Consider the following 42,248-nt stretch of genomic DNA (forward strand, 5'->3'; position numbering starts at 1 on the left):
CGTGCGTAACGCGGTGGGCATCCTCGATGCTTCGACCCTGGGCAAGATCGACATCCAGGGCCCGGATGCGCGCGAGTTCCTTAACCGCGTCTACACCAATGCCTGGACCAAACTGGACGTGGGCAAGGCACGCTACGGCCTGATGTGCAAGGAAGACGGCATGGTCTTCGACGACGGTGTGACCGCATGCCTGGCCGACAACCACTTTCTGATGACCACCACCACCGGCGGTGCCGCACGGGTGATGGAGTGGCTTGAGATCTATCACCAGACCGAGTGGCCGGAGCTGAAGGTGTACTTCACCTCGGTTACTGACCATTGGGCGACCATGACCCTGTCCGGCCCCAACAGCCGCAAGCTGCTGGCCGAGGTTACCGATATCGATCTCGATAAAGATGCCTTCCCGTTTATGACCTGGCAGGAAGGCAAGGTCGGTGGCGTACCGGCGCGGGTGTTCCGCATCTCCTTCACCGGTGAGCTGAGCTATGAAGTCAACATCCAGGCCGATTACGCCCTGGCTGTATGGGAACAGATCATTGAGGCGGGCAAGAAACACGGCCTGACCCCGTATGGCACCGAGACTATGCACGTGCTGCGCGCCGAGAAGGGTTTCATCATCGTTGGCCAGGACACCGATGGCTCAGTCACTCCGGACGACCTGGGCATGGGCTGGTGCGTTGGTCGCACCAAGCCATTTTCCTGGATCGGCTGGCGCGGCATGAATCGCGAGGACTGCGTGCGCGAGAACCGCAAGCAACTGGTCGGCCTCAAACCGGTTGACCCGAACAAGGTGCTGCCGGAAGGCGCGCAACTGGTGTTCGACCCGAAACAGTCGATTCCGATGACCATGGTCGGTCACGTTACCTCCAGCTACATGAGCGCGGCGATGAACTATTCGTTCGCCATGGCCCTGGTCAAGGGCGGTCTCACGCGTATCGGCGAGCGAGTGTTCGCGCCGTTGGTGGATGGCAGCGTGATCGAGGCCGAAATCGTCAGCCCTGTGTTCTTTGACCCGAAAGGGGATCGCCAGAATGTCTAACGCCAATGTCTACAAACAACGCCCCGACAGCGGCCGTGCCGAGTCGCCGCTGTTCCACGCCGGCCTCGACGAGATGGCCCGCAAGGCCCCGCTCCACAAGAGCAGCAGCGCCGGGGTGACCCTGCGTGAGAAGAAACTGCTGGGTCACCTGACCCTGCGCGGCGATGCCGAAGACGTCAATTTCGCTGGCGGCGTGCACAAGGCTCTCGGCCTGGAGCTGCCGGTGGCCCTGACCCTGGTGGCCAAGGGCGAGACCTCGCTGCAGTGGATGGGCCCGGACGAGTGGTTGCTGATCGTGCCGGGAGGCACCGAGTTCGAGGTCGAGCGCAAGCTGCGCGAAGCCCTGGATGGTCAGCATATCTCGGTGGTCAACGTCAGCGGCGGGCAGACCATTCTCGAACTGAGTGGCGCCAAGGCCCGCGAAGTGCTGATGAAGTCGACCCCTTACGACGTGCACCCGAGCAACTTCCCGGTCGGCAAGGCCGTCGGCACTGCATTCGCCAAGTCGCAACTGGTGATCCGCCGCACCGGCGACGAGACCTGGGAGCTGCTGGTACGCCGCAGCTTCTCCGACTACATCTGGCTGTGGCTGCAGGATGCCTGCGCCGAATATGGATTGGCGATCAAGGCCTAAGTTGTAGGGTGGACGACGCTTTTTCGTCCACCGAGAGATCGTCATGGTGGATGGGTGAAGCGTCAGCTACGCGCCCCGATCCACCCTACGCCCGGTCCTCTCCCGGTGGAGAGGGAATCAACATCGGAGCACGCTATGAGCCGCACCCCCGATACCTGGATTCTCACTGCCCACTGCCCGAGCGTGCTCGGCACGGTGGATGCGGTGACGCGCTTTCTGTTCGAGCAGCGCTGCTACGTCACCGAGCACCATTCGTTCGATGATCGGCTGTCCTCGCGCTTTTTTATTCGCGTCGAATTTCGCCAACCGGAGGGCTTCGACGAGTCCGTGTTCCGCGCGGGCGTGCAGGAGCGTCTGGCGCCCTTCGGCATGCAGGTCGAACTGACCCCGCCAGGTTACCGGGTCAAGGTGGTGCTGATGGTCAGCAAGGCCGACCATTGCCTGAACGACCTGCTCTATCGCCAACGCATCGGCCATCTGTCCATGGATGTAGTGGCGGTGGTGTCCAATCACCCGGATCTGGAACCGCTGGCCCGCTGGCACGATATCCCCTACTACCACTTCCCCCTCGACCCGGCGGACAAACCGGCGCAGGAGCGCAAGGTGCTGCAGGTGATTGAGGACAGTGGTGCTGAGCTGGTGGTGCTCGCCCGCTATATGCAGGTGCTATCGCCTGAGCTGTGCCGCAAGCTGGATGGCTGGGCGATCAATATCCACCATTCGCTGCTGCCCGGCTTTAAAGGTGCCAAGCCCTACCACCAGGCCTACGAGAAAGGCGTGAAGCTGGTCGGCGCTACGGCCCACTACATCAATAACGACCTCGATGAGGGGCCGATCATTGCCCAGGGTGTGGAGTCGGTGGATCACGCCCATTACCCCGAAGACCTGATCGCCAAGGGGCGTGATATCGAGTGCCAGACCCTGGCCAAGGCCATCGGCTATCACCTCGAACGGCGGGTGTTTCTCAACGCCAGCCGCACGGTGGTGCTGCACGCATAAACCAGGATTCAGAGGCTGTAGGAGCGGCCCATGGCCGCGATTGACCATTGCGGGCGTGAAGTATCGCGGGCATGGCCCGCTCCTACGACATCAGATCACGGGTGGGTCACTACCAAGCTCTTGGTCCATCCGGCAACAGACACAAGCTCCAGTACAAGGCCGCGCGACCGTTGGCTGCGCCTTTGTATTCACAACAAGAAAGGAGAAATACGTATGTCTGGTAATCGTGGCGTCGTCTATCTCGGCGCTGGCAAGGTCGAAGTGCAGAAAATCGACTATCCGAAAATGCAGGACCCGCGCGGCCGCAAGATTGAGCACGGCGTGATCCTGCGTGTGGTATCCACCAATATCTGCGGCTCCGACCAGCACATGGTGCGCGGCCGGACCACGGCGCAAACCGGCCTGGTGCTCGGTCACGAGATCACCGGTGAGGTGATCGAGAAGGGCAGCGACGTCGAGAACCTGAAAATCGGCGACCTGGTGTCAGTGCCGTTCAACGTTGCTTGTGGCCGTTGCCGCAGCTGCAAAGAAATGCACACCGGTGTCTGCCTGTCGGTCAACCCGGCCCGCCCTGGCGGCGCTTACGGCTACGTCGACATGGGCGATTGGACCGGCGGCCAGGCCGAATACGCCATGGTGCCGTACGCCGACTTCAACCTGCTGAAGCTGCCGGACCGCGACCGGGCGATGGAGAAGATTCGCGACCTGACCTGCCTCTCCGACATCCTGCCGACCGGCTACCACGGCGCGGTGACTGCCGGTGTAGGCCCAGGTAGCACCGTGTATATCGCTGGCGCTGGTCCAGTCGGTCTGGCCGCTGCTGCCTCGGCGCGTTTGTTGGGCGCTGCGGTAGTTATCGTCGGTGACGTTAATCCGGTGCGTCTGGTACATGCCAAGGCCCAGGGTTTTGAAATCGCCGACCTGTCCCTGGACACCCCGCTGCACGAGCAGATCGCTGCATTGCTGGGCGAGCCCGAAGTCGATTGCGCGGTGGATGCGGTGGGCTTCGAAGCCCGCGGCCATGGTCACGCCGGCGTGCAGCACGAAGCCCCGGCCACGGTGCTCAACTCGCTGATGGGCGTTGTGCGGGTTGCCGGCAAGATCGGTATCCCCGGTCTGTACGTTACCGATGATCCAGGTGCGGTCGATGCCGCGGCGAAGAAGGGCGCGCTGAGCATCCGCTTCGGCCTCGGCTGGGCCAAGTCGCACAGCTTCCACACCGGCCAGACCCCGGTGATGAAGTACAACCGTGCGCTGATGCAGGCGATCATGTGGGACCGCATCAACATCGCCGAAGTGGTCGGCGTGCAGGTGATCAGCCTGGACGACGCGCCACGCGGTTACGGCGAGTTCGATGCTGGTGTGCCGAAGAAGTTTGTGATCGATCCGCACAAGATGTTTAGCGCGGCTTGATGCAATCGCAGCGCCGCTGATCCGGAGGTTGGGTTAGCGGCGCAATCCAGCAAACCCGCATACGACATCCAAGGTTGGGCGCTGCCTAACCCAACATTGCGCTGTTCTGGCCTGCCACGATTGGTGGGTTACGGCACGCCCGGCCGGCGCGACCATCGATCCGACACAGTTCCGCGAACCTAACCCAGCCTACGTCTCAATCTCGGCGCGAATTTGCGCAATCCGTGCATCTTTCTCTTCCCACAGTTTCGTCACCCAGTGCTGCACAAGCTGGCGGAATACCGGGTCGCTCTCGTAATCGCCCTGCCACAGCGCGGGGTCCAGATCGCAGGTCTGGATATCGACAATCACCTTGTCCACCTGGCCGCTGATCAGTTCCCAGAAGCCCGGGATTTGCGTGCCTGGATAGACCAGGGTCACGTCCAGTACCCTATCCAGCTGTTCGCCGAGTGCCGCCAGGACAAAGGCCACGCCGCCGGCTTTGGGCTTGAGCAGATACTGATAGGGCGAGCCTTGCTGCGCCTGCTTCGCCGGGGTGCAGCGGGTGCCTTCGAGGTAATTGACCACGGTCACCGGTAGGTCCTTGAACTTCTCGCAGGCGCGCTTGGTGATTTCCAGGTCCTGGCCCTTGAGTTGCGGGTTCTTGGCCAGAAACGCCTTGGAATAGCGGCGCATAAAGGGGTAATCCAGCGCCCAGAACGCCAAACCTAGGAAGGGCACCCAGATCAGCTGCTGTTTGAGGAAGAACTTGAAATAGGGCGTCTTGCGGTTGAATGCCTGCACCAGCGCCGGAATATCGACCCACGACTGGTGATTGCTGATCACCAGATAAGAGGTGCTTGGGCGCAGCTCAGCGTTGCCGCGAATCTCCCAGTGCACCGGCAGCAGTGTGGCGAAGATCAACTTGTTGAGTTCCGCCCAGGTTTCCGCCACCCACATCACCCCGCGCGAACTGGCGGTTTTCAGCGTTTTGCCGGGCAGGACGAACTTGCCGATGGCGATCAGCAGCAGCGGGCCGATCAGTATCAGCGTATTGAGCAGCAGCAGAATACTGACGCTAAGGCCGGTCAACAGGCGGCGCATGGCAACTCCTCATGTGCGCGGGAGTGGCAATCATAAGCAGTCGTGCCAGTGCTTCCAAGCCGCCAACCTGCGACTGATGTCTTATTGCTATCACTTCGCCCGCAGCACAACACTGCAGGTAGTTTGATCATCTACGCTTCTGAGAGTGTGGTTCTTATCAGAGTGCAATCCATGTTGAAGTGCATCGCGGTGACCGACGTACGCGTCGGTATGTATATCCACGAGTTCTGTGGTGCATGGATGGACCACCCCTTCTGGAAATCCAAGTTTCTTCTCAAGTCGCAAAAGGATCTGCAGCGGATCCAGGCCAGCAGCATCGGTGAACTGTGGATTGATGTCAGCAAGGGGCTGGATGTCGAAGTCGGCACCGCCAGTGTCAGTGCCGAGGAAGTTGCCGCCGCCGCCGAGGCCGCTCTTTTAGCCGCGGTGCAGAGCCCGCCGGTCAGTCTAGCGGTGTCGATGGAGGATGAGATGCAGCGTGCGGTCAAACTCTGCGAGCGCTCCAAGGATGCAGTGGTCAGCATGTTTGGCGATGCGCGTATGGGCCAGGCGCTGCAGTTCGAGCAGGCCGGCGAGTTGGTCGAAGAGATCTCCGATTCGATCATGCGCCACCCCAACGCACTGATCAGTCTGGCGCGGCTGAAAAATGCCGATGAGTACACCTACATGCATTCGGTGGCGGTCTGCGCACTGATGATTGCCCTGGCGCGCAATTTGGGGCTCAACGAGGGCCAGGTGCGCGAGGCCGGGCTGGCAGGGCTGCTGCATGACATCGGCAAGATGGCGATTCCCAATGCGCTGCTAAGTAAGCCAGGCAAGCTCACCGACAGCGAGTACGCTACCGTGCGCGACCACCCTGAAGCTGGATCGCACATGCTGATTGATAGCAAGCAGGTCAGCGCGTTGGTGCTGGATGTGTGCCTGCATCACCACGAGAAGGTTGATGGCAGCGGCTACCCGCACCGTCTGGCCGGCGAGCAGATCAGCCTGTACGCGCGCATGGGGGCGGTGTGCGACGTGTATGACGCCATCACCTCTGATCGACCGTACAAGCAGGGTTGGGACCCGGCTGAGTCGATCCGCAAGATGGCCGAATGGAAAGGTCATTTTGATCCGGTGGTGTTCCAGGCCTTTGTCAAAACCGTAGGCATTTATCCGGTGGGTTCGCTGGTGCGCCTGGAGAGCGGACGCATTGGCGTGGTGATGGAGCAGCAGGCCAAGTCCTTGCTCGCGCCCAGGGTCAAGGTGTTTTTCTCGGCCAAATCAAACATTCCAATCCCGCAGGAGGTCCTCGACCTGAGCAAGTTGGTCGGGCGTGAGAAGATCGTCGGTCGCGAGTCCGCTGAGGTATGGGGTTTTCGTAATGTAGATGAGCTTTGGAGTGGTCTCTCCAGCTAGGCTTCAGCGCGCGGTCCAGGACCAAGCCGTAGCCTGGTCTCTCATCTATGCTCACTGCAATCGCTATTGCGGGCGGCGCTGCTGGGCGCGCTTCTTGCTTGAAGTTTTGCTTTGGCGCGCCCCTGAAGTTGGTGCGCTCAACAGGTTGAGGTGTGTATGACTGGAGTACTCAAACCGGGTGTGCGGCTGCTGGAGCGTTTTAGCTTCGCGCGCAAGTTTCAGCTGGTGTTTGTTTTGTTCGCTTTGCCGCTGGGCTTTTCTTTGTGGGTGATCGGCAGCAATTATCTCGACCGGCTTAATGCCATCGACAATGAACTGGAGGGCATCAGTGCCTTGCAGGCCATGGCCGACGTGCAGCAGGAGTTGATTGAGCAGCGCACCTTGCTATCGCGCTGGAAGGGCACTGAGAAAGCTGCAGAAGCGCTGTTGCGCGACCACGCCAGCGGTCTTGAACCTGCCCTGCAGGCGCTGGAACCGCCGCTTAAATCCCGGTTGTTCAGTGATCAGGCGCGTCAGCATTTGCAGAATCTCAGTGCCGGGCAGGCTGAACTGAGTGTCGATGTACTGGGTAAGTTGGCGCTGCCCGATGCCCTTGAACGTTACCAAAAGAACCTACTGGGCCTGCTCGCCCTGCGCGAACAGGCGGCCACCGACAGCGGCCTGATCCTCGATCCGCAGCTCGACACCTACTTGATGATGGAGCAGCTGACCTACACCCTGCCGCGCCTGCTCGAACAGCTGGGCAGCTTTGCCAGCCAGGGCTATGGCGCGGTGGTGTCGCAGCATTTCACTTTGCAGAGCCGGGTGTTGATCCGCGATCTGCGCCGCAGTCTGGATGAGTCGCGCAGCCAGCTGCTCAAGGCCCAGGCCACTCTCAAGTTAGAGGCGCCGCGTGCTATGCGTCAGCTGCAAGGGCCTTACGATGAGGCACTGCAGGGTTACGAAGCCTTCCTGTCGGGCATCGATCGCGACATGTTCGACTCCAGCCCGATGGCCTTGACCCCAGAGCAGTTCGTGCAGCGTAGCGATGCTTTACAGGGGCAATTGCTTGGTTTGCAGGCGGCGTTGTACCAGCAGTTTGTCGCCAGCCTCGGCGAGTACCGGCAGAATGCACTGGCCGCGATGATCGAAGTGATTGGCGTGTTCAGCCTGCTGACCCTGCTGGCGCTGTATGTATTGTTCTGCCTTAACGCTTCGATCCGTCGCAGCACCTCCGGGATCATCCTGGCCGCCGAAGGCCTGCGCGATGGTGATCTGCGCGTGCGTATGCAGGTGCATGGTGAGGACGATCTGGCGAGTATCGCCATGGCACTGAATACCGCAGTTGGTCAGCTGCGCGATTCCATGCAGGGGGTCAATCAGCAGAGCCAGCAGTTGGGCGGCACTGTGCAGATGCTCAATGGTGAGGCGCGAAATGCTCTGGCGTCGGTGGAGCAGCAGCAGGCGCAGATGAGCCAGATTGCCGCTGCCGCCACCGAAATGGCGGCCACCGCACAAAGTGTGGCGCAGAGTTGTGAGCAGGCGGCGGTAGAGGCCAATCAGACCCGTGAGATTGCCAGCCAGAGCAATCAGCGCAGCAACCGTACCAGCCAGAGCATGCGTCAGCTCAGTGGTCGTTTAGGCGAGAGTGCGGCCACCCTGCAACAGCTACGCGAGCAAACTGAGCAGATCACCCGGGTGGTGGATGTGATCAAGGGTATTGCCGAGCAGACCAACCTGCTGGCGCTCAACGCGGCCATTGAAGCAGCGCGCGCCGGCGAACAAGGGCGTGGCTTTGCTGTGGTTGCTGACGAGGTTCGCTCGCTGTCACAACGCACGCAAAACTCCACGGCAGAGATTGCTGACACCGTAGCCAATTTGCACCGAGTAGTTGGCCAGTCCGTCACGCAGATGGAAGACGCCGTGCGCCAGGCTGAAGGTGATGTTGGCAGCGTGCTAGCCATGAGTGAAGATCTGGACGCCATTGTCGACTCGGTGCAACTGGTTACCGACCGCCTGGCGCAGATCGCCACAGCCGCCGAGCAACAAGCGGCTACCGCCGATGAAGTCAGCGGCAATATCCAGCAGGTTGATCAGGCTGCCAGCGCCCTGCTTGAAGGTGCGCAGGCAGTGAGCAACGCCGCCGAACAGCTGCGTCAGGGCAGCCAGGTGCTGGCGCAGAACACCTCACGCTTTAAGCTTGATTAAGGTCAGGTCGGCGTAGGGTGGACAACGCGCAGCTTGTCCACCTGCTTCGCCCGATCTTGACGCTATCGGCTGCCTGCCGCAGGCTCCTCGCCGAGTTGCCACGAGCAGGAAGCCCATGCCGCATATTCTGATTGTCGAAGACGAAGCCGCCATCGCCGACACCCTGATCTTCGCCCTGCAGAGCGAAGGCTTTAGCACCACCTGGCTAAGCCTGGCCGAGCAGGCCCTGACTGAGCAGCAGCGCAATCCGGCCGACTTGCTGATTCTCGATGTCGGCCTGCCGGATATCAGCGGCTTTGAGGCCTGCAAGCGGCTGCGGCGTTTCTCCGAGGTGCCGGTGATTTTTCTCACCGCGCGCAGTGAGGAAATCGACCGCGTAGTGGGCCTGGAAATCGGTGCCGACGATTACGTGGTCAAACCCTTTAGCCCGAGGGAAGTTGCCGCGCGGGTCAAGGCCATCCTCAAACGCATGGCGCCGCGTGAAGCGCCGGCCACCAACTCCGACAGTGGCCCGTTCCAGCTGGATATCGAGCGGGTGCAAATCCACTACCACGGTCAACTGCTGAGCTTGACTCGCCACGAATTTCGTCTGCTGCAAAGCCTGCTGGCGCAACCCGAGCGGGTGTTCTCCCGCGAGCAGTTGCTTGACGGATTGGGCGTGGCCGCCGATGTCGGCTACGAGCGCACCATCGACAGCCATATCAAAAGCCTGCGCGCCAAGCTGCGTCAGGTGGCCGCTGCGGCGGAACCGATCCAGACCCACCGCGGCCTGGGTTACAGCTACTCGCCGAGGCACGCCTGATGCCCTTGGGGATTCGCATCTTTCTGGTGTACTTCCTGTTTGTCGGGCTGGCCGGCTGGTTTGTATTGAGCACGGTGATGGACGAAATCCGCCCCGGCGTGCGCCAGAGCACCGAGGAAACCCTGGTCGACACCGCCAACCTGTTAGCCGAGATTCTGCGTGATGAGGTCAAGGCCGGGCGCCTGCAACAGAGTCGCCTGCCAGCCTTGCTGCAAGCCTACGGCCAGCGCCAGCCGCAGGCGCAGATCTGGGGTGTGGAGAAGACTCAGGTCAACCACCGCATCTATGTCACCGACGCCAAGGGCATCGTCCTGCTCGACTCCACGGGTGCGGCGGTGGGCCAGGATTATTCGCGCTGGAATGATGTGCTGCGCACCCTGCGCGGCGAGTACGGCGCGCGCTCGACCAAGGAAGATCCGAACGATCCCGACTCCTCGGTGATGTATGTAGCCGCACCGATCATGGATGGCGCGCAGATTATCGGCGTGGTCTCGGTGGCCAAACCCAATCGCACCCTGCAGCCTTATATCGAGCGCTCCGAACAGCGCCTGGCCTGGCTCGGTGGCGGGCTGATTGTGCTTGGTCTGTTGATCGGCGCGCTGCTGTCCTGGTGGCTCAGTGGCGCCTTGCGCAAGCTGACCCGCTACGCCCAGGCTGTCAGCGCCGGTCAACGTGCCGAACTGCCCAGCGTGCGCGGTGGCGAGCTGGCGCAATTGGCCGAAGCCATCGAGCGCATGCGCACCGAGCTGGAAGGCAAGGCCTATGTCGAGCGTTACGTGCACACCCTGACCCACGAATTGAAAAGCCCACTGGCGGCGATTCGTGGCGCGGCGGAGTTACTCGATGGCGAGATGCCTGCGCCGCAACGCCAGCGCTTTGTCGCCAATATCGAGCAGGAAAGCGCGCGCATGCAGCAGTTGATCGAGCGCCTGCTGCACCTGGCCCAGGTCGAGCAACGCCAGGGCCTGGAAGAACAGGTGGCGGTGCCGCTGCAAGCGCTGGTCGACTCGCTGTTGCAGGCGCAGATGGCACGTATTGAAGCGGCCGACCTGCAGGTTGAAAACCATATTGGCGCTGAGTTAAGTGCGCGCGGCGAGGCCTTTTTACTGCGTCAGGCCCTGGCCAATCTGCTGGATAACGCTCTGGACTTCACTCCTCCAGGCGGGGTGATCCGCTTTAGCGCTGAGACCCGTGCCGGGCAGATCGAGTTGCGCCTGTTCAACCAGGGTGAGGCTATTCCCGATTACGCTCTATCGCGCTTGACTGAACGCTTCTACTCCCTGCCGCGCCCCGGCAGCGGGCGCAAGAGCACCGGTTTGGGGCTGAATTTTGTCGAGGAAGTGATGCAGCTGCATGGCGGCGAATTGCATATCGGCAATGTCGACGGCGGGGTAGCGGTACGGCTTAGCTTGCCGCTGTTTCCTGGCAACTGACGCGCGCCTTGGCACCGAGCTTGCTGGCTTGCAATGGTTGCGCTGAGCCCGCGCAGATGCTCTGATCGGGTCATCGGGTTGGCCCGCAATGGCCGGCCTGCGCACTATCCTCAATGCCAATAAGAAACAGAGCAGGAGCCGCTGCATGAAAACAGTTGCCGAGATCCTTCGTGCCAAGTCCCAGGCCGCCGTGTACAGCGTCACGCCCAGTACCTCGGTGCTGGATGCAATCAAGCTGATGGCCGAGAAAGGTATTGGTGCATTGGTGGTGCTGGATGACAAAGGCCGCCTGGCCGGCATCGTCAGCGAACGTGACTATGCGCGCAAAGTGGCGCTGCTGGAGCGCTCCGCATTCAGTGCGATGATCAGCGAAATTATGACCGCAGATGTCCTGACAGTTGGCCTGCGCGACACCTCGCAACACTGTATGCAACTGATGACCGACCGTCATCTGCGTCATCTGCCCGTATTGGCGGAAGGCGAGTTGATCGGCCTGCTGTCGATTGGTGACCTGGTCAAGCACACCATCGCCGAACAGGCCAGCCTGATCCAGCAGCTGGAACAGTACATCCGCGGCGAGTAGTCGTGGCTGTAGCAGGGATGGCTTGATGGACATTCGTGATGTCGAGGCGGGCGAGCTGGATGCACTGCTCGCCTTGTATGAACACTTACACCCTATCGATCAGCCACTGCCTGCGCGTCATCGGGTCGAGGCGGTGTGGCAGGCAATCATTGGAAACCCTGCGCATCACTGTTTTGGCCTGTACTGCGATGCGCAGTTGGTGGCCAGCTGCAGCATCAATCTGGTGGCCAATCTGACGCGTGGCTGCCGACCCTTTGCTTTTATCGAAAACGTGGTGACCCACAGCGATTATCGCGGGCGTGGCTACGGCCATGCATTGTTAGCGCATGCACAGACGTTTGCCTGGGGTCAGGACTGTTACAAGGTGATGCTGATGACCAGCAGCAAGGATCCTGCAACCCTGCGTTTCTATGAGGCCGCCGGGTTTGATCGGCATGACAAGCAGGCCTTTATCGCCAAACCGCCGGCTTAGCTCGCTTCGCGACGCTGCGGCTGATCCTGATGCAGAAAGCGCGTGTAGATATCCCTGGGCGGTGCCAGCTGCACTTGCGCCATGATCCGGCCGACGGCGCCACGGTGGTAACCGCCGTGGGTGACGATATGCGCGAGCATTTCCTCGCGGCTCATGCAGCCAGCGTCGCCATCGACGAAAGTGAAGTGCAGGCGCTCGGCCAACTGCTCGGCGCTTAGCGTCGCGACATAGTCCAGATACCAACGATCAGTCTTTTGTGCCGCCTGATGCAGCTCATTCAGCGTGGGCGTTTCCGTGGTGTTGGTGGCGGTGTAGTCGTGGTCGGTGCCCTGCAGGTTGGCGACAAAGATCCGCTCGACCACGTGGATGTGGTTGAGGATGCGCAGAGCTGCATGCAGTTCGTTTTGCTGAGTGAGCGGGTCAAGGTGTTGCAACTCGTCAAAGAGCTCCTGATTGGCCCAGGCTTTGTGCTGCAGGAGTGAGGTTAACAAGCTGGCGTTGCTCATAAGTGGCCTCTAATTCGTGGTGTGGCTGAACAAAATGAGGTGGTGTGGCTCTATCTGAATAGGGCTGTGTCGTTGACGCATGGTCCGCATACTGGCGCTTCAATAACCCTCAGGTGACGATTATGACCCTTGCTCTTACTCCACTGATTTCGCTGATCGCCGGCATTCTGATTCTGGTGATACCGCGCCTGCTGAACTATATCGTGGCGATTTATCTGATCGTGATTGGTCTGGTAGGTATTTTCGGCACCGGCAATTTCAATCTGAGTTTTTAAGCGTTGAGTAGCCTCGGCCTTGCGGGCTGCTGCGGTGCATCAAGCTGCAGGTGAAGCACTGTCCTGCAGTTCACGGCTTTCTGTAGCTATGGCCTTGAGCACTAGGTATAGCAGCGGCCCGACCGAGACAAACAGCGCAGTCAAGGCAAGGAACGGCAGCAGGTAGGTCAGCGACTTGCCCCGCGCGCGGCTGTCGCGGTACATCCAGATGCAGGCCAGTGCCGCGAGAATATACAGGTCGATCACCACTTGGGCGGTGTCGGCGCTGGACATCAACTGCATGCCAAATTGCAGCAGCGATTGCTCCGCATGCAGCATCACGTACAGGGTGTAGGCGCTGAACGCCAGTAGGGTGATCAGGGGCAGTGCGAGCTTTTTCATGGTGCCGTCCTTGGGTTGCTGTTAGCCGAGGGGTGGAGGTTCTACGGCGTCAGCGCTTGGCCGCCCGGTTTGCTGAGTGTTTCGTTGCACCGCCGCCATTACCGCTTCCGCGTTCTCCAGCAGGCAAGAGTAGTGCGCGTGTTCGGCGCTACGGCTCACGGCGCTGGCATTGCGCAGATGCTCCTGCAGGTAACTCGACATGGCAATGGGTGACCAGTTATCTGCGTCGCCATGCCACAGGCTTACCGCCGCCGTGACCTTATCCAGCTGCATAGCCCAGGGTTCGACGTAGAGTTTTACGTCGCGCATATAGCTGCTAGTCCCATGTTTGAAGCAGTCGCGTTGAATGTCCGCCAACCATTTCCGGGTGTTGGCATGATGCAGGAGTTCTGGGTCTTTACCGCCTGCACCAGTGAAGAGCAGCTTCAGCAGCAGGTTTGGGCTGAACTTCGCCAGCAGCGCCTGATACCAGGCAAAGGCCCGAAATAGCCTTGGATAGTGCTGCGCCCAGAGGAAGGTATAACGCCCCGCGCCCATGCCGACGCTATTGCTGGGGATTTCCAGTGGTGCGGCAGCAGAGACCAAGTACACCTCAGTTACCCGCTCACCCAACAGCGCGGCGACACGTAACGCCAGGCAGGCGCCGATGGAAAAGCCGAGCAGACGAATCGGCTGGCCTCCCGCGCTATCACTGATCTGTTGCGCCAGTTGTTGCAGATAAGTCGCGCTGCTGAGTTCGCCGGGCAGATTGCGCTCCACCACCAGCAGCTTGATACCGTGCGCCAAGGCGGCCTGATGCAGCATTGCCGCCTCAACCGCTGCACCCGGCACGCCATGGAAGTAAAACAGTGGCTGCCCATCGGGACAGCCGTATGCAGTTGGGTTCACGCTTCTTCTCCCGCCATCAGCCGTTATGGTTAAGACGCATCGTGTTGTCGTCTCGATGTGGCCCTTGCGGGTTATTCAGTAAAGCGCGGTTCGCAGCGCACTTCGGACTTCACCGAGTTGGCGATAAAGCATTCCTCGTGGGCCTGGTGGTGCATCTGCTCGATCTGTTCGCGGCTGGGCATGCGTTCGCCAGAAAAGCTGACTGCGGGGCGCAGGGTGACCCGGGCGATAAACAGCTTGCCGGCAGCATTTTCATGCATCAGCCCGCTGGCATTATCACGGTAGTCATCGACGCAGAAGCGGCGCTTGGCGGCAATGGAGAGAAACCACAGCATATGGCAGCTGGCGAGCGAGGCAACAAAGGCCTCCTCGGGGTCGACGGCGCTTGCATCCGACATCGGCAGTGGCACCACATGGGGTGAGGACGAGCCGGCAATCTCCAGGCCACCATCAAAGCGCAGCAGATGCTTGCGGCTATAACGGTTGCCGAGAAAGTCCTGCTCACCGCGTTGCCAAATTACTTCGGCGACATATTCCGTCACGGTCATTCTCCTGATGCAGTTGGGTTAGGTGCTTACCACCAGCCGTTATCGCTTAGCAGCATCTTCTTGTAGTAATCGATATTGGCGCGCGTGGCGAATACTGCGCTGATGCCATAGCCCAGGGCGTTGGCGATTTTGCTGTAGCCGAGATAGTCCAGGCCGATGCCGAGGATGATCACCACCGCCGCGCAGACGAAGAACAGCGCCAGACCCTTTTTCCACATGCCCTTGATGGCGTAGTAGATCGGCCCGAAAAAGAACGCCAGAAAGTTGAAACTGAAGGCTTTGCGCCGCTCCTCGGCGGGCAGCTCCTTAAACTTGGGCATCTTGATGCCGCCGGCATGGTGGATCGCGCTAAAGCGCTGCTTCCATTTATCCGAGATGGGGAGGGCTGCGATCTGCTCGTCAGACACCTGTGATTCTGCGTCGGCGACGCTGGCTTGAGGGGTGGCGTAGGGGTTGTGCGGGGTCATGGCCGTTCATCCTTAATTGGCGATCAGCGCACGCTACGCATTTCTGTAAAAACTGTCCATTTGTGCCCTGGCGGTCTCTGTCGATAGAAGGCCCCGGGCAGTTACCTGCCTCGGGGCCGGACGAATTACTCGTAGCGCCAGTACAGGGTTACACCTGAGAAGCTGGAATAGCCGCGTACGCCAATATGCCAGGTGCCGGCTGCAGGATTCTCCTGGGTGCAGGTTTCCTGATTGCCGTCGAGGTAGGGTCGGCAGGTCCATTGGCTGGCGGTGGGTTGGCTGCCCAGACGGGTGTAAAGGTCGGCATCACCGCTGCCGCCACTGATTCTTACCGTCAGACGCTGTGCGCCGCTTGGCACGACCACGTTGTAACGCACCCAAGCGTCCCGTGCACCGGAGAGGTTGGGGTAGGTCTGTTCTTCGCCATTGCCACCGCTGCTGGCATCGCAGCCGCGCTGGGCGATCAGATCGCTGGCCCGTTTGGCCTTGACGATACCGTAGCCGTAGTAAGGATCGCGGCCAGCAGCGCCACGGTCTTCTGCGGTGCTGTTGACCACCTTGCGGATCTGCGCCGGGGTGCACTGGCGGTGTTGACTCCATACCAGTGCATAGACTGCGGAAACATGCGGCGTGGCCATGGAGGTGCCGTTGTAGCTCGCATAGTTGTTGCCGGGCAGGGTGGAGCGTACGCCTACCCCGGGAGCGGCGACCTCTACCTGGTTGTTGTACTGCGAGAACGAGGCGCGATTGCCGCTGCTGTCGACCGCCGCGACCGATACCACCGAGTCGTAGGAGGCCGGGTAAGACAGCGTACCGTTGCCACTGTTGCCGGCTGCCGCGACGACCAGCACACCATTCTGGTAGGCCGCATCCATGGCATTGCGCTCAGTCACTGACGAGCCGCCGCCGCCCAGACTCATGCTGATCACCGTCGAGCCAGCCGCGCGGCATTGCTGGATGGCCATCACCAGGTCAGAACCATAGGCCCAGCTGCCGCTGTTGTTGAATACCTTGACGATATGCAGGCCCAGATTGCCAGACGGGCTGACACCGACCACACCCAGGTCATTGCCTCCCAGCGCTGCGATGGTGCCGGCAACGTGGGTGCCGTGGCCATCGCCATCCTCGTACCAATTGCCGCTATCGACGCTGCCGTAGCCGTCATTGCCGGTAATGCCGGCCGAAGGCAAGTCCTGATGGCCGAGGTCATAGCCGGAGTCGACGATGCACACCTTCATATTGGAAATGGCGTTATCCGGCAGCAGATCGGCCTGCACCATGGGAATGCCGTAGGGCACTTGTTCGGCCATCAAGTAGCGGCGCGGGTCGAGTTCGACATACTCGACTGCCGGGTTGGCCTGCAGCTGCTTGAGCTGCGCTGGACTCAGATGCGCCACGCTGGCGGCCTGGCTGTCCAGGTGCATCAGCGGTTGCACCTGTGCCTGGCTAAGCAGGCGCTGAGCCGCGCGGCGTTCGAACTGGCCAGCGCTCAGGGGTTGCGGCTGATTGGTTTGTCCCATCGGCGAGGACGTCAGCTCCTTGTATTTGATGATGTAGCGTGGCGCCTGCTGATCATCGTCAGCAATCTGCATCTGGGCCGCGAAGCTGGGCTTTTCGTCGGCCTGGGCGTAGGCCCAGCCTGCGCCGATTAGCAGCAGTAAGGCAGTGGTGCGTTGGAGTCTTTGCATGGTTATCTCCTGATTGTTTGCCGCGTAGTGCAGCTGCCAGAACCCTAGGAGACTGTGCCGAAAAGCCAAGGCCGCTCGTCGTTTTTTTGCGAGAAAATATTCAATTAAATCAAGTATTTATGTCGATAGAAGGCTGCCCCTTTAGCTAGGTGAAAGGGGTGTGAAGCGCTGCCGCTGGGTGCTTGTCCTTAGGCCGCCACGCAGGCTTTAGGGAGCAAGTGGTGATGTGTGCAGCGCTGGCAGTTAAGGGTTATGCGTCAGGGCCTGGGCATACCTGGGGCTCCGTAAAAGGCATACGCCAAGGCGCAGTGCATTCACTTGGGTTGTACCTGTTTCAGGGGATAAGGTGGCCGCGCCGACCATAAAGCTTCGTGGGCGCGGCGCTTAGCTCAGTCGGCTATCCAGGCGTCTTGCCAATGGCTGCCGATGCCGGGCTCGAACTGGGTCGAGGCGGCGGACCATTGCGTGCAATAGCCGCTCTGAGGAAAGGGACGGCACTGATACAGCTGTCCCGTCTTGGGTTGCAGCACCCGCGTGCCGGCCGCGTAACTGCGCAGGCCATCCGGGAAGCTGAAGTCGTAGCTGGCGCTGCCGTCGTCTGCGACAAACATCATGTCGAAGGTCTTCTGCAACAGCTGTTCACTGCCTGCCACCTTGGCGCTGACCACCAACTGATGATGGCCGGGCGCTGGGCTGTCGACGTCGATGCTCAAGGGCTGGCTGCCGTTGGCCAGCTCGGTTGTGGCAAAGCCTTTGGCATTGCCGCCATGGTCGTAGACGTAGCTGCTGATCTGCAGTGCGCCTACGGCGGTGACGTTGAAATCGAGGCGCAGCTGGCCGTTACGGATGCGGTAGCTGGGCTGCAAACCATCTACCAGCAGCTCGTGGTCCGGTGCGGTGGCCTTGTCGATCTGCACTTCGATGCGCTGGATGCCACTGTCGGCGCGGGCAAACAGGCTGTTCTGGCCGTACACCGGCTGGATTACGCCGTCGTTGCCGCGCTGGCCGGCCTTGAGCTGACTCTGTTGCTGGTTGATGCGGTTGGCCAGCAGGTAGGTCCACTGGTTGCGTTGGCCTTGCTCGCGGGTTTCAACCTGTAGCCGCGTCTGCAAGTCACTGCGCTCGCCGCTGGCATCGAAGACCCGGGTCATCGCCTGATCGCCCACACGCAGATCAACCGAGGGATAGAGCATGCCCTTGGCTTGCCAGGCCGATTGGTCAGGCGGGGTGGTGATATCACCGAACATCACGTCCATGACGTTGTAGAAACTCATCGGTGTATCGCCGACTTCCCAGACCCCGAGGATCACCTGGTAGCCCTCGCGCGGCGGTACATCGCAGGTGTGGGTGACCTCCTGTGGCGGCTGTTGCATGCCGCCATCGACCACGCAGAACGGTACCAGCTCAAACGCGGCACGGTTTAACGGCTGATTGGCCAGCCAATCGGGGCGGGTGATGTAGTAGCGCCAGTTGCGCGTGACATGGTTGGCGGTAAAGCGCCAGGTGAAATTCGTCGGCCCTGCAGTGACTGGGCGTTTGGCCCAGCGGCTGACGGTCTGTTCATTGAGGGGGGCGAATTGCGCGAGGCCGGCGCTGGCGATCTGGCCGTCGGCGGGGCCGCTTTGCGGAAAGCCCGAGTAACCTTCCAGGCTTTGCGGTTCCCATTGCACGGCACCGCATTGGCTGTTTTCACCGAGCTTGCACAGATAGCCACGTGCTTCAGGTTGTTTGATATAGCCGTGGGCGAATACGTTGCCGCTACCGAGCATTAATAGTGCGCTGGCCGCGCAAATCCATTGGCGCTTATGCATGACAGTCCCTTTTCAGATTGGATAAATCTTGGTCAAGCCGCTTACCGGTCGCCTTGTGGGCAACAAGTGAGTTAGCACTCTAGTGCAGAAAACTCTGGCTTCCAGTGGAATTGACGAACGGTCGCGCCGCTCTGAGTGCTCAATCACGGGTACTTACTGTGGATTGGTCTCCACACACTCTCCATCTGCCCTCCATAAAGCCACCACCTACGCCGCCCAGACTCTGCCTACCTAAACCGTATCGGAGAGTTGCACCATGAGCCGCATTCTGGGTTTCAAGCTTGGCGCTATTGCCTTGCTGATTTTGTTATTGCTGGTCCCGCTGTCGATGATCGGCGGACTGGTGAGCGAACGGCAGTATCAGCGCGCCGAGGTGCTGCAGGACATCGCGCGCAGTTCCAGCTACCGCCAGCAGCTCACCGGGCCGATTCTGGTGATGCCGTACACCAAGGTATGGCACCAATGGAAAACCCACGCTAAGACCGGTGAGCGTTATATGGAGGAGCAACGCAGCCGCGGGCGTTTGTACTTCCTGCCGGAGCGCTTTGTGCTCAATGGCCAGGTCAGTACTGAGGAACGTGCACGCGGCATCTACAAGGCGCTGCTGTACCGCAGCGACAACCAGATCAGTGGTGCCTTCAAGCTGCCGGCGCGTCTGGGATTGGGTGATGATCTGGGCCTGTATCAGTTCGACCGGCCGTTTCTCTCGGTCGGTATTAGCGATATCCGCGGCATCAGCAATGACCTGCAGCTGCGCTTCAACGGCAGCAACCTGAGCTTTGCCCCCGGCAGCGCCGAGGAGCGTTTCGGTGCCGGCGTGCATGCGCCGCTGCCGGTGTTGGATAGCCAGGGCGGGCAAACTCTGGAGTTTGCCTTTGACCTAAAACTGCAAGGCACCGAGCAGTTGAGCATCACTCCGGTGGGGCGTGACAGCCGTGTTGAGCTGACGTCCACCTGGCCGCATCCAAGTTTTGTCGGTGAATACCTGCCGAGCAGTCGTGATGTGTCTGACAAGGGCTTTAAGGCGCAGTGGCAGACCAGCTTCTTCGCCACCAATCTGGAGGAGGCGCTGGCTGATTGTGTGCGGGGCGATAGCTGCAATGCGCTGACGGCACGCAACTTCGGTGTGAGCTTTGTCGACCCGGTGGACCAGTACCTAAAGACCGAGCGGGCGATCAAATATGCGTTGCTGTTTATTGGCCTGACCTTCGCCGTGTTCTTCCTCTTTGAAGTGCTCAAACGCATGGCCGTGCATCCGGTGCAATACGCCCTGGTGGGCATGTCGCTGGCGCTGTTCTACCTATTGCTGCTGTCGCTGTCCGAGCACCTGAGTTTTGCCCTGGCCTACGGAGTTGCCGCGACCGCTTGTGTGCTGCTGATTGGTTTCTACGTCAGTTATGTGCTGCACAGCGCGCTACGTGGCGCGGGTTTTGGCGCCCTGCTGGCGCTGCTCTACGGCATGTTGTTCGGCCTGCTCGGGGCCGAGGATTACGCCCTACTGATGGGCTCGGTGCTGGTGTTCGGCGTGCTCGCCGGGGTGATGGTGCTGACCCGCAAACTCGACTGGTACGGCGTCGGCCGCCTGCCACTGGCCAGTCCAGCCAGCGACCTTTGACCAATAGCGGCGCAGGCCTCGTCTGCGCCGCTTTTTTATCTGTGTGGGAGTGAGCGTGATGCGTCTACTTATGCGGTTGTTTGTACGATGGGCAGCCTGTTTCGCCTTAGGGTTGGCAGTGGCTTTTATGGTGCTGCTGGGCCTGATGTTCTGCGGCCAATTTGACCTGATCAAGGGCCTGCAGCTGACCGGTCAACCTTTGGCGCAGATGAGCCTGGTGCTGTTGCCGGATGCATTCTGGGAGGGTTTGACCGGCCTTGCCAATGCGTCACAGAACAGCTCAGTGCAGTCTTTTCTGAGCCTGTGCACGGCGCTCGGCCAGGTTGGCCTGCTACTGGGGTTTGGCTTCTTTCGCCTGTGGTATGCGCGATGAGCGGGCATATCGGGTTACGCGAAGAGGCGCGTGCGGGGCATTTGCTGGCATGGCAGATCGCCCGATTGTTCCGTGACGCCCAGCAAGGGCAGCATGCCTTGTCGGGTTTAGACTGGCCGCGGGATGATCAAAAGGAACTCAGGGATGAACCGCATAACTTTCGCCGCAGTGCTGTGTGGCCAGCTGATGGCGGGTTTGGCGCAAGCCGATGACTGTCGACAACATATGCCGACATGGCTTGAGCGGGCATACCCAGGCCATGTACAGGGCCAACCGCTGCATGACGAACGAGGCAGCTTTCGCCTAGATGACGAGCAGAGCATCTGCAAGGTCTGGCCGGCGCGCCCGCACCTGACCTTGTTAGCGGTATCGCTGTTGCGTACCGAGGAGGATGGGCATGGCGAAAGTGATCTTGAGGTGCTGGTACTGGACAGTGTCAGCCAGGCCATTATCGCGCGCCATGTCGAGCCGAACCTGCTGGATTGGGATGCGATTTTTGTCGATGGGCTGGAGTTCGATACCGCGCCCTATCGTTTGCGCGAGGGCGATTTGGCTTTCGGTATCCGGGTCAAACGTCGAAGTATGTCGCGCGCTAACCCCTTCTATGAAACCTCGCTGAGCCTCTATGAGCTGAAGGAACCGCATCTGCGTCCGGTGCTGAGCGAGCTGGTGATGGACCGCTCGGGGGGCGAGTGGGATACCCGTTGTGCGGGCGAGTTCAGCGATACCAGGGGCGTGCTGGTCATTACCGAACGGCTAGGCAACAAGGGTTATCACGACCTGCTGCTTAAGCAAACACGCACCGATAGCCGCGCCGAAATGGTGGCGCAAGAATGCGAAACCGTTGAGGAGAATCTTCATCGCCAGCAGCATCGTCTGGAATATGACGAGCAACGTTACCTGCTGCCGATCGAACTGGTGCCGATCTGAGAGGGCGCACATGGTGGGCGAGCATTGCCCGCCCACCATGTGCTGACGCTTACAGGCTGATCGAGATACCGGCCTGCAGTGTGCGCGGCTCGCCCGGATAGGCCCAGATGTTGCCCCAGGCGCGCTCCTCGTACTCTTCATCGAATAGGTTGTTGAGGTTGAGGTTAAGCCGCACGTTCTCCGTCAGCGGGTAGTAGGCGAGCAGGTCGACCACGCTGTAGGCATCCATGTCGAACGCCGTGCTGCTGGTCGAACCCTGGCGTGCGCCGACGTACTTCATACCGACGCCCAGGCCCAGGCCGGCTAGCGGGCCGTCATCGAACTCATAAGTGTCGAGCAGGTTGAAGCTGTGCCGTGGCACGTTGGCCAGGCGGGTGCCGACCGGCATGCTCGCGCTGTTGCTCTCGGTCACCTGGGCATCGACATAGGCGTAGCCGCCGATCACGCGCCACTGCGGGGTGATATTACCGGCCAGGCTGATGTCCACGCCGCGGCTGCGCACTTCGCCGGCGGCGATGCTGCGGGTGCTGTCCTGCGGGTCAGTGGTCAGCACGTTTTCCTTGGTGATATGAAACAGCGCCGCGGTCAGGCTCAGGTTGCGCTCGGGCAGGTCGTATTTGATGCCAACTTCATGGGCGACGCCTTCTTCCGGGTCGAAGGCGTTGCCGAGGCGATCAGCGCCGCGGTTGGGTTTGAACGAGCGCGAGGTGTTGGCGAACACCGCCAGTTCATCGCTCAGGTCGTAGATCAGGCCGAAGCGCGGCGAGACCGCGTTATGTGCCTGGTCCCAACCTTCGGCACCAGGGCGCTTGTCCACATAGTCCTGTTCAAAACGCTCCAGGCGCGCACCCAGCTGGAGCTTCAGGCGCTCGGTCAACTCGATCTGATCCTGCAGGTAGAACGCGTAGGATTCGAGCCGCTCGCTATCGTGCGTGGTGGTGCGGCTCAGCGCCGGTAGCGGCTGGCCATATATCGGGTCGTACAGGTCGAGGGAGAAGTCGCCGACGCCGCCGGCGGAACGCTGGATCAGCGAGTTGTAGTTGAACTTGTCGTATTCCACGCCCAGCAACAGGGTGTGGGCGAAACCGCGGGTATTGAAGCGACCTTCGGCATTGGCCTGGGCGTTGACGTCGTTCCAGTTCAGCCAGCGCTCGCTGTAGTTGCGCCCAACCGTGCGGCCGTCAGCGGCCAAGCCATTGTTCTCCACGGCGCCGCCGTAGATTTTACCGTCGAGGTATTGCACGCCGCCGCGCAGGGTCCAGTTGTCATCGAGCAGATGCTCAATGCGCAGCTGGGTGGTGGCGTTTTCGTTGGTCAGCTTGCCGGCGGACTCTTCGCCGAGAAAACGTTCGCGGGGCAGTTTGCCTTGCTGATTGGCGTAGCGGGTGACGCCACGATCGAGGGGGTGACGGTTATGCAGGTAGTCGCCTTCGAGGGTGACCGCGGTGACGTCGCTGAGCTGCCAGCGCAGCACGGGCGCGATGTTGTAGCGTTCGCCCTCGACGTGGTCGCGGAAGCTGTCGTTGCCTTCGGCCAGCAGGTTCAGGCGATAGGTGAATGTCGCGTTTTCATCCAGGGCCCCGGTGGTGTCCAGGGTGCCGCGGTGCAGCCCTTCGCTGTTGATTTGGCTGCCCAGCACGGTACGCCGTTGCGCCTGCGGCTGCTTGCTGACGATGTTGAAGGTGCCACCGGGGTCGCCGCGACCATAGAGCATGGCGGCCGGGCCGCGCAGTACCTCGATGCGCTCGATGCTGTTGGCATCTGGCATGTTCGGGTAGCCACGATTGACTGCAAAACCGTTGCGGTAGAACTCCTGGCTGCTGAAGCCGCGGATAAGAAACTCAGTCAGCCCCTGGCCGCCGAAGTTGTTGCCACGCTCCACGCCGCCTGCATAGTCGAGGGCATCTTCCAGACGTATCGCGCCAATGTCCTGCAGCACTTGCGCCGGGACTACGCTGATCGACTGAGGAATCTCACTCAGCGGCGTGTCGGTGCGGGTTGCGCTGGCCGAGCGAGTAGCGCGGTAACCGTCCACGGGACCATCGGCTTGCTCGGCCGGCGCGGTGATGTGCATACCCTCCAGGGTCAGAGGCGTCTGCGGGGCACTTTGGGCGGCCAGGCTGAACTGACAGGCGAGGGCCGAGATCGTGAATAGAGGTACGGTTAGGCACCGCATGTCGTGGTCCTTGAGTGGTGATGAGGGGCGGGAGAGCACGCATGCTAATGCTATAGATAATCATTATCAAATAAGATTGATAAAAGTCTGCTGGTGACTAGAGTTCAGGGGGGGACCTGGAGACGGGTTCAGGCTGCAGTGCAAGTGCCGATGTAGGCGCATCAGGTGGCTAATACCAATGTCTATCTGTCGACTATGGTGGCCTGCTGCTAGCTTGGAGGTGCATGAGAATAACAATAACCGGAGGAGTTTATGACTTCTGATAAAGCTAACGCTGCTGCGTACTGGAAAGCGAATGTCCGGCTGATCACGTGGTGCCTGGTTGTCTGGGCATTAGTGTCTTACGGCTTCGCCATACTTCTTCGACCCCTGCTGGCAGGTATTCCTGTTGGCGGTGCCGACCTTGGATTCTGGTTCGCCCAGCAAGGTTCGATCATCACCTTTGTCGGGATCATTTTCTTCTACGCGTGGAGAATGAACAAACTCGATAAACAATTCGGTGTCGAGGAATAACCCATGAGCCAGTTTGTAATCAACATGCTGTTTGTGGGCGCCTCCTTCGCGCTCTACTTCGGCATCGCCTTTTGGGCCCGTGCCGGCTCGACCAAAGAGTTCTACGTCGCCGGCGGTGGTGTACACCCCGTTACTAACGGTATGGCCACTGCGGCTGACTGGATGTCTGCGGCTTCCTTCATCTCCATGGCAGGCCTGCTCGCTGCGGGTGGTTATGCCAACTCAACCTTCCTGATGGGTTGGACTGGCGGCTATGTGCTGCTGGCCATGCTGCTGGCACCTTACCTGCGTAAGTTCGGCAAATTTACTGTGCCGGACTTTATCGGTGACCGTTTCTACAGCAACGGTGCGCGTCTGGCGGCGGTTATCTGCCTGATCATCATCTGCGTGACCTATGTAATTGGTCAGATGGCCGGTGCTGGTGTGGCATTCTCGCGCTTCCTCGAAGTGGAAAACTCCACCGGTATCTGGATCGCGGCTGGCGTGGTGTTCATCTATGCCGTATTCGGCGGCATGAAAGGCATCACCTACACCCAGGTGGCTCAGTACGTTGTGCTGATCATTGCTTACACCATCCCTGCGGTCTTCATCTCCCTGCAGCTGACTGGCAACCCGGTTCCGATGTTCGGTATGTTCGGCGACCATGTCGAATCAGGTCTCCCACTGCTGCAGAAGCTCAATGAAGTTGTGCGTGAGCTGGGCTTTACCGACTACACAGCCGATGTAAGCAACAAGCTGAACATGGTGCTGTTTACCCTGTCGCTGATGATCGGTACTGCTGGTCTGCCGCACGTCATCATTCGCTTCTTCACCGTGCCGAAAGTGGCTGACGCACGTTGGTCTGCTGGCTGGACCCTGATCTTCATCGCCCTGCTGTACCTCACCGCTCCGGCAGTGGGCTCCATGGCGCGCTTGAACCTGGTCAACACCATCTACCCAGAAGGGCCGGCCGCTCAAGCAATGACCTATGAAGAGCGTCCAGAGTGGATCAAAACGTGGGAAACCACCGGTTTGATCAAGTGGGAAGACAAGAACAGCGACGGCCGCGTGCAGATGTACAACGATGCAGCGCCTGCCTTTACCCCAGCGGCAGAAGCTCGCGGTTGGAAAGGCAACGAGTTGACCGTTAACAACGACATCCTGGTACTGGCCAACCCTGAAATTGCCAACCTGCCAGGTTGGGTGATCGGTTTGATTGCCGCGGGTGCGATTGCTGCAGCCTTGTCGACGGCAGCGGGTCTGTTGCTGGCAATCTCTTCGGCAGTGAGTCACGACTTGATCAAGAACATGATCAATCCGAAGATCAGTGAGAAGAACGAAATGCTCGCCGCGCGGATCTCTATGGGGGTCGCGATTCTGTTGGCAACCTACCTGGGGCTCAATCCGCCTGGTTTCGCCGCGCAAGTGGTGGCATTGGCCTTCGGTATCGCCGCGGCCACGCTGTTCCCGGCGCTGATGATGGGTATCTTCTCCAAGCGGGTAAACAACAAAGGCGCCATCGCCGGCATGCTGGTAGGCCTGGTGTTCACTGTGGTTTACATCTTCCTGTACCTGGGCTGGTTCTTCATTCCAGGCACTGCGACCTTCGCCAACACGCCGGATAACTGGATGTTCGGCATCTCGCCGCTGTCCATCGGTACTGTGGGTGCACTGATCAACTTCGCCGTAGCCTATGCCGTGTCCCTGTCTACTGAGGCTCCGCCGCAGGAGATTCAGGATCTGGTAGAAAGCGTACGTACTCCCAAAGGTGCTGGCGGTGCTATTAGCCACTAAGCATAATCAAGCCTGACTCGGTCACCTGGGTCAGCGTCTTATTAGCGGGTCTCCTTGGGAGGCCCGTTTTATTTCCGCCATCCATGGCGACCACCCTGCGGGCCGTCGCTGCGCAACGTTAAAAACTGCTCCAGGCAGTTTTTTATTTCGGGAGTAAATGAATGCTGTGGACACTACTTGCCATCGGGGTTTCGGGGCTGGGGGCGGCTGGTATTGCCATGCTGTTGCGCAAGCTGACGGGCAACCGCTTGCCGAAGTGGATCATTCCCGCGTGCGGCGGTTTGGGCATGCTGGCTTATCAGATCTACTACGAGTACTCCTGGTTCGAGTTCCAGCTACAGCGCCAGCCGGCTGAGTCGGTGCTGGTTGCCAGTGAAACCGGCGAAGTGTTCTGGCGCCCCTGGACCTACTACTGGCCGATGACCACCGCCTTCACTGTGCTCGACAGCAAAAGCGTGCAACGCCAGGACGCGGATGGCAACAACGTGGTGGCCTTCAACCTGTATCGCTTTGAAAAGCAGCACGTTGATCGCGTCAGCCATCAGCCTCATCTGCTTAATTGCACCACCGCAGATCTGGTGCCTTTGAGCGCAGAAAAGAAACCACTACTGGATCAGTTGAAGCGGGTTTCCAAGGATGATGAACTCTACCGGCAGGTTTGCCAGTAACCCCGCTACCGGCTCCTGCTCGTCTATCGCGCCCCGGAGCCCGGCGCGCTTGATTCCCTCTGAAATGACAGCCTGCAGACAGGTTGCTTTTCGCTGATCAGCGCTGCCGGCTTTGGCTGCGCTGCAGCAGAGGCCAGCAGCCCAGTACGGCCGGGATGCCGAGGCCAAGCCAGGCGATGGCATCCCAGCCACCATCACCGAGTAACGCGCTGAGCAAACCAATGGCACTGAGCAGACCGATCAGCATCGGCAGGGTAAAGGTGGATTGGCGCCAGCTCATGCTGTTGCCTCTTTGCGTTCATGTTGTTTTGCCGTGCTGCGTTGGCGTATCCACCAGAGGTAAAGGCCGCTGCCGAGCACGATGATGGTCAGCACATCCAGCACGGCCCATAAAATCTTCATCGGCATGCCGCCGTAGTCGCCAAAATGCAGCGGCTGCGACATCGACAGCGCGTCCATGTACCAAGGTCGTCGGCTGACGGCGGTGACCTCCAGGCTGCGTGCATCAATCAACACCGGGGTCCACAGGTGGGAGGTGAGGTGCGTGTTGCCTTGCATAAACACGCTGTAGTGATGCTCGCTGGAGAAGCGTGTGCCAGGGAAGGCGATAAAGTCTGGCTGCATGCCGGGTGCGGCTTTTGCGGCAATCGCCAACACCTCGTTGACCGGTGCGCGATGGGTCAGCGGCGGCGCATCACGATAAGGCCCGAGCATCGTGGCCAGGCTTTCGGCGCGCCAGGCACTGATCAGTAAGTCTGCGCAGGCGCTGATCACCCCGGTGATGCCGACGGTCAGTGCCCAGGTCAAGGTGACGATACCGATCAGGTTGTGCAGGTCCAGCCAGCGCGTGCGAGCAGATTTTTCCCGGCGTACTTCGGCGAATTTAAGCCGGCGCATAAAAGGCGCATAGAGCACCCCCCCGGAAATGATTGCGGCTACAAACAGCAGGCCCATAAAGGCCAGCAGCAACTTGCCGGGCAGACCGGCGAACATATCCACATGCAAGCGCAGAATGACCATCAGGATGCCGCCATTGGCCGCCGGCATCTCGACCGCCTCGCCAGTACGCGCATCGAGCATAAAGGTGTGCGAGGAATTCGGCTCGGTGCCGGCGGTGGCGGCGGTAATCGCTACCACGCCATTGGGTTCGTCGTCCTCGAAGCCAAAGTACTGCACCACTTCGCCCGACCGATAGCGTTCGGCCGCTTCGACCAACTGTTGCATGCTCAGGTGCGGCGCGTCTGCCGGCATTTCGCGCAACTCGGGCGCTTCACCAAGCAGGTGCTCCAGTTCGTGGTGGAAGATCAATGGCAGGCCAGTCAGGGCCAGCATCAGCAGAAACAGGGTGCAGATCAGGCTGGTCCAGGTGTGTACCTGCGACCAGCGGCGGATGGTGGTGCTTTTCATCGGCATATCCAGAAATGCCTGCGCCGCCCGGTATGGCGGCGCAGGGTTGCTGCGAGTCGATCAGAATTCCAGCTGCGCTGAGAAGGTCAGGGTGCGTGGGTCGCCCAGGTAAGAGCTGTTCAGCCAGTACGACTTGTTCGCCAGGTTGCTGACGTTGGCGCGCAGGGTCACGTCGTTATCGGCCACCGGAATGCGGTAGCGGGCACCCGCGTCGAAGGTGGTGAACGATGGCAGGCTGTGCTGGTTAGCCTCGTCGCTGTATTGCTTGCCGGTGTAGTAGGCGCCGCCGGTCAGGGCGAAACCTGGGATCGCATTGATGTCGTACTCGGCGTACAGCTTGGCGAGTTGTGAGGCGACGTTGGTCGGCTTGTTGCCTTCGTTGGCGGCGACGCTGTTTTCCTTCACCTGCGGATCGAGCAGGGTAAGGCCGCCGACCAGGGTCAGCTCAGGGAGCACTTTGCCGGTAATGCCGAACTCCAAGCCATTGTTCTCCTGGCGGCCATCCTGGACGTAGTAGCCGGCACCGTTGATGTAAGCATTGGGCTTGTCGATGTTGAACAGGGCCAGGGTCAGCAGCGTTTCGCCAACGGTGGCCTTGACGCCGATTTCGTACTGTTCGCTCACCAATGGAGCCATGGGTGCTTTTGCGTTGAGCGCATTCCAAGGTGCCAAACCGCCCGACTGGAAACCTTCGATGTAGCTGGCATAAGTGGTCAGCCAAGGCTGTGGCTTATAGATCAGCGAGACATTGGGCGAGGTTTCTGCTTGGTCGTTAACGACATCGGAGCCGAGTGTTTTGATGCGGGTATGGGTCAGGCCGAGGATGGTCGACCACTGCTCGTTCAGGGTGATTACGTCGCCGATCAGCCAGTTATCGGATTGGCTGCGAGAACTCAGGCGTTGGTCGCCTTGGCCGATGTCAGCAGAAAAATCAGGCTTGGGAACCTGTGGTTGCTCGCCGAATGGCACGTCAATACCCAAGTCACGACCGTAGATGCCGGCGTCGGAGTAGGTGCGTACGCGTGTAACGTTGCCTTGGTAGCCGACGGTCGTCTTGTGCTGAATGGTGCCGGTGGCAAACGTGGCGTCGAGGAACAGGTTGCCCGATGTCTCTTCACTTTCTTCCGGTGCGAATGCGTAAATCGGCTGGCTGTAGTGGCCAGCGGTGGTGGCCGTCGGGCCGGTGTAGACATATTCCTGGGTGTATTGGCTGTAGCCGAGGGCACCACGCAGAGTGAAGACGTCGCTTATCGTCCAGTTGAAACGGCTACCTACGCGATCGTGCTTGCTGTCGGAGAACGCCCAGCGTTGGCTGTACAGTTTGTCGTTGTCTAGGTCGTCGGCATCCGGACGCATGCCTTGGTCGGCAAAGTACCAGTAGCTGCTCAGGCCACGGACTTCGTTCTCCTTGTGCGAGGCGTCGAACTGGATCAGCAGGTCGTCGCTGACGTTCCAATCCAGCGCCAGGCTGATCATTTCTCGGCGGCGCTTTTGCAGGTCGATGGCAGTCTCGCCGTCCTGGGTCAGCACGTTGACGCGGTAGGCAAACACGCCGGCCTCATCGATCGGGCCACCGAAGTCACCGTGCAGATAGTAATTTTCGCCCCCGGCATTACCCAGGGTCACGCTGTTGTAACGCTCGTAAGTGGGGCGCTTGGTCACGTAGTTAACCAGGCCGCCAGGGCTGGCCGGGCCGTAGAGGAAACCGGACAGGCCGGTGAGGATCTCAATCTGCTCCATTTCCTCGACGAAGTTACCGCCGTCAAAGCCGGTGGAGTAGCGCAGACCGTCGTTGGCGATGCTCAGGTTGCCGGCACCGGCGTAGCCGCGGATGGATACGGCGCTGGCGTAGCCGGCATTCTTTGGCGAATACAGCTGGGTGAATGGGCTGCGCTTGAACACGTCGTCAGTGGAGGTGGTCTGGGTGTTTTGCAGCAGCTCCTTGGACACTACGCTCATCGAGTAAGGCGTGTCCTGTAGGCGCATGCCGCCGAGCGCGCCGACGTTCTTAACCGTTTTGCTGCGGTAACCGGCGGCTTCACTGCCCTCAATGGCCGCACTGGCGGTCACTGTGACATCCGGCAAAGCCACGGCTGCTTGGGGAGCGGGCGCCAGGTTATAGGTACCGGCGCTGTTCTGCTGCAACTGCAGGCCACTTCCACGCAGCGCCTGGTCCAGGGCTTCGAGGGCGTCGTAGTCGCCTGCAACCGGGGCCGATTGCTTGCCCGCGGTCAGCGCGGGATCGATGCTCAGGACAATACCGGCCTGGCTGGCGATCTGCGTCAGGGTGCTCGCCAGGGGCGCGGCCGGCAGCTGGTAGCTATCCGCCAGAGCAGGAGCGCAGACGCTAGCGAGGCTGATGGCAACAGCCAGCAAACCGGGGCGGAACAGGGGCAGGGCGCGGGTCATTACGAAACTCTCCTAAGCGGGAATGCATCTCAATGACCTGTTGCCGAAGCAGAGTGCAAAAGTGACAGGGCTGGTTGAAATTATTTCTTGGCGATATCAAAGGCGCTGTTGTGGACCCCTAACCGGGCGAGGGTCCGTTGTGGGAGGGGCTTTAGCCGCGACACTGCAATGTCGCGGCTAAAGCCCCTCCCACGTCAGTCCCAGCCTTGCCGTCCTTGTCTGTCCGCCTGGTTTTTAGGCGGCCGCTTATGGCGCGGCGGGGACGACCCTGGCCCACCAGTTACCAAAGCGCTCGATACGCACCGGCAAGCTTGGCGGCAGGGCGGCCAGGGCCTTGTCGCTGTCATGCAGGGGAAAGCTGCCGCTGATGCGCAGGTTGGCCAGGCTCGGGTCGAGGCCCAGGTAACCGCTGCGGTATTCGCCCAGGGCGTCGAGCAGATCGGCCAGGCGCAGGTTGTCGGCCACCAGCATGCCGTGGCTCCAGGCTGCTGCGCTAAGTGGCGCAGGCAGCACGCTGCCGAGACGCTGGCGTTGCATTAGTACCTGTTCGCCGCTCTGGATAATCCGTTCACTGCTGCCTTCAGCCGGGTGCGCGGCGACGGCCGACTGCAGCACAGTCAGGCGTGTGCTGTCGCCTTCACGGCGTACCAGAAAGCGCGTGCCGAGGGCGCGCAAGCTGCCGTGCTCGGTAAGCACCACAAAGGGCCGGGTATCGCCATGAGCGGTACGCACCAGAATTTCACCGCTGCGCAGGCGAACGGCGCGCTGGGTTTGGCTGAATTCGATATCCACGGCGGTGGCGCTGTTCAGGCGCACCAGGCTGTGGTCGCTGAGCAGCAGCTCGCGTTGTTCGCCACGGCCGGTGTGTTCATCGGCCAGGTAATCGCCGAGCGGGCGTTGTTGTGCCAACAGACCGAGCGCCAGCGCGCTGCTTAGCAGCAGGCCGAGCGCGGTGCCGCCCATACGACGCAGTCCTTTGCTGCGCGCGCTGTTTAGCAAGGCCTGGCGCGCCGGTGCGGCGGCGGCTGAAGCCAGGCGTATATCCAGGCCATTCAGTTGCTGCCAGACCCGCGCATGTTCGGGATGCGCCGCCAGCCATGCGGCGAAGGCATGCTGTTGTTCAGCGCTGACCGTGCCGGAGTCCAGGCACAGCTGCCACTCGATGGCCGCGTCCAGCACTTGGGCCGATACCGCGCTCATTGCGGAGCTCCATACAGGGCGATGTAGCACTGGCGCAGGCCCTGGGCCAGGTACTGGCGCACGCGCGATACCGACACCCCCAGGCGCTCGGCGATTTCCGCATGGCCCATGCCGTCCAGGCGGTTATGCAGAAAGGCCGCGCGGGCGTTGCTCGACAGCTGGCCAAGTAGGCGGTCGATCTCACACAGTGCGTCCAATGCCAGCGCCTGTTCTTCCGCACTGGGTTGCACGTCCTGTGGTTGCTGGCCGAGTTCTTCCAGGTAAGCGCGTTCCAGCGCGCTGCGGCGGAAGTGATCGATCAGCAGGCCTTTGGCGATGGTGGTCAGCAGCGCGCGCGGCTCGCGAGCCTGGTCTAGGTCGCTGCGCCCGAGCAGGCGGACGAAGGTGTCCTGGCTGAGGTCTTCGGCGCGCTCCGGGCTGTACAGGCTCTTGCGCAGCCAGCCGAGCAGCCAATCGCGGTGGTCGCGATAGAACAGGCCGACAAGTTGCTGGTGGGTAGAATCGCCGGCCGACACGCGGACCTCGCAACAGGAGATAGGAAACAAATCGAGAATTATTCGCATATGATGACAGGGCCGCCCCCTGTGCTGCAATCAGCCGCTGCGCTGCCGCGATGGGTGGTTGCACCGTGCCATGCCAATGCCATGACATAGATGCAGATCAATAGCCGCTGGCCGTGGGCGAGCTAGAGTGATCGGCCCTGTTGGCTGAGTGCTTGACCCATGGCATTAACTCCGCGTTACCCCGAGCTGCTCTCGCCAGCCGGCACCCTGAAAAACATGCGTTACGCCTTCGCTTATGGCGCGGATGCGGTGTACGCCGGGCAGCCGCGCTACAGCCTGCGGGTGCGCAACAACGAATTCGACCACGACAATCTTGAGTCGGGTATCCGCGAGGCGCATGCCCAGGGCAAGCAGTTCTATGTGGTGGTCAACATCGCGCCGCATAACGCCAAGCTGAAGACCTTTCTGCGTGACCTGCTGCCGGTGGTGCTGATGGGACCGGATGCGCTGATCATGTCCGACCCTGGCTTGATCATGTTGGTGCGCGAGCATTTTCCACAGATGCCGATTCACTTGTCGGTGCAGGCCAATGCGGTGAACTGGGCCAGCGTGCAGTTCTGGAAGCAGCAGGGCCTGAGCCGGGTGATTCTGTCGCGCGAGCTGTCGCTGGAGGAAATTGGCGAAATTCGTGGTGAAGTGCCGGGCATGCAACTGGAAGTCTTCGTCCACGGCGCGCTGTGCATGGCCTATTCCGGGCGCTGTCTGTTGTCCGGCTATATCAACAAGCGCGACCCCAACCAGGGCAGTTGCACTAACGCCTGTCGTTGGCAGTACCAGGCCACGGCGGCCGGAGAGAACGAACTGGGCGAGGTGGTGCAGATTGTCGAACCAACCTTAGGCGTTGGTGCGCCGACCGAGCAGCTGTTTCTACTGGAAGATGCCAGCCGCCCCGGCGAGCAGATGGCTGCCTTTGAGGATGAGCATGGCACCTACATCATGAACTCCAAGGACCTGCGCGCGGTGCAGCATGTCGAGCGCCTGGTGCAGATGGGCGTGCATTCGCTGAAGATCGAAGGCCGCACCAAATCCCACTACTATGTGGCGCGCACTGCTCAGGTATACCGCAAGGCGATTGATGATGCGCTGGCGGGCAAGCCCTTCGACAAGAGCCTGATGGGCACTCTGGAGTCCCTCGCTCACCGCGGTTACACCGAGGGTTTTCTGCGCCGCCATGTGCACGACGAATATCAGAATTACGAGCGCGGCAGCTCGGTGTCTGAACAGCAGCAGTTTGTCGGTGAGCTGACCGGCGAGCGCCGTGGCGAACTAGCCGAGGTGCGGGTGAAGAATCGCTTTGCCGTCGGCGATAGCCTGGAACTCATGACGCCCCAAGGCAATCTGCGTTTTACCCTCGAGCAGATGGAAAACCGTCTGGGGCAGGCCATAGCAGTAGCGCCCGGCGACGGCCATGTGCTGTACCTGCCGGTGCCAGCGGATGTACAGCTGGAATATGCGTTGTTGATGCGTGATCTGTAGAGGCACGCTGAGTGCGCTGCTTTGAGCTGTTGTAGGAGCACGCCATGCGTGCGATTTCGGAACTAGGCGTCACCCCCGCTCCTACGGGGCGCTGCCCTTACATCGAATGTGCCCGCTGACGGCGGCGGCTGTTAAGTTGTTGCAGCAGTGCCGGCAGGTTGTCGAGGCCTTGTTGGCGGGCCTTGCTGAACAGGATCAGCGCCAGTTCGGCGGTGGCCAGGGCGTCGGCGCTGGCGTGGTGACGCTGCTGTACGTGCAGGCCGAAATGCGCGGTCCAGTCGTCCAGCCCGGCGTGGGGCAGATTGGCTTTGGGGCAGACCAGCGGTGCGATCTCGGCGACATCAATGAAGGTATGGCGCAAGGCGTAACCCAGGCTCTGCTTGAGTGCGCGGGCGAGCATGCGCTGGTCGAACTCGGCATGGAACGCCAGCAGCGGGCTATCACCGACAAACGCCATAAAACTCAGCAACGCTTCGGTCGGTTCCTCGCCATTGGCGATTTCGCTGGGTGCGATGCCATGGATCAGGGTGCTGGCGCTGGCCTGATGGCCTTCGCGCTGCAGGGTGCATTCGAACTGCTGGCTAAGGTCGATGGCACCGTTGTCGATCACCACTGCGCCAATCGACAGCACCTGGTCGCGACGCATATTCAGACCGCTGGTTTCCAGGTCGAGGACGACAAAGCGTTGTTGATGCAGCGGGCGTTCGCCGAATGCGCAGGGCTCGGCCAGTTTGCTGCGCTGCTCTAGTTGCGGCTGGGTCAGCGCCGGGCCGCGCCCGCTAAACCAGGTGAACTTGCTCATAGTTGATACCTCACAGCCAGGCTGCTCTGCAGCCGCTGTGCCTGACGGAAAGATTCACGCAGGATGCGCCGGTCGAGGTGGTTAAGGTGATCGGGGTCGACGCGGTTGGAATAGGCTTGGTCATTGCGTGCCTGCAACTGATGCTGCTGCATGCGTGCCTGTTGAATGTAGTGGTAAGCCTCCTCATAAGCCGCGCCATCCTGGGCTTCGATCACCCCTAGCTGAATCAGCGCGCGCAGACGTTCCAGTGTATTGCAGGCCGCCACGCCATGGGCCAGGGCGAGCAGGCGGGCACCGTCGACAAAGGGCGTCAGGCCCTGCACCTTGAGGTCCAGGGTGTCCTTTTCGGCACCTGTGCGGGCCACTACGAAATCGCGAAACATGCCAACCGGCGGGCGTTGACGCAGGGCATTCTCCGCCAGCATGCGCTGAAACAGGCTATTGCCGGCCACCTGCTGCAGTAGGCCTTGGCGCAGCTGCTCGCAGCCTTCGGTCTCGCCCCATACGGCGCGCAGGTCGAAATAGATGCTAGAAGCCAGCAGGTTCTCCGGCGTGGCTTCCTGCACAAAGCTGCTGAAGCGCCGCGACCACTCCTGACGCGACAGGCACAGCTCCGGGTTGCCGGCCATGATATTGCCCTTGCACAGGGTAAAGCCGCACTGCGCCAGGCGCTGGTTGATCTCATGGGCCAGCGGCAGCAGGCGACCGCGAATGGTGGCAGCCTCTGCTGCGTCAGCGGCCTCGAAGAGAATGCCATTGTCCTGATCGGTATACAGGGTCTGCTCGCTGCGGCCCTCGCTGCCGAACACCAGCCAGGTAAACGGCACCCCAGGGTCGCCCAGGTCTTCCAGGGTCAGCTCGATCACCCGGCAGACGGTGTGGTCGTTGAGCAGCGTGATCAGCTGGGTGATCTGCGTCGAGCTGGCGCCGTGGGCGAGCATGCTGTCGACCAACTGGCGTACATCGCTGCGCAGCGCCGCCAGGGTTTCCACCCGTCCGGCATGGCGAATGGTACGCGCCAGGTGCACCAGGTCGACCCGCTGCAGACTGAACAGATCACGCTCGGAAATCACCCCGCACAGGCGGCCATGTTCGACCAGGCAGACGTGGGCGATATGCCGCTCGGTCATGGCCATCGCCGCGTCGAAAGCACTGGCATCCGGCGGCAGGTGGAAGGGTGATTGAGTCATCAGGCGGTCGATGGGCTGAGTCAGGTCGACGCCATCGGCCACCACGCGGCGCAGGTCGCGCAGGGTAAAGATACCTAGCGGTTTGTGCACCGGGTCAACGATCACAATGCTGCCGACCTGCTGCTCGTGCATCAGCTTGACCGCATCGCGCAGTGGCATGTCCGGGGCGCAGCTGATCGGCTGGCGCATGGCCAGTTGGCCGAGGCGGGTGTCGAGGGAATATTGCGCGCCGAGGGTTTCCACCGCGCGCATCTGCACCTGTTGGTTGATCTGGTCGAGCAGGCTGCTGACCCCGCGCAGGGCGAAATCGCGCAGCGGGTTGGACAGTGAAAACAGCTTGATAAACGCCGGCTTGTTCAGCAGCAGACAAAAGGTGTCTTCGGCGGCCAGGTGTTCGGTGCGGGTGGCGCGCTCGCCGATCAGTGCGGCCAGCGGGAAGCATTCGCCAGTGGTGATCTCGAAGGTAGTTTCCGTGCCGCGCCGCGCCGAATGCGGGCGCTCGCCATGCACGCGGCCCTGTTTGACGATAAAAAAGTGCTCAACCGGGCCGTCGGTCGGCTTGATGATGGTTTCACCCTCGCCATAGAAACGCAGCTGACAGTTCTCCACCAGATACGCCAGGTGGGCGGTATCCATCTGGTTGAACGGCGGAAATTTCTGCAAGAACTCCATGGTGCCATGGATGTTCTGCAGCACTGCCGTCTTGCCTGCCTGGGCGATTGCGTCTGCGCTGCTCATGGGCGGCCTCGGGAGTTGGCTGTATAGGCATGATCGGCCTTTGCTGTCGCCCGGGCCATTGGACATAAGTCTAGAAGTTAACTGTGGCCTGCCGCGAGCCAGCTCGCACGGGACTTTACGTCCATCGACAAGTGGCTTAGCGGTGGCTGCAGTGTTTGCCTAGAGACGGAAGCTGCCCATCTTCCGCGCCAGGTCTTCCGACAGCTGGCGCAGGGTCAGACAGCTAGAGGCGCAGCGTTGGATATCGCTACTGGTGGAGTTGGCGAGGTCGGAAATACCCTGCACGTTACGGTTGATCTCCTCCGTAACCGATGACTGCTCCTCGGTCGCAGTGGCCGCCTGTTGGTTCATATCGCTGATTTCTTCGATCCGGGTCGCGATGGTTTGCAGCGATTGGCTGGTCTGCTGGCTGGCCTCAACGCCTGTGGCGGTGGCGGACTGCCCGGTACGCATGGAGGCCACGGCGTCTTCGGCGCCTTTCTTGAGACGCGCGATCATCTGCTGGATTTCATCGGTGGAGCCTTGGGTGCGTCCGGCCAGGGTGCGAACCTCGTCGGCAACCACGGCAAAGCCACGACCCATTTCGCCAGCACGGGCTGCCTCGATGGCAGCATTCAGGGCCAGCAGGTTGGTTTGTTCGGAAATGCCGCGAATCACCGCCAGCACCTGATCAATGGAGGCCACTTGCTCAGCCAGTTGGCCGACGGCAGTGGCGGCGCTGCCGATATCGCTGGCCATGCCTTCAATATGGCTGCAGGAGTCGCGAACATTCTGGCTGGCCAGTTGCGACGCTTGCAGCGCATCGCGGGTGGCATGGGCTGCGCTGTTGGCATTGCGGGCGATTTCCTGAACGGTCAGGCCCATCTCATGCACGGCAGTGGCGACCAGATCGGTCATTTCATTCTGCTGGTGGGTGCGCCCGGTGGTGTTGTCGACCATCTCGCTCACTTCACCGATGGCGGTTATCAGTTGCTGACTGGTATTCAAGGCCGCACCAATCAGGCTCCGAAGCTTGTCATTCATCATATGCAGGTTGCCCATCACGCTGTCGGGGTTGGCCTCAGGCATATGGACGGCCAGGTTGCCACTGGCCAGCTCAATGACCACTCGATCTACCTCGGCCGGTGCGGCACCGAGCAAGCCAAGCATCTTGCGGTGGTTGAGGTAAATCAGCAGCGCGATTTCGGCGAACAGCGCGAAGATCAGCACCAGGAACAGGTATTGCGCTCGTGTCAGGTTGGCGTCTGCGGCGGTAACAGCGTTGGCGGTGCGTTGATCAAGCAGGACAAAGAATTCGTCCAGCGGCTGCATGATCTGCCCTTTGAAGCGGTGATAGTCCTTGCTATGCACCAGTTCACGCGCCATGGCCAGGTCCGGCTCACCTTTGATGCTGTAGTTGCCCTGGTTATCGGCAAACAGGCCTTTGACCGCGTTCATGGCTTTGACCTCTAGTTGCACGAGGCCGTTGGAGTTGGCCTGGGCCTGTTGCAGCTTGGCAAATTCGGCGTCGCTGAAGCCAGCTTGTTTCATCAGCTCATCAAGGGCGATGGCTGTGGTGTCCGGACGCGGCTTGGCGTTGCCGGCGGCCACGAAATCCCAGTAGATACGCTGGTAAGCCTGCGGGCGCGGAGCCTCGCCGTTGCGGATAGCGAGTATTTGCATGTACTGGCGTTCGTACTCCGGGTCGGCGGTGACCACATAGGTGCGGCCCAGGCGGGTCAGGTCGTCCGAGCTTTACCGCAGTTCATCGGCTAGCAGATAGGAGTTGTAGCGTTGTTCGCTGATGTCGCGCAGGTCGGTCGATGCCTGTTTCATCGCGAAGAAGGCATACAACAATGCGGCCAGGCTGGCGGCCAGAATGGCCATAAGGAATTGGATCGATTTTGAACCGGCGTTTGGGGTGTTATTCATTGATGGCAACTCCACGGCGAATGCAGTGCTCGCCTGGGTAAGGGTCGTTACCTGTCATTGCAAATGACAAGGTACGGCCATTGCTTTGAAGGCGCTCCATCGCTGTGCGTGTTGTGCTATTGGTTTATCGGAGTTTGCAGGATTAACTTGAGGTTGCAGTGCTACCGTTGAGACTAGCCGCTACAGGCTGTGGCTGCCGCGCATAAACGACAATGCCCCGCATGTGCGGGGCATTGTCAGGGTTGCGATACCTTGCGGTCGCGGGTTACAGGCCGTTGGCGGCTTTGAACTCGCGGCGGCGGCGGTGCAGGACTGGCTCGGTGTAACCGTTGGGTTGCTTGGCGCCTTCGACTACCAGTTCCAGGGCAGCCTGGAAGGCGATGTTGCTGTCGAAGTTCGGTGCCAGCGGACGGTACAGCGGGTCAGCTGCGTTCTGGCGATCCACTACCGGGGCCATGCGCTTGAGGCTGGCAACGATCTGCTCCTCAGTGGCGATGCCATGACGCAGCCAGTTGGCCAGCAGCTGGCTGGAGATGCGCAGGGTGGCGCGGTCTTCCATCAGGCCGACGTCATTGATATCCGGCACCTTGGAGCAGCCAACACCCTGGTCGATCCAGCGCACTACATAACCGAGAATGCCCTGGGCGTTGTTGTCCAGTTCATTCTGGATCTCTTCAGGCGTCCAGTTGGTATTTTGCGCCAGCGGAATGCTCAGGATGTCATCCAGCGAAGCACGCTCGCGCTTGGCCAGTTCGGCCTGGCGGGCGAATACGTCGACCTTGTGGTAGTGCAGGGCGTGCAGGGCGGCGGCAGTCGGCGACGGTACCCAGGCAGTGTTGGCGCCAGCCAGGGGGTGCATGATTTTCTGCTCGACCATGGCCGCCATCAGATCGGGCATGGCCCACATGCCCTTGCCGATCTGCGCGCGACCCTGCAGGCCGGTGGCCAGGCCGATGTCGACGTTCCAGTTCTCGTAGGCACTGATCCACTTCTCGGCCTTCATGGCGGCTTTGCGCACGACGGCGCCAGCTTCCATCGAGGTATGGATTTCGTCACCGGTACGGTCGAGGAAGCCGGTGTTGATAAACACCACGCGCTCGCTGGCGGCTTTGATGCACGCCTTGAGGTTGACGGTGGTGCGGCGCTCTTCGTCCATGATGCCGACTTTCAGGGTGTTGCGCGTCATGCCCAGCACGTCTTCAACGCGGCCGAAAATTTCAGTGGTGAACGCCACTTCTTCCGGGCCGTGCATCTTCGGCTTAACGATGTACACCGAGCCGGTACGGGTGTTCTTGCGGCTGGTGTTGCCATTCAGGTTGTGGATGGCGATCAGGCTGGTGAACAGCGCGTCCTGGATGCCTTCTGGAACTTCGTTGCCTTGGGCATCGAGAATCGCCGGATTGGTCATCAAGTGGCCGACGTTGCGCACGAATAGCAGGCTGCGCCCGTGCAGGGTCAGCTCGCTACCGTCGGTCTTGGTGTAGACGCGATCCGGGTTCATGGTGCGGGTGAAGGTCTGGCCGCCCTTGACCACTTCTTCGGCCAGGTCGCCCTTCATCAGGCCGAGCCAGTTCTTGTAGATCACCACTTTGTCGTCGGCATCGACGGCGGCTACGGAGTCTTCGCAGTCCATGATGGTGGTCAGCGCAGCTTCCATCAGCACGTCTTTAACGCCCGCAGCGTCGGTCTGGCCGACCGGGGTGCTGGCGTCGATCTGAATCTCGAAATGCAGGCCGTTGTGCTTGAGCAGCACGGCGATCGGCGCGTCGGTCGCGCCCTGGAAACCAACCAGTTGCGCGTCGTCACGCAGGCCGCTGTTGCTGCCACCTTTGAGGCTAACGACCAGCTTGCCGTCAACGATCTTGTAGCCAGTGGAGTCGACATGGGAGCCAGCGGCCAGCGGCGCGGCATCGTCGAGGAAGGCGCGGGCGAAGGCGATTACCTTGTCACCGCGAATCTTGTTGTAGCCACGGCCTTTCTCGGCGCCGCCTTCTTCGCTGATCACGTCGGTGCCATACAGCGCGTCGTACAGCGAGCCCCAGCGGGCGTTGGAGGCGTTCAAGGCGAAGCGCGCGTTCATCACCGGTACGACCAGCTGTGGGCCGGCCAGGCGGGCGATTTCTTCGTCGACTTTTTGCGTGGTGGCCTGGAAGTCCGTCGGCTCTGGCAGCAGGTAACCGATCTCCTGGAGGAAGGCTTTGTAGGCAGCGGCATCATGGGCCTGGCCTGCGCGCGCCTGGTGCCAGCCGTCGATCTGCGCCTGAATCGCATCGCGTTTGGCGAGCAGCGCACGGTTTTTCGGGGCCAGGTCATTGATGACCGCTTCGGCACCCGCCCAGAACGTATCGGCAGCAATGCCGGTACCGGGGATGGCTTCGTTATTCACGAAGTCGAACAGCACTTTGGCAACCTGCAGGCTGCCTACTTGAACGCGTTCAGTCATCACTTGCCTCACTCTGCTCAGCTCTACTCAATAGCCGCGTCGGACATGGGAATACGTCATGTAGTCCGAGGCGCGGCATACTACATCAAGATCCTGGGAAAATCAGTGGGTGCGCGTCGCTCTGCGACCAAGAAGTGCTTTGCAGTCACTATATGTGGCGAATTGTCGCGGTTAGCTTTGAATATTGTTTCATATAAATGAAAAAACAGTACACAGTTAATTGTGCGTGTTTCTCGATCTGCTGCTATAAGCGCACCTGCCTATACTGCTGCTCCACCGTTATGGAGTGTGATCATCATGCATATACAGGCAGCCACTGCTGCGCACCTCGATGAACTCGCCGAGCTGTTTGCTGCGTATTTGCGCTTCTATGAAGTGGCCAAGTCTCAATCGCAGGTGCGGGACTTTCTTGCTGCGCGCCTGCGTAACAGTGATTCGATCATTCTGCTGGCTTGTGATGCGCAGGGGACGGTGCAGGGCTTTGTTCAGCTCTATGCCTTTTTCTCCTCGCTGGCGCTGCAGCCTGCTTGGTTGCTGAGTGACCTGTATGTCAGCGAAGCGGCACGCCGTCAGGGCGTCGGCGAGGCGTTGATGAATGCAGCCCGTGTTCATGCCGAGGCCACAGGTGCCTGCGGTTTGCAGTTGGAGACGGCAAAGAGCAATCTGCCAGGACAAGCCCTCTACGAACGCCTGGGTTATGTGCGTGATGAGGTGTTTTATACCTATTGGCTGGCGCTCAAATAAGTCTCGTATAAGGAGTTGTTTATGGACCATCTGGTATTGACGGTTATTGCTCAGGATCAACCAGGGCTGGTCGAGCGTATCGCCCTGTGCATCAGCGAGCACGGCGGCAACTGGCTGGAAAGCCGCATGTCGCGCATGGCCGGGCAGTTCGCCGGGATATTGCGTGTGGATGTGCCGCTGGATGCGCACTCTGGTCTGGTCACCGCGCTGGAAGCCCTACAGGCGCAGGGCATCCGCGTGCAGATCGCCGCAGGTGGCACTGAACCCGCAACCGCTTGGCAGGCTATTCGCCTGGAGCTGGTGGGCAATGATCGGCCGGGCATCGTGCGCGACATCACTCGTCTGCTCAGTAGCCAGGGCGTCAACCTGGAGCGCCTGAACACTGAGGTGGTGCCGGCGCCGATGAGTGGCGAGCTGCTATTCCAGGCCCAGGCCGTGTTGGGCGTGCCGCAGAGCCTGCCGCTCGAGCAGTTGCAGGCGCTGCTGGAAAGCCTGGCTGATGATCTGATGGTTGAGCTGAAGCTGCAGGCCGAAGACTAGCAGGCCGTTGAAACTACCTGCGTTGGCAATCCGGCGTTAAAAATAGGCTATGTCCCAATCGCGTGTTGCATGGTCCGACCAACCGCCTCCTGGATACAGTGAACGGGCTGAATACGCTGCTGATAGCGTTCAAGCATGCGGCGCCAGCCCAGGTAGTTCGGGAGGTAGCG

At 60.7% G+C, this 42,248-nt stretch carries 38 protein-coding genes and 2 pseudogenes (1 of these 40 cut by a window edge); 20 read left to right on the top strand and 20 right to left on the bottom strand.

Annotated elements, in window-relative coordinates; translation table 11 throughout:
• From AACX99_RS11105 to fdhA, 4 genes are all read left to right on the top strand, one after another.
• Positions 1-1,039: the 3' end of a sarcosine oxidase subunit alpha gene (locus AACX99_RS11105; RefSeq protein WP_339411805.1), read on the top strand. The gene continues 1,979 nt to the left of window position 1, outside the view; the window shows 1,039 of its 3,018 coding nt (coding positions 1,980-3,018); the start codon falls outside the window, past its left edge; it ends in the stop codon at positions 1,037-1,039.
• Positions 1,032-1,673 carry a sarcosine oxidase subunit gamma gene (locus AACX99_RS11110; RefSeq protein ID WP_339411807.1) on the top strand — a complete coding sequence of 214 codons (642 nt, stop codon included), beginning with the start codon at positions 1,032-1,034 and terminating at the stop codon, positions 1,671-1,673. The genes AACX99_RS11105 and AACX99_RS11110 overlap by 8 nt, the downstream gene beginning before the upstream one ends.
• Before the next feature lie 135 nt (positions 1,674-1,808).
• Positions 1,809-2,672 carry a formyltetrahydrofolate deformylase gene (gene purU, locus AACX99_RS11115; protein WP_339411809.1) on the top strand — a complete coding sequence of 288 codons (864 nt, stop codon included), beginning with the start codon at positions 1,809-1,811 and terminating at the stop codon, positions 2,670-2,672.
• 213 nt (positions 2,673-2,885) lie between these two features.
• Positions 2,886-4,085: a formaldehyde dehydrogenase, glutathione-independent gene (fdhA, locus tag AACX99_RS11120; protein ID WP_339411810.1), complete on the top strand. Its 1,200-nt coding sequence runs from the start codon at positions 2,886-2,888 to the stop codon at positions 4,083-4,085.
• 189 nt (positions 4,086-4,274) lie between these two features.
• Here the strand turns inward: fdhA and AACX99_RS11125 are convergent, their stop codons facing one another.
• A complete protein-coding gene (locus AACX99_RS11125) occupies positions 4,275-5,168 on the bottom strand; it encodes an acyltransferase (RefSeq protein ID WP_339411811.1) in 894 nt (297 codons plus the stop codon).
• 171 nt (positions 5,169-5,339) lie between these two features.
• Here AACX99_RS11125 and AACX99_RS11130 point away from each other — a divergent pair, with 171 nt between their 5' ends.
• From AACX99_RS11130 to AACX99_RS11155, 6 genes are all read left to right on the top strand, one after another.
• Complete coding sequence (locus AACX99_RS11130; RefSeq protein ID WP_339411813.1) at positions 5,340-6,566, top strand: HD-GYP domain-containing protein; 1,227 nt, start codon at positions 5,340-5,342, stop codon at positions 6,564-6,566.
• A gap of 1,479 nt (positions 6,567-8,045) precedes the next feature.
• Positions 8,046-8,753, top strand: a complete 708-nt coding sequence (locus tag AACX99_RS22220) for a methyl-accepting chemotaxis protein (RefSeq protein WP_445261860.1) — start codon at positions 8,046-8,048, stop codon at positions 8,751-8,753.
• A gap of 115 nt (positions 8,754-8,868) precedes the next feature.
• Positions 8,869-9,555 (top strand): two-component system response regulator CreB, encoded by a 687-nt coding sequence (gene creB, locus AACX99_RS11140; protein ID WP_339411815.1) that lies wholly within the window; start codon positions 8,869-8,871, stop codon positions 9,553-9,555.
• Positions 9,555-10,988 carry a two-component system sensor histidine kinase CreC gene (gene creC, locus AACX99_RS11145; RefSeq protein WP_339411817.1) on the top strand — a complete coding sequence of 478 codons (1,434 nt, stop codon included), beginning with the start codon at positions 9,555-9,557 and terminating at the stop codon, positions 10,986-10,988. The genes creB and creC overlap by 1 nt, the downstream gene beginning before the upstream one ends.
• Positions 10,989-11,133: 145 nt before the next feature.
• On the top strand, positions 11,134-11,571 hold the full coding sequence (locus AACX99_RS11150; protein ID WP_339411819.1) for a CBS domain-containing protein: 438 nt from the start codon (positions 11,134-11,136) through the stop codon (positions 11,569-11,571).
• Between the two features lie 25 nt (positions 11,572-11,596).
• Positions 11,597-12,043, top strand: coding sequence for a GNAT family N-acetyltransferase (locus tag AACX99_RS11155; protein ID WP_339411820.1), 447 nt, complete (start codon positions 11,597-11,599; stop codon positions 12,041-12,043).
• Here AACX99_RS11155 and AACX99_RS11160 read toward each other — a convergent pair.
• Positions 12,040-12,549 carry a DinB family protein gene (locus AACX99_RS11160; protein ID WP_339411821.1) on the bottom strand — a complete coding sequence of 170 codons (510 nt, stop codon included), beginning with the start codon at positions 12,547-12,549 and terminating at the stop codon, positions 12,040-12,042. The two genes, AACX99_RS11155 and AACX99_RS11160, sit on opposite strands and share 4 nt — an antisense overlap.
• 122 nt (positions 12,550-12,671) lie before the next feature.
• Here AACX99_RS11160 and AACX99_RS11165 point away from each other — a divergent pair, with 122 nt between their 5' ends.
• Entirely contained in the window at positions 12,672-12,824 is a 153-nt protein-coding gene (locus tag AACX99_RS11165) for a DUF3096 domain-containing protein (protein ID WP_339411822.1), read from the top strand.
• Positions 12,825-12,863: 39 nt separating this feature from the next.
• Here AACX99_RS11165 and AACX99_RS11170 read toward each other — a convergent pair whose 3' ends face one another.
• The 6 genes from AACX99_RS11170 to gbpA all read right to left on the bottom strand — a co-directional run bounded on the left by AACX99_RS11170 (position 12,864) and on the right by gbpA (position 18,607).
• Positions 12,864-13,205 (bottom strand): DUF2834 domain-containing protein, encoded by a 342-nt coding sequence (locus tag AACX99_RS11170; RefSeq protein WP_339411823.1) that lies wholly within the window; start codon positions 13,203-13,205, stop codon positions 12,864-12,866.
• 21 nt (positions 13,206-13,226) lie between these two features.
• The gene (locus AACX99_RS11175) at positions 13,227-14,093 is read right to left on the bottom strand and encodes an alpha/beta hydrolase (protein ID WP_339411824.1); all 867 of its coding nucleotides are present in this window, start codon (positions 14,091-14,093) and stop codon (positions 13,227-13,229) included.
• Positions 14,094-14,164: 71 nt separating this feature from the next.
• Entirely contained in the window at positions 14,165-14,635 is a 471-nt protein-coding gene (locus AACX99_RS11180; protein ID WP_339411826.1) for an OsmC family protein, read from the bottom strand.
• Positions 14,636-14,667: 32 nt separating this feature from the next.
• Positions 14,668-15,108 carry a DUF2628 domain-containing protein gene (locus AACX99_RS11185; RefSeq protein ID WP_339411828.1) on the bottom strand — a complete coding sequence of 147 codons (441 nt, stop codon included), beginning with the start codon at positions 15,106-15,108 and terminating at the stop codon, positions 14,668-14,670.
• 125 nt (positions 15,109-15,233) lie between these two features.
• Positions 15,234-16,796, bottom strand: a complete 1,563-nt coding sequence (locus tag AACX99_RS11190; RefSeq protein ID WP_339411830.1) for a S8 family serine peptidase — start codon at positions 16,794-16,796, stop codon at positions 15,234-15,236.
• 389 nt (positions 16,797-17,185) lie between these two features.
• The gene (gene gbpA, locus AACX99_RS11195) at positions 17,186-18,607 is read right to left on the bottom strand and encodes an N-acetylglucosamine-binding protein GbpA (protein ID WP_339411831.1); all 1,422 of its coding nucleotides are present in this window, start codon (positions 18,605-18,607) and stop codon (positions 17,186-17,188) included.
• A gap of 256 nt (positions 18,608-18,863) precedes the next feature.
• On the opposite strand from gbpA, the gene creD reads away from it, so the two are divergent.
• From creD to AACX99_RS11210, 3 genes are all read left to right on the top strand, one after another.
• Positions 18,864-20,222, top strand: coding sequence for a cell envelope integrity protein CreD (gene creD, locus AACX99_RS11200; protein WP_339411832.1), 1,359 nt, complete (start codon positions 18,864-18,866; stop codon positions 20,220-20,222).
• Between the two features lie 58 nt (positions 20,223-20,280).
• Positions 20,281-20,595, top strand: coding sequence for a hypothetical protein (locus AACX99_RS11205; protein WP_445261857.1), 315 nt, complete (start codon positions 20,281-20,283; stop codon positions 20,593-20,595).
• Positions 20,596-20,739: 144 nt separating this feature from the next.
• A complete protein-coding gene (locus tag AACX99_RS11210; protein ID WP_339411834.1) occupies positions 20,740-21,525 on the top strand; it encodes a hypothetical protein in 786 nt (261 codons plus the stop codon).
• 49 nt (positions 21,526-21,574) lie between these two features.
• Here the strand turns inward: AACX99_RS11210 and AACX99_RS11215 are convergent, their stop codons facing one another.
• Positions 21,575-23,701 (bottom strand): TonB-dependent siderophore receptor, encoded by a 2,127-nt coding sequence (locus tag AACX99_RS11215; RefSeq protein ID WP_339411835.1) that lies wholly within the window; start codon positions 23,699-23,701, stop codon positions 21,575-21,577.
• Positions 23,702-23,953: 252 nt separating this feature from the next.
• Here AACX99_RS11215 and AACX99_RS11220 point away from each other — a divergent pair, with 252 nt between their 5' ends.
• The 3 genes from AACX99_RS11220 to AACX99_RS11230 all read left to right on the top strand — a co-directional run bounded on the left by AACX99_RS11220 (position 23,954) and on the right by AACX99_RS11230 (position 26,655).
• Positions 23,954-24,214: a DUF4212 domain-containing protein gene (locus AACX99_RS11220; RefSeq protein WP_339411837.1), complete on the top strand. Its 261-nt coding sequence runs from the start codon at positions 23,954-23,956 to the stop codon at positions 24,212-24,214.
• A 3-nt stretch (positions 24,215-24,217) separates the two neighbouring features.
• Positions 24,218-25,987, top strand: coding sequence for a sodium:solute symporter family protein (locus tag AACX99_RS11225; protein ID WP_339411839.1), 1,770 nt, complete (start codon positions 24,218-24,220; stop codon positions 25,985-25,987).
• A 161-nt stretch (positions 25,988-26,148) separates the two neighbouring features.
• Positions 26,149-26,655, top strand: coding sequence for a hypothetical protein (locus AACX99_RS11230; protein WP_339411841.1), 507 nt, complete (start codon positions 26,149-26,151; stop codon positions 26,653-26,655).
• A gap of 97 nt (positions 26,656-26,752) precedes the next feature.
• On the opposite strand, the gene AACX99_RS11235 is transcribed toward AACX99_RS11230, so the two are convergent.
• The 5 genes from AACX99_RS11235 to AACX99_RS11255 all read right to left on the bottom strand — a co-directional run bounded on the left by AACX99_RS11235 (position 26,753) and on the right by AACX99_RS11255 (position 32,186).
• The gene (locus AACX99_RS11235) at positions 26,753-26,935 is read right to left on the bottom strand and encodes a hypothetical protein (protein ID WP_339411843.1); all 183 of its coding nucleotides are present in this window, start codon (positions 26,933-26,935) and stop codon (positions 26,753-26,755) included.
• Complete coding sequence (locus AACX99_RS11240; RefSeq protein ID WP_339411844.1) at positions 26,932-28,062, bottom strand: PepSY-associated TM helix domain-containing protein; 1,131 nt, start codon at positions 28,060-28,062, stop codon at positions 26,932-26,934. Before AACX99_RS11240 ends, AACX99_RS11235 begins: the two co-directional genes overlap by 4 nt.
• A 60-nt stretch (positions 28,063-28,122) precedes the next feature.
• A complete protein-coding gene (locus AACX99_RS11245; RefSeq protein WP_339411846.1) occupies positions 28,123-30,471 on the bottom strand; it encodes a TonB-dependent siderophore receptor in 2,349 nt (782 codons plus the stop codon).
• 246 nt (positions 30,472-30,717) lie between these two features.
• Positions 30,718-31,671, bottom strand: a complete 954-nt coding sequence (locus AACX99_RS11250) for a FecR family protein (protein WP_339411847.1) — start codon at positions 31,669-31,671, stop codon at positions 30,718-30,720.
• A complete protein-coding gene (locus tag AACX99_RS11255) occupies positions 31,668-32,186 on the bottom strand; it encodes an RNA polymerase sigma factor (RefSeq protein WP_339411849.1) in 519 nt (172 codons plus the stop codon). The genes AACX99_RS11250 and AACX99_RS11255 overlap by 4 nt, the downstream gene beginning before the upstream one ends.
• 207 nt (positions 32,187-32,393) lie before the next feature.
• Here AACX99_RS11255 and trhP point away from each other — a divergent pair, with 207 nt between their 5' ends.
• Positions 32,394-33,710 (top strand): prephenate-dependent tRNA uridine(34) hydroxylase TrhP, encoded by a 1,317-nt coding sequence (gene trhP / locus AACX99_RS11260; protein ID WP_339411851.1) that lies wholly within the window; start codon positions 32,394-32,396, stop codon positions 33,708-33,710.
• Between the two features lie 97 nt (positions 33,711-33,807).
• Here the strand turns inward: trhP and AACX99_RS11265 are convergent, their stop codons facing one another.
• The 5 genes and pseudogenes from AACX99_RS11265 to AACX99_RS11285 all read right to left on the bottom strand — a co-directional run bounded on the left by AACX99_RS11265 (position 33,808) and on the right by AACX99_RS11285 (position 40,794).
• Positions 33,808-34,512, bottom strand: coding sequence for a 3'-5' exonuclease (locus tag AACX99_RS11265; protein ID WP_339411852.1), 705 nt, complete (start codon positions 34,510-34,512; stop codon positions 33,808-33,810).
• Positions 34,509-36,440 carry a putative nucleotidyltransferase substrate binding domain-containing protein gene (locus AACX99_RS11270; RefSeq protein ID WP_339411853.1) on the bottom strand — a complete coding sequence of 644 codons (1,932 nt, stop codon included), beginning with the start codon at positions 36,438-36,440 and terminating at the stop codon, positions 34,509-34,511. Before AACX99_RS11270 ends, AACX99_RS11265 begins: the two co-directional genes overlap by 4 nt.
• A gap of 159 nt (positions 36,441-36,599) precedes the next feature.
• Positions 36,600-37,331 (bottom strand): annotated as a pseudogene (locus tag AACX99_RS11275) (methyl-accepting chemotaxis protein); the annotation flags it as partial.
• Positions 37,332-38,174: 843 nt separating this feature from the next.
• A complete protein-coding gene (locus AACX99_RS11280; protein ID WP_339411855.1) occupies positions 38,175-38,351 on the bottom strand; it encodes a hypothetical protein in 177 nt (58 codons plus the stop codon).
• A 265-nt stretch (positions 38,352-38,616) separates the two neighbouring features.
• On the bottom strand, positions 38,617-40,794 hold the full coding sequence (locus AACX99_RS11285; RefSeq protein ID WP_339411856.1) for a malate synthase G: 2,178 nt from the start codon (positions 40,792-40,794) through the stop codon (positions 38,617-38,619).
• Positions 40,795-41,091: 297 nt separating this feature from the next.
• On the opposite strand from AACX99_RS11285, the gene AACX99_RS11290 reads away from it, so the two are divergent.
• Together AACX99_RS11290 and AACX99_RS11295 are read left to right on the top strand one after the other, a co-directional pair.
• A complete protein-coding gene (locus AACX99_RS11290) occupies positions 41,092-41,538 on the top strand; it encodes a GNAT family N-acetyltransferase (RefSeq protein ID WP_339411857.1) in 447 nt (148 codons plus the stop codon).
• Between the two features lie 21 nt (positions 41,539-41,559).
• Positions 41,560-42,078 carry a glycine cleavage system protein R gene (locus tag AACX99_RS11295; RefSeq protein WP_339411858.1) on the top strand — a complete coding sequence of 173 codons (519 nt, stop codon included), beginning with the start codon at positions 41,560-41,562 and terminating at the stop codon, positions 42,076-42,078.
• A 47-nt stretch (positions 42,079-42,125) separates the two neighbouring features.
• Here the strand turns inward: AACX99_RS11295 and AACX99_RS11300 are convergent.
• Positions 42,126-42,248, bottom strand: a pseudogene (locus AACX99_RS11300) (IS1595 family transposase); the annotation flags it as partial.

It is taken from the genome of Pseudomonas sp. EA_35y_Pfl2_R5, assembly GCF_963970805.1.
Lineage (GTDB): Bacteria > Pseudomonadota > Gammaproteobacteria > Pseudomonadales > Pseudomonadaceae > Aquipseudomonas.

Coding starts and splice junctions, on each gene's coding strand:
- AACX99_RS11265 (WP_339411852.1), bottom strand. CDS start 34,512: ATGAGCAAGTTCACCTGGTTTAGCGGGCGCGGCCCGGCGCTGACCCAG.
- AACX99_RS11185 (WP_339411828.1), bottom strand. CDS start 15,108: ATGACCCCGCACAACCCCTACGCCACCCCTCAAGCCAGCGTCGCCGAC.
- AACX99_RS11125 (WP_339411811.1), bottom strand. CDS start 5,168: ATGCGCCGCCTGTTGACCGGCCTTAGCGTCAGTATTCTGCTGCTGCTC.
- AACX99_RS11285 (WP_339411856.1), bottom strand. CDS start 40,794: ATGACTGAACGCGTTCAAGTAGGCAGCCTGCAGGTTGCCAAAGTGCTG.
- AACX99_RS11150 (WP_339411819.1), top strand. CDS start 11,134: ATGAAAACAGTTGCCGAGATCCTTCGTGCCAAGTCCCAGGCCGCCGTG.
- AACX99_RS11225 (WP_339411839.1), top strand. CDS start 24,218: ATGAGCCAGTTTGTAATCAACATGCTGTTTGTGGGCGCCTCCTTCGCG.
- AACX99_RS11215 (WP_339411835.1), bottom strand. CDS start 23,701: ATGCGGTGCCTAACCGTACCTCTATTCACGATCTCGGCCCTCGCCTGT.
- AACX99_RS11210 (WP_339411834.1), top strand. CDS start 20,740: ATGAACCGCATAACTTTCGCCGCAGTGCTGTGTGGCCAGCTGATGGCG.
- AACX99_RS11230 (WP_339411841.1), top strand. CDS start 26,149: ATGCTGTGGACACTACTTGCCATCGGGGTTTCGGGGCTGGGGGCGGCT.
- purU (WP_339411809.1), top strand. CDS start 1,809: ATGAGCCGCACCCCCGATACCTGGATTCTCACTGCCCACTGCCCGAGC.
- AACX99_RS11235 (WP_339411843.1), bottom strand. CDS start 26,935: ATGAGCTGGCGCCAATCCACCTTTACCCTGCCGATGCTGATCGGTCTG.
- fdhA (WP_339411810.1), top strand. CDS start 2,886: ATGTCTGGTAATCGTGGCGTCGTCTATCTCGGCGCTGGCAAGGTCGAA.
- AACX99_RS11165 (WP_339411822.1), top strand. CDS start 12,672: ATGACCCTTGCTCTTACTCCACTGATTTCGCTGATCGCCGGCATTCTG.
- AACX99_RS22220 (WP_445261860.1), top strand. CDS start 8,046: ATGGCGGCCACCGCACAAAGTGTGGCGCAGAGTTGTGAGCAGGCGGCG.
- AACX99_RS11205 (WP_445261857.1), top strand. CDS start 20,281: ATGCGTCTACTTATGCGGTTGTTTGTACGATGGGCAGCCTGTTTCGCC.
- AACX99_RS11250 (WP_339411847.1), bottom strand. CDS start 31,671: ATGAGCGCGGTATCGGCCCAAGTGCTGGACGCGGCCATCGAGTGGCAG.
- AACX99_RS11190 (WP_339411830.1), bottom strand. CDS start 16,796: ATGCAAAGACTCCAACGCACCACTGCCTTACTGCTGCTAATCGGCGCA.
- trhP (WP_339411851.1), top strand. CDS start 32,394: ATGGCATTAACTCCGCGTTACCCCGAGCTGCTCTCGCCAGCCGGCACC.
- AACX99_RS11170 (WP_339411823.1), bottom strand. CDS start 13,205: ATGAAAAAGCTCGCACTGCCCCTGATCACCCTACTGGCGTTCAGCGCC.
- AACX99_RS11280 (WP_339411855.1), bottom strand. CDS start 38,351: ATGAATAACACCCCAAACGCCGGTTCAAAATCGATCCAATTCCTTATG.
- creC (WP_339411817.1), top strand. CDS start 9,555: ATGCCCTTGGGGATTCGCATCTTTCTGGTGTACTTCCTGTTTGTCGGG.
- AACX99_RS11220 (WP_339411837.1), top strand. CDS start 23,954: ATGACTTCTGATAAAGCTAACGCTGCTGCGTACTGGAAAGCGAATGTC.
- AACX99_RS11295 (WP_339411858.1), top strand. CDS start 41,560: ATGGACCATCTGGTATTGACGGTTATTGCTCAGGATCAACCAGGGCTG.
- AACX99_RS11155 (WP_339411820.1), top strand. CDS start 11,597: ATGGACATTCGTGATGTCGAGGCGGGCGAGCTGGATGCACTGCTCGCC.
- AACX99_RS11110 (WP_339411807.1), top strand. CDS start 1,032: ATGTCTAACGCCAATGTCTACAAACAACGCCCCGACAGCGGCCGTGCC.
- AACX99_RS11245 (WP_339411846.1), bottom strand. CDS start 30,471: ATGACCCGCGCCCTGCCCCTGTTCCGCCCCGGTTTGCTGGCTGTTGCC.
- gbpA (WP_339411831.1), bottom strand. CDS start 18,607: ATGCATAAGCGCCAATGGATTTGCGCGGCCAGCGCACTATTAATGCTC.
- creD (WP_339411832.1), top strand. CDS start 18,864: ATGAGCCGCATTCTGGGTTTCAAGCTTGGCGCTATTGCCTTGCTGATT.
- AACX99_RS11290 (WP_339411857.1), top strand. CDS start 41,092: ATGCATATACAGGCAGCCACTGCTGCGCACCTCGATGAACTCGCCGAG.
- AACX99_RS11130 (WP_339411813.1), top strand. CDS start 5,340: ATGTTGAAGTGCATCGCGGTGACCGACGTACGCGTCGGTATGTATATC.
- AACX99_RS11160 (WP_339411821.1), bottom strand. CDS start 12,549: ATGAGCAACGCCAGCTTGTTAACCTCACTCCTGCAGCACAAAGCCTGG.
- creB (WP_339411815.1), top strand. CDS start 8,869: ATGCCGCATATTCTGATTGTCGAAGACGAAGCCGCCATCGCCGACACC.
- AACX99_RS11240 (WP_339411844.1), bottom strand. CDS start 28,062: ATGAAAAGCACCACCATCCGCCGCTGGTCGCAGGTACACACCTGGACC.
- AACX99_RS11270 (WP_339411853.1), bottom strand. CDS start 36,440: ATGAGCAGCGCAGACGCAATCGCCCAGGCAGGCAAGACGGCAGTGCTG.